Source organism: Kitasatospora sp. NPDC127121 (assembly GCF_042677305.1).
Taxonomy (GTDB): domain Bacteria; phylum Actinomycetota; class Actinomycetes; order Streptomycetales; family Streptomycetaceae; genus Kitasatospora.
The window spans coordinates 258971-316641 of record NZ_JBHXTQ010000001.1; the positions used below are offsets into that span (position 1 = coordinate 258971).

Annotated in this window: 46 protein-coding genes and 1 pseudogene (1 of these 47 cut by a window edge); 16 read left to right on the forward strand and 31 right to left on the reverse strand. The window is 71.7% G+C overall.

The features are described 5' to 3' along the window. Positions 1-130: 130 nt before the first annotated feature. The 4 genes from ACFVHI_RS01025 to ACFVHI_RS01040 all read right to left on the reverse strand — a co-directional run bounded on the left by ACFVHI_RS01025 (position 131) and on the right by ACFVHI_RS01040 (position 6096). Positions 131-1255, reverse strand: a complete 1125-nt coding sequence (locus ACFVHI_RS01025) for an RCC1 domain-containing protein (protein WP_380334420.1) — start codon at positions 1253-1255, stop codon at positions 131-133. A 336-nt stretch (positions 1256-1591) separates the two neighbouring features. Then, complete coding sequence (locus tag ACFVHI_RS01030) at positions 1592-2710, reverse strand: basic secretory protein-like protein (protein WP_380334423.1); 1119 nt, start codon at positions 2708-2710, stop codon at positions 1592-1594. A 162-nt stretch (positions 2711-2872) separates the two neighbouring features. Beyond that, on the reverse strand, positions 2873-5329 hold the full coding sequence (locus ACFVHI_RS01035; protein ID WP_380334426.1) for an FtsX-like permease family protein: 2457 nt from the start codon (positions 5327-5329) through the stop codon (positions 2873-2875). A gap of 323 nt (positions 5330-5652) precedes the next feature. Further along, positions 5653-6096: a helix-turn-helix domain-containing protein gene (locus ACFVHI_RS01040; protein WP_063351967.1), complete on the reverse strand. Its 444-nt coding sequence runs from the start codon at positions 6094-6096 to the stop codon at positions 5653-5655. A gap of 130 nt (positions 6097-6226) precedes the next feature. On the opposite strand from ACFVHI_RS01040, the gene ACFVHI_RS01045 reads away from it, so the two are divergent. The 5 genes from ACFVHI_RS01045 (at position 6227) to ACFVHI_RS01065 (ending at position 12579) form a co-directional block, all read left to right on the forward strand. Next, on the forward strand, positions 6227-7099 hold the full coding sequence (locus tag ACFVHI_RS01045; RefSeq protein WP_380334428.1) for an aldo/keto reductase family oxidoreductase: 873 nt from the start codon (positions 6227-6229) through the stop codon (positions 7097-7099). Between the two features lie 798 nt (positions 7100-7897). Beyond that, on the forward strand, positions 7898-10225 hold the full coding sequence (locus tag ACFVHI_RS01050) for a collagenase (RefSeq protein ID WP_380334431.1): 2328 nt from the start codon (positions 7898-7900) through the stop codon (positions 10223-10225). A 350-nt stretch (positions 10226-10575) separates the two neighbouring features. After that, entirely contained in the window at positions 10576-11100 is a 525-nt protein-coding gene (locus ACFVHI_RS01055; protein ID WP_380334433.1) for a MepB family protein, read from the forward strand. Positions 11101-11255: 155 nt separating this feature from the next. Continuing rightward, entirely contained in the window at positions 11256-12077 is an 822-nt protein-coding gene (locus ACFVHI_RS01060) for a lipase family protein (RefSeq protein WP_380334436.1), read from the forward strand. A gap of 220 nt (positions 12078-12297) precedes the next feature. Further along, a complete protein-coding gene (locus ACFVHI_RS01065; RefSeq protein WP_363367705.1) occupies positions 12298-12579 on the forward strand; it encodes a hypothetical protein in 282 nt (93 codons plus the stop codon). A 251-nt stretch (positions 12580-12830) separates the two neighbouring features. Here ACFVHI_RS01065 and ACFVHI_RS01070 read toward each other — a convergent pair whose 3' ends face one another. Next, on the reverse strand, positions 12831-13052 hold the full coding sequence (locus tag ACFVHI_RS01070; RefSeq protein ID WP_380334439.1) for a hypothetical protein: 222 nt from the start codon (positions 13050-13052) through the stop codon (positions 12831-12833). A 903-nt stretch (positions 13053-13955) separates the two neighbouring features. Here ACFVHI_RS01070 and ACFVHI_RS01075 point away from each other — a divergent pair. Further along, entirely contained in the window at positions 13956-19193 is a 5238-nt protein-coding gene (locus tag ACFVHI_RS01075) for an RICIN domain-containing protein (RefSeq protein WP_380334442.1), read from the forward strand. A 249-nt stretch (positions 19194-19442) separates the two neighbouring features. Here ACFVHI_RS01075 and ACFVHI_RS01080 read toward each other — a convergent pair whose 3' ends face one another. The 4 genes from ACFVHI_RS01080 to ACFVHI_RS01095 are packed head-to-tail and all read right to left on the reverse strand — an operon-like array spanning position 19443 to position 25335. Beyond that, positions 19443-21503, reverse strand: coding sequence for a dipeptide ABC transporter ATP-binding protein (locus tag ACFVHI_RS01080; protein WP_380334444.1), 2061 nt, complete (start codon positions 21501-21503; stop codon positions 19443-19445). A 19-nt stretch (positions 21504-21522) separates the two neighbouring features. Next, on the reverse strand, positions 21523-22440 hold the full coding sequence (locus ACFVHI_RS01085) for an ABC transporter permease (protein ID WP_079136461.1): 918 nt from the start codon (positions 22438-22440) through the stop codon (positions 21523-21525). Further along, positions 22440-23384: an ABC transporter permease gene (locus ACFVHI_RS01090; protein ID WP_380334447.1), complete on the reverse strand. Its 945-nt coding sequence runs from the start codon at positions 23382-23384 to the stop codon at positions 22440-22442. The genes ACFVHI_RS01085 and ACFVHI_RS01090 overlap by 1 nt, the downstream gene beginning before the upstream one ends. Positions 23385-23430: 46 nt before the next feature. Further along, a complete protein-coding gene (locus ACFVHI_RS01095; RefSeq protein WP_079136462.1) occupies positions 23431-25335 on the reverse strand; it encodes an ABC transporter substrate-binding protein in 1905 nt (634 codons plus the stop codon). Positions 25336-25751: 416 nt separating this feature from the next. Between ACFVHI_RS01095 and ACFVHI_RS01100 the strand changes: the two genes are divergently transcribed. From ACFVHI_RS01100 to ACFVHI_RS01110, 3 genes are all read left to right on the forward strand, one after another. Beyond that, complete coding sequence (locus ACFVHI_RS01100) at positions 25752-27356, forward strand: alpha/beta fold hydrolase (RefSeq protein WP_380334450.1); 1605 nt, start codon at positions 25752-25754, stop codon at positions 27354-27356. Between the two features lie 88 nt (positions 27357-27444). Continuing rightward, entirely contained in the window at positions 27445-28146 is a 702-nt protein-coding gene (locus tag ACFVHI_RS01105; protein ID WP_380334453.1) for a response regulator transcription factor, read from the forward strand. Beyond that, complete coding sequence (locus ACFVHI_RS01110; RefSeq protein WP_380334455.1) at positions 28146-29462, forward strand: sensor histidine kinase; 1317 nt, start codon at positions 28146-28148, stop codon at positions 29460-29462. Before ACFVHI_RS01105 ends, ACFVHI_RS01110 begins: the two co-directional genes overlap by 1 nt. A gap of 76 nt (positions 29463-29538) precedes the next feature. On the opposite strand, the gene ACFVHI_RS01115 is transcribed toward ACFVHI_RS01110, so the two are convergent. From ACFVHI_RS01115 to ACFVHI_RS01145, 7 genes are all read right to left on the reverse strand, one after another. Then, complete coding sequence (locus ACFVHI_RS01115; RefSeq protein ID WP_380334458.1) at positions 29539-30501, reverse strand: formylglycine-generating enzyme family protein; 963 nt, start codon at positions 30499-30501, stop codon at positions 29539-29541. 64 nt (positions 30502-30565) lie between these two features. Beyond that, positions 30566-31909 (reverse strand): MFS transporter, encoded by a 1344-nt coding sequence (locus ACFVHI_RS01120; protein ID WP_380334460.1) that lies wholly within the window; start codon positions 31907-31909, stop codon positions 30566-30568. Positions 31910-32052: 143 nt separating this feature from the next. Then, a complete protein-coding gene (locus tag ACFVHI_RS01125; RefSeq protein WP_380334463.1) occupies positions 32053-33816 on the reverse strand; it encodes a sulfatase in 1764 nt (587 codons plus the stop codon). Beyond that, positions 33813-34415 (reverse strand): PadR family transcriptional regulator, encoded by a 603-nt coding sequence (locus ACFVHI_RS01130; protein WP_063351980.1) that lies wholly within the window; start codon positions 34413-34415, stop codon positions 33813-33815. The genes ACFVHI_RS01125 and ACFVHI_RS01130 overlap by 4 nt, the downstream gene beginning before the upstream one ends. A 306-nt stretch (positions 34416-34721) precedes the next feature. Continuing rightward, the gene (locus tag ACFVHI_RS01135; protein ID WP_380334466.1) at positions 34722-35087 is read right to left on the reverse strand and encodes a hypothetical protein; all 366 of its coding nucleotides are present in this window, start codon (positions 35085-35087) and stop codon (positions 34722-34724) included. Between the two features lie 325 nt (positions 35088-35412). Further along, a complete protein-coding gene (locus ACFVHI_RS01140; RefSeq protein ID WP_380334469.1) occupies positions 35413-36618 on the reverse strand; it encodes a serine hydrolase domain-containing protein in 1206 nt (401 codons plus the stop codon). A gap of 271 nt (positions 36619-36889) precedes the next feature. Then, positions 36890-37462 (reverse strand): hypothetical protein, encoded by a 573-nt coding sequence (locus ACFVHI_RS01145; RefSeq protein ID WP_159398653.1) that lies wholly within the window; start codon positions 37460-37462, stop codon positions 36890-36892. A gap of 1111 nt (positions 37463-38573) precedes the next feature. Here ACFVHI_RS01145 and ACFVHI_RS01150 point away from each other — a divergent pair. Continuing rightward, the gene (locus ACFVHI_RS01150; RefSeq protein WP_063351984.1) at positions 38574-39101 is read left to right on the forward strand and encodes a GNAT family N-acetyltransferase; all 528 of its coding nucleotides are present in this window, start codon (positions 38574-38576) and stop codon (positions 39099-39101) included. A gap of 38 nt (positions 39102-39139) precedes the next feature. Here ACFVHI_RS01150 and ACFVHI_RS01155 read toward each other — a convergent pair whose 3' ends face one another. The 6 genes from ACFVHI_RS01155 to stsA form a co-directional block, all read right to left on the reverse strand. Continuing rightward, positions 39140-40015: an ABC transporter permease gene (locus ACFVHI_RS01155; protein WP_079136467.1), complete on the reverse strand. Its 876-nt coding sequence runs from the start codon at positions 40013-40015 to the stop codon at positions 39140-39142. Then, a complete protein-coding gene (locus ACFVHI_RS01160) occupies positions 39996-40946 on the reverse strand; it encodes an ABC transporter ATP-binding protein (RefSeq protein ID WP_063352714.1) in 951 nt (316 codons plus the stop codon). Before ACFVHI_RS01160 ends, ACFVHI_RS01155 begins: the two co-directional genes overlap by 20 nt. Beyond that, complete coding sequence (locus tag ACFVHI_RS01165; RefSeq protein ID WP_063351985.1) at positions 40943-41788, reverse strand: S24/S26 family peptidase; 846 nt, start codon at positions 41786-41788, stop codon at positions 40943-40945. Before ACFVHI_RS01165 ends, ACFVHI_RS01160 begins: the two co-directional genes overlap by 4 nt. Next, positions 41781-42074, reverse strand: a complete 294-nt coding sequence (locus ACFVHI_RS01170) for a PqqD family protein (RefSeq protein WP_063351986.1) — start codon at positions 42072-42074, stop codon at positions 41781-41783. The genes ACFVHI_RS01165 and ACFVHI_RS01170 overlap by 8 nt, the downstream gene beginning before the upstream one ends. Beyond that, entirely contained in the window at positions 42062-43507 is a 1446-nt protein-coding gene (stsB, locus tag ACFVHI_RS01175) for a StsB family radical SAM/SPASM domain sactipeptide maturase (RefSeq protein WP_063351987.1), read from the reverse strand. Before stsB ends, ACFVHI_RS01170 begins: the two co-directional genes overlap by 13 nt. Positions 43508-43598: 91 nt before the next feature. Continuing rightward, a complete protein-coding gene (gene stsA / locus ACFVHI_RS01180) occupies positions 43599-43733 on the reverse strand; it encodes a StsA family sactipeptide RiPP (RefSeq protein ID WP_279634967.1) in 135 nt (44 codons plus the stop codon). Between the two features lie 138 nt (positions 43734-43871). Here stsA and ACFVHI_RS01185 point away from each other — a divergent pair. Continuing rightward, positions 43872-44720, forward strand: a pseudogene (locus ACFVHI_RS01185) (helix-turn-helix domain-containing protein); the annotation flags it as partial. Between the two features lie 66 nt (positions 44721-44786). On the opposite strand, the gene ACFVHI_RS01190 reads toward ACFVHI_RS01185, so the two are convergent. Genes ACFVHI_RS01190 through ACFVHI_RS01225 form a run of 8 tightly spaced genes read right to left on the reverse strand, consistent with a single transcriptional unit; the run spans position 44787 to position 51156 of the window. Continuing rightward, a complete protein-coding gene (locus ACFVHI_RS01190) occupies positions 44787-45599 on the reverse strand; it encodes a TIGR03619 family F420-dependent LLM class oxidoreductase (RefSeq protein ID WP_063351988.1) in 813 nt (270 codons plus the stop codon). Next, positions 45596-46954 carry a class I adenylate-forming enzyme family protein gene (locus ACFVHI_RS01195; RefSeq protein WP_063351989.1) on the reverse strand — a complete coding sequence of 453 codons (1359 nt, stop codon included), beginning with the start codon at positions 46952-46954 and terminating at the stop codon, positions 45596-45598. The genes ACFVHI_RS01190 and ACFVHI_RS01195 overlap by 4 nt, the downstream gene beginning before the upstream one ends. Further along, on the reverse strand, positions 46951-47469 hold the full coding sequence (locus ACFVHI_RS01200) for a hypothetical protein (RefSeq protein WP_063351990.1): 519 nt from the start codon (positions 47467-47469) through the stop codon (positions 46951-46953). The genes ACFVHI_RS01195 and ACFVHI_RS01200 overlap by 4 nt, the downstream gene beginning before the upstream one ends. Further along, on the reverse strand, positions 47466-48563 hold the full coding sequence (locus tag ACFVHI_RS01205; RefSeq protein WP_244293788.1) for a beta-ketoacyl synthase N-terminal-like domain-containing protein: 1098 nt from the start codon (positions 48561-48563) through the stop codon (positions 47466-47468). The genes ACFVHI_RS01200 and ACFVHI_RS01205 overlap by 4 nt, the downstream gene beginning before the upstream one ends. 5 nt (positions 48564-48568) lie before the next feature. After that, positions 48569-48952 (reverse strand): 3-hydroxyacyl-ACP dehydratase FabZ family protein, encoded by a 384-nt coding sequence (locus ACFVHI_RS01210; RefSeq protein ID WP_244293789.1) that lies wholly within the window; start codon positions 48950-48952, stop codon positions 48569-48571. 7 nt (positions 48953-48959) lie between these two features. Then, positions 48960-49508 (reverse strand): thioesterase family protein, encoded by a 549-nt coding sequence (locus ACFVHI_RS01215; protein WP_079136610.1) that lies wholly within the window; start codon positions 49506-49508, stop codon positions 48960-48962. Next, entirely contained in the window at positions 49505-50890 is a 1386-nt protein-coding gene (locus tag ACFVHI_RS01220; protein WP_063351993.1) for an aminotransferase class III-fold pyridoxal phosphate-dependent enzyme, read from the reverse strand. Before ACFVHI_RS01220 ends, ACFVHI_RS01215 begins: the two co-directional genes overlap by 4 nt. Further along, positions 50887-51156 (reverse strand): acyl carrier protein, encoded by a 270-nt coding sequence (locus tag ACFVHI_RS01225; RefSeq protein WP_244293790.1) that lies wholly within the window; start codon positions 51154-51156, stop codon positions 50887-50889. The genes ACFVHI_RS01220 and ACFVHI_RS01225 overlap by 4 nt, the downstream gene beginning before the upstream one ends. A 666-nt stretch (positions 51157-51822) precedes the next feature. On the opposite strand from ACFVHI_RS01225, the gene ACFVHI_RS01230 reads away from it, so the two are divergent. Genes ACFVHI_RS01230 through ACFVHI_RS01240 form a run of 3 tightly spaced genes read left to right on the forward strand, consistent with a single transcriptional unit; the run spans position 51823 to position 54063 of the window. Next, a complete protein-coding gene (locus tag ACFVHI_RS01230) occupies positions 51823-52338 on the forward strand; it encodes a nucleoside 2-deoxyribosyltransferase (protein WP_063351995.1) in 516 nt (171 codons plus the stop codon). 1 nt (position 52339) lies between these two features. Further along, positions 52340-53284, forward strand: a complete 945-nt coding sequence (locus ACFVHI_RS01235) for a dihydroorotate dehydrogenase (protein WP_079136470.1) — start codon at positions 52340-52342, stop codon at positions 53282-53284. Further along, positions 53281-54063: a creatininase family protein gene (locus tag ACFVHI_RS01240; protein ID WP_063351996.1), complete on the forward strand. Its 783-nt coding sequence runs from the start codon at positions 53281-53283 to the stop codon at positions 54061-54063. Before ACFVHI_RS01235 ends, ACFVHI_RS01240 begins: the two co-directional genes overlap by 4 nt. Positions 54064-54102: 39 nt before the next feature. Here the strand turns inward: ACFVHI_RS01240 and ACFVHI_RS01245 are convergent, their stop codons facing one another. Next, a complete protein-coding gene (locus tag ACFVHI_RS01245; RefSeq protein ID WP_063351997.1) occupies positions 54103-55317 on the reverse strand; it encodes an RNA-guided endonuclease TnpB family protein in 1215 nt (404 codons plus the stop codon). A 155-nt stretch (positions 55318-55472) separates the two neighbouring features. Between ACFVHI_RS01245 and ACFVHI_RS01250 the strand changes: the two genes are divergently transcribed. Next, positions 55473-56768 carry a hypothetical protein gene (locus ACFVHI_RS01250; RefSeq protein WP_063351998.1) on the forward strand — a complete coding sequence of 432 codons (1296 nt, stop codon included), beginning with the start codon at positions 55473-55475 and terminating at the stop codon, positions 56766-56768. Further along, positions 56765-57671, forward strand: the 5' portion of a protein-coding gene (locus tag ACFVHI_RS01255) for an MFS transporter (protein WP_079136471.1). 629 nt of this gene lie beyond the right edge of the window; 907 of the gene's 1536 nt are visible here — the first part of the coding sequence; the start codon lies at positions 56765-56767; the stop codon falls past the right edge of the window. The genes ACFVHI_RS01250 and ACFVHI_RS01255 overlap by 4 nt, the downstream gene beginning before the upstream one ends.

Below are 57671 nucleotides of genomic sequence, written 5' to 3' on the forward strand. Positions count from 1 at the left end.
CCCTCTTTTCTTTTTTTTTGTTGCGCTGTGTTTTTTTTTTTTTCTATCTCGGCCCGCGCCGGGGGGGGGGGGGGGGGGGGGGGGGGGGCGGGGGGGGGCGGGGGGGGGGGCCGGGGCCCCCGCGCCGGGTTCAGTTGGCCAGGCTGAAGTCGCCGCCGAGGGGTGCGGCGATCTTGTCGACGCCGGTCAACGCGGTGAGCGAGGTGACGGGGGTGCTGCTGTCCGTGGTGGTGCCGTTGCCGAGTTGGCCGGAGCCGTTGTTGCCCCAGGCGCGGACGGTGTTGTCGCCGAGCAGGGCGATGGTGTGTTCGCGGCCGCCGGCGATCAGCTGGATGCCGGTGAGGCCGGGGACCGGGACGGGGGTGCTCCGGTAGTCGGTGGTGCCGTCGCCGATCTGGCCGGAGGTGTTCCGGCCCCAGGCCTTGAGCTTGTTGTCGCTGTCGGTGACGGCCAGGCTGTGGTGGGCTCCGGCCGCGATCCCGGAGACCCCACCGAACCAGCTGCCCTGGGTGTCGACCGGGGTGAAGCGGCTGATGGTGGTGTTGTCGCCGAGCTGGCCGGTGGCGTTGTAGCCCCACGCCTTCACCGCGGTGCCACTGGTGGGCTTGGTGGAGCCGCTCGGCGGGCCGATCAGGGCCAGGTTGTGGTCGGCGCCGGCGGCGATCCGGGTCACACCGGTCAGGTTGTTCACCAAGGACGGCACGTTGCGGCTCGCCGAAGTTCCGTCGCCGAGCTGGCCGTTGATGTTGTGGCCCCAGGCCCACACGGTGCCGTCCGCGCGCAGCGCCAGGCTGTGGTTGAGTCCGGCGGCGATCGCGATCACCTTGTCGAGTCCCTCGACCCGGACCGGGACGCTGCTGTCGGCGTTGGTGCCGTTGCCGAGCTGGCCGTGATTGTTGCGCCCCCAGGCGACCACGCTCTGGTCGGCGAGCAGGGCCAGGCTGTGCACTCCGCCCGCGGCGACGTCGGTGACATCGGAAAGGTTGACGACCTGGCCGGGCGCGTTGTGGCTGAACACCGAGCCGTCGCCGAGCTGCCCCGACGCGTTGGCACCCCATGTCTGCACCGTGCGGTCGGTCAGCAGGGCCAGCCCGAAACCTGTGGCGGGGCCACTTCCCCCGGCGGCGATCTTCACCACCTCGGCGCTCGTCAGCCCCAGCACGGTGGTGGCCGTCGTACGGATGTCCGTCCAGGTGCCGTCGCCGAGCTGACCTGCGCGGTTGTTGCCCCAGGACTTGAGCCGCTTCTCCTGCACTTCATCTCCTCATCGGGTGTGCTGTCATGCGGGAATGCGGCCGCGCCGGGCGCGGTCGCGGAGGCTGCCACGAGGACGCGGCGGCGTTGCCTCCCGACGGGCCGCTCTTGCCCGGCCCTCGCCGCAAGCTCTCGGACGCATCATCGGTGACGACCGATCAGAACTCGGGGACCCCGATCTCGACCTTCACTCGAACAGGCGACCTTCCGGCGTCTCCGGGCACGCCGGGCCGTCCCGCACTGCGCACACGCGCCCCTTGGCGGCGCTCCTGACGTCGACCCGACGGCCCGGCACCTGGTGGGTGCCGGGCCGTCGGGTGGGGTGTGGGGGCGCGGGTTACTTGGGCATCTCGTTCCAGAGCTGCTGGGCGCTCTTGCCGGTGAGCTGGACCCAGATCTGCTCGTTGTAGTTCGTGGTGTTCAGCAGGTGTGCCAGGTCGGGCTTGTTGTAGGCCTTCGAGACGTAGTCGATGAACCGGGCGGTGGCCTGGTAGCCGCTGTCGTAGTTGGAGTCCGGGCCGAAGTGCTGGGCGCCGGTGCCCGGCTGGAAGTTGTAGTCGCGCACCCAGTCCGCCAGGCCCTCGCCCAGCCACCACTTGCCGGAGAACGGGCTGTCCCAGACCGCGACGTGCACGGCCTCGTGCACCAGGAAGCCGGTGTCACCCTTGTTCCCGCGGGTGTAGCCGATGTTGACGTGGACCTCCTTGACGCCGTTGCTGGGGTTCACGGTGGTGAACGCGGGGTTGTCGGTCAGCTTCGGGTCGAAGATGATCTTGAAGTAGCTGGGGGCGGCGAAGGCTCCCTTGGTGATCAGGTTGGAGATCGTCGGGTAGTAGTCCGCGACGGTCCTCTTCTGCTGCTCCAGCCACGGCCCGAGGTCCGGGGCCTGCGAGTAGTCGAGGTCGATGGTCGGGCGGCCGGCGGTCGGCGGGGTGGTGGCCCCGTTGCGGTCGAGGTTCCAGGACTGCGCCTGGTCCCCAGCGTTGCAGGCGGCCACCTTGGCGTTCAGGTCCGCGCCACGGGCCAGGCAGAGATTGCTGTCCGAGACGCTGTGCAGCAGCCAGGCCCGGCCGTTGCCCGCCGAGATGTTCTCCAGCCACCACTTCTGGTTGTCCGTGCCGACGTAGTTCCAGGCACCGACGGTGTTCTTGACCCGGTCCCGGTCGACGGCGTTGTTGGTGCCGGGCACCTTGACCGACCAGGCGCCGTTGCCCTCGTCCCTGACCGTCCAGACCTGCTGGGCGGAGGACTCGTTCCAGTCGCGGACCACCACGTTGGAGGCGTTGTTGCGGCTGTCCCACTGGAGGGCGCCGCCCGCGTAACTGGAGATACGGTAGTCGGCGCCGCTGGACGGGAGCGACTCGGCCGCGCTGGCGGTCCCGGCGCCGAAGGCCATCCCGGACACGACGGTCGCGGCGGACAGGACGACGGCGGCGGCCGTACGACGGGTGAACATCTCGGGGCTCTCCTCTCGGGCGGTTCCCCCCTGGAACCGGCCTGCGCTCATGCCACCGGGCCCCGGTAGACGCGGCGTCAACGCTCCCGTCAACGGGTGCGTTGACAGGCCGTCGGCTCAGTGGTGTTCACCCGAAGGTCCAGGCCTCTGCCGGGCGGCTCCTCACTCGCGGACGCCCGCGCTCTCGACCGCCCGCCCACGGGTCGCCCGCACGGCCGCGCCCGCCGCGGTGGCCAGGGCGACGAGGGCGCAGAGCGCGACGGCCTCCCCGATCCGCGCCCACGGGACCACCGTCGGCGCGTCGGCCACGAGCTTGCCCAACGAGACGCGCTGGGTCAGTGCGGCGAGCGCGGTCGCCACGGCAGCGAGCAGGGTGGCGACGACCACCGCCACGGCCGACTCGGCCGCGGCCACCCTCACGATCTGACCGCGCACCGCGCCGGTGAGAGCGAGCAGGGCGAACTCCCGCCGCCTCCCCGCCATCGCCATGATCAGGGTGTTGGCGACCGCGATCAGCGCGTAGGCCAGCGCGATCCCCAGGATGACCACCGCCGCGTTGTCCGTCTGCTGCGCGGCATGCGCGCGCTCGGCCTCAAGGTAGGCGTCGTAGGTCACCACGTGCGCGCCGGAACCTGCCAGCGCCTGGTTCACCGCGGCCGTCTGCCGCGGATCGAGCGCCGCGCCGGCGCCCGCCAAGGAGTCGAGGTAGACCCGGCTCGGCATCAGCGCGCCGGTCAGCGCCGAGGACAGGTACGTGTCGTCCCCGTTCAGGCCGCGCGCGACCACCGCCGCGACGACGGTCGAAACCCTCGTGCCCGTCGGCAGCAGCATGACCACGTGGTCCCCCACCGCCAGGCCGTCGGACTCAGCCGCGTGCTCGTCGATGACCAGGAAGTCCTCGGGCAGCGAGGCGAGGGAGCCGGAGAGCACCGGCGGCGTGACGGTGACGCCCAGCGCCGCCGCCGGGACGGCCTTCGCGCTCAGCGAGTCGATCTGCTCCCCGGCGGCGGTACCGATCCGGAGGTTCATCGAGGTGACCGGGGTGACCCGGATCCCGGGCACGGCCGCCAGGCGGGCGAGCGTCGAACCGTCGATCCCCGAGCCTCCGGGCACGACCACGTCCGCCGCGCGGATCTCCTGCTGCTGCCGGGCCAGCAGCGCCGCGTCGCCGGACTCCTGCATCGTCAGCATCGCGGCGACCAGCCCGACGGCCACCACGATCGGCGCCACGGTGGCGGCCGTACGGCGCCGGGAGGTGAGGATGTTCTCCCGCACCAGCAGCGGGCCGGCCGTGGCGCAGCTGCGCAGCGGGCGAAGCAGCAACCTCGTCACCGGGCGCAGCAGGGCCGGGGTCAGCAGGGTGACCGCGCCGACGTAGAGCACCGGCACCACCTCGTACTTGCGGGCGCTGGCCGCGAGGTACGGCTCGGTGCGGGAGATGACGATGCCCGCGACGACCGCGCCGGCCAGCATCCCGACGCCCAGCAGCCAGCGGGCCGGCGTCATCGCGCGGCGCTCCAGCACGCTCTCGCGCAGCACCTCGATCGGGCGGATCAGCGAGACGCGCACCAGGGTCGCGGCCGAGCCGGCCAGCGCGGCGGCGACGCCGATGACGGCGGCGACCAGCAGCGGCAGGACGGTGACGGGGATGGTGAACCACGACGGGGCCACGTGGTGGTCGAGCATCCAGGAACGCAGCGGCACGGTGCACAGCGGTGCGAGCAGGCAGCCGGCGACCGCCGCGGCCAGGCCGATCAGCAGGGCCTCCCAGAGCACCATGCGCCGCACCTGCCCGGGGGCCGCGCCCACCAGGCGCAGCAGCGCCAGTTCGCGGCGGCGCTGCTCGGCGGCGAAGGCGAAGGTCGCGGCGACGACGAACACCGCGACGCACACGGCGAGTCCGGTCGTACTGCCCGCCATGGCCTGGGCATTGGCCAGTGCCTGGGCGCCACCGGTGGAGTCTGGGTCCAACCGGGTCAGGCCGTCGCCGGTGAGGACCACGGCCCGGTCGCCCGCGAGCGCGGCCAGCTGCTTCGCCTCCTGGTCGGTGACGAGCGCGTTCACTCCGGGTGACAGGCGCTGCGCCTCGGCGGCGCTGAAGAAGACCGCGTTCTCGAACCAGAGCGCGTCGGTGACGCCCACCACCCGGTAGTGGCCGGCGCCGTCGCCCGTCGTGACGCCGGTCTGGCGTCCGATCGGCTCCCGGGAGCCGCCGCCGACGACGATCTCGTCCGCGGCCTGCGGCGCGCGCCCGGCCGCCAGGCGGTAGCCCGCGAAGGCGGCCGAGGGCCAGGGGTGGCCCGTCATCTCCCCGGAGCCGGAGGCGAGTTGCACGGGAAAGCTGCGGTCGGGCGTAGCGTGCCCGGTCGCGGCCGCCTTCGCGACGACGTCGGGCGGCAGGACGGCGGGGGCCTTCATCGGGCGCCCGTCGAAGCCCTGCGGTGCCAGGACGGCCGAGGCCTCCTTGAACCGCTGCGGACCCGGGTGCGGCGTGCCGAAGGTGGCGGCGAGGGTCAGCGTCATCATGCCGATCATCGTGGTGCCGAGCGTGAGGGCGAGGAAGGCGCCCGCGAAGCCCGTCAGGCGGTGGCGCAGGGTGGCTGCGGCGATCTTCAGCACGGCTTCGCCCCACTCCCGCCGGGCTCCAGCGCGGCCATCCGCATCCCGTGCTGCTCGACGACATACGGCTGGCCCGGGGCCCGCCCCTCGCCAGGAGACGGGGCCGCTGCTGGAACCTTGCTCCGGAACACGCGCTCGCCTTCTCCGTGGGGGTCGGTCGGGCGCATCGGCCACCCGCCGCGCCGACGCTACGGCCCCACGCGGGATCGGCACCTCCGGACTGCCCCTGATATCGCCCCTGATATCACCCCTGAGGAACCGGGCCAGTGCCCGAAACGGGCACCCGGCCTCGTCCTGCCCTTGTGGCTTTCAGGCGCCGCGGGTCAGGCGCCGCGGGTGTCGTAGGTCTCGCGGTTGGCCAGCACATCGTCCATGTGCACCTCGGCCCAGGCCTTGAGGCCGCGCATCATCCCGTACAACGACAGGCCGAGATCGGTCAGCTCGTAGGAGACGGTGACGGGCACGGTCGGCACCACGGTGCGGGACACCAGGCCGTCGCGCTCCAGGGAGCGCAGCGTCTGGGTGAGCATCTTCTGGCTGACACCGGCCAGCAGGCGCAGCAGCTCCGAGTAGCGCAACGCCCGGGGCTCGCCGGCGCAGTCGGCGCCCGGCCTGTGAGGGGCGTCGCTGCCGAGCCCGGCCAGGATCAGTGCGACCCATTTGTCGGAGATCCGGTCGAGCAGTTTGCGGCTGGGGCAGACCGCCAGGAATGCGTCGTACTCCACCTTGGCCTGTGCCCTCTGCTGGGCCGCCGTCACCGTCGCCATCGGCTGCTCCTCTCACCCACGGGTGCCTTACGCACTCTGAAGTACCTACTTCCTGTCAGGAAGCTACTCACCAATGATGGTGCAGGGCGCCGACAGGCACCACCACCTCGCTGACACGAAAGGCAAGAGAATGGGCACGTTCCCCGCGACGCTTCCCGGCGGCACCTGGAACCTGGGCGACCTGACCGTCACCCGGTTCGGCTATGGCGCCATGCAGCTCACCGGTCCCTGGGTCATGGGCCCACCCGCCGACCACGACGGCGCGCTCGCTGTTCTGCGCGAGGCCGTCGGCCTCGGGATCACCCACGTCGACACCGCCGACGCCTACGGCCCGCACATCACCAACCAGCTGATCCGCGAAGCCCTGCACCCGTACCGCGACTCGCTTCACATCGTGACCAAGGTCGGCGCGACCCGGGACCAGGAGGGAGGCTGGCCCCCGGCCCGCAAGCCCGAAGACCTGCGCAGGGCCGTCCAGGAGAACCTGGAGAACCTCGGCCTCGACACGCTGGACGTGGTCAACCTCCGGCTCGGCGACGCCCAGGGTCCCCAGCCGGGCTCGCTCGCCGAGGCCTTCGAAACACTCGTCGAACTCCAGCAGCAGGGCTTGATCCGGCACCTCGGCGTGAGCAACGCGACGGCGGAACAGATCGCCGAGGCACTCTCGATCGCGCCGATCGTGTGCGTCCAGAACATGTACAATCTCGCCCACCGCCACGACGACGAGCTGATCGACGAACTCGCCGAACAGGGCGTCGCCTACGTGCCCTTCTTCCCCCTCGGCGGCTTCAGTCCGCTGCAGTCCTCCGCGCTCACGGCGGTGGCCACCCGGCTGGACGCGACGCCGATGTCGGTCGCCCTGGCCTGGCTGCTGCGGCGGTCGCCGAACATCCTGCTGATCCCCGGCACCTCGTCGGTGGCACACCTGCGAGAGAACGTCGCAGGCGCGGGACTCCAGCTCTCCGACGACGATCTCGCCGCGCTGGACGACATCGGCCGCTAGGCAGTTCGTTTGACGTCGAGGCGATCGGCCGCGCCGGCCGTACCGCGGCCGGGCGTGCCTCCGCCGTGCCGCGGGCCGAGGAGTGCGCAGCGTGAGCGCCGGCAGGCGGCCGATAGGCCGTCGGCCCTGACCGACGGTCGGCGGGAGGTGGGACTCTGGCCTTACGTCAGCCCGTCCCCCGTACGCCGCAAGTCTGATCATGAACCCATCCCTGCGCCGTACGGGGGGCGAGTGCGCCTGAACGAAGACTGGAGGCGATCCGCTCCAGGAGTACGCGCAGCAGGAGCTTCGTTGGGAGCGCTGTGACGCGGGCGGGCCGGCGGGGTTCGAGTGCGCGAAGGTCAAGGTGCCTCTGGACTACGGCAACCCCGGGGGCCGGAGGATCGGCCTCGCGATATCGCGGATCCATGGCTCCGGCTCTGACCGACGACCGGGTGAATCGTGCTGAACCACTCCTGCCGATGAGCAGCTGAGAGAAGGGCATCGAGATCCTCGCCCTGTACCACCAACCACTCGCACTTCAGCGACAGGTCGGCAGGCCCACGCCCACCGCCACCGACCGCGCCGTCCTCGGCGGCACACTCCACGAGTACCAACACGCGGCCTCAACAGGGCGGATGGCGTTTTCGCCAGGAGCAGGTCCGGAGCCGCCCGATCTGACAACGTTTCGGTTGCGGTGGACGGCAATCCGGTCCCGAGTCTTCCCGAGCCTATGCGACACGTGACATTTTACATGTCACACATCGAGCGGTCGCGTGCCCCAACACGCGGTCACAACGGCCCCGGAGGCCCCCACAGATGCGTCTCTCCCGGATATCGAAGGTCAACGCACGCAGACTCCCCGCGCTCGGCGCGGCCCTCTTCATCGCGCTCGGCCTGTTCACACCGCAGAGCCAGGCCGCCCCCGTCGGCGCCACGACCCCGGCTGGCGCGAACGCCGCCGGACCCGCCACCCAGGCGCCGCGGTCCATCCCGGTCCCCAAGTCACCCGACGCCAGGAACAACAGCTCCTTCAAGCTCTTCGCCCAGGACCACGCAGAGGAGGCCACCGCGCCGGGCGCCCCGGTCAGCGAGCCCGCCAAGGCGGCCAAGCAGTTCTCGGCCACCGCCGGGGAGCCCTGCCCGAACCTGTCCGGAGTGATCAACGCCACGGGCAGCGCGTTGGTCCAGCAGCTCAAGGCACTGCCGAACGTCCCCTGCGCCTACCCGCTGTTCAACCTCACCGGCGCCGACGCCGGGAAGGCCTTCCGCGAGTCCCAGATGGTGACCGTCGCCAACGCACTGCGCGACACCTCCGCCACCTACTCGGGCGACAACAGCACGTCCATCGGGCAGCTGGTGATGTTCCTGCGCGCCGGCTACTACGTGCAGGAGACCCGCCCGAACGAGGTCGGCAGCTACGGCGCCACCCTGGACACTGCGGCCCGCGGCGCGCTGGACGCCTTCTTCGCCGCCCCGCACAGCAAGGACGTCACCGACGCCAACGGCGACACCCTCAACGAGGTCGTCACGGTGATCGGCCAGACCCACACGCTCGGCCGGTACGCCAGCGTCGTCAAGTGGGTGCTCGCCAACTACAACGGCACCTGGCCCCAGTCGATGACCCTCTCCCTGGACCACTTCGAGTGGGTCATCAAGGACGGCTTCGACTCCAAGACCGACAGCCAGGGCTGGAAGGCCGCCCTCAAGACCGACCCCAGCATCCTCGACACCTGGGCCGGATTCATCACCCGCAACGACTCCCAGCTGAACCGCCTGGACATCGTCAGCAACATCGGCCGCTACCTCGGTTACGCCCTCGACGTCCCCGAGCTCAAGGACCGGCTGCGGCCACTGCTCAAGGACTTGATCAACCGCTACCCGAACGTCGGCCCCACCGCCCCGATCACCATGAACCTGGGCTGGGCCACCCGCCAGTTCGACAAGGGCAACTGCGCGGCCTACGCCATCTGCGACCTGAGCGACCGTCTGCTCCCGGTGATCCTGCCGATCCAGCGGATCTGCAACCCGGGGCTGAAGATCCGCGCCCAGGACATGTCCCCCGGGCAGCTGGCCACCACCTGCACCAGCCTGATCAACCAGGACGCCTACTTCCACAAGGTGATCGGCGACAAGGGCGCGATCCCCGGTGACGTGAACACCAACCTGGAGGTCGTCGTCTTCGACGACTACACCCAGTACTCGCTGTACGCCTGGGCCTTCTACGACATCGACGTGGACAACGGTGGCATGTACGAGGAGGGCGACCCGGCCAAGCCCGGCAACCAGGCCCGCTTCATCGCCCACGAGGCCAGCTGGCTGCGCCCCGACTTCCAGATCTGGAACCTCAACCACGAGTACACCCACTACCTCGACGGCCGCTACAACATGTACGGCGACTTCGAGGCCAGCCAGACCACCCCGACCATCTGGTGGGTCGAAGGCATCGCCGAGAACATCTCGTACGGCTACCGCAACGAGCGCAACACCGCCGCGATCAACGAGGCCAGTAAGAACACCTACAAGCTCAGCGAGCTGTTCGACACCGTCTACGGCCAGGAGGCGGACGCCGACGTCAACTCGAACCGGGTCTACCGGTGGGGCTGGCTGGCGGTCCGCTACATGCTCCAGGAACACCGCGCGGACATCGAGACCGTGCTCACCAAGTACCGCGCCGGCGACTGGAACGGTGCCCGCACCTTCCTGAAGCAGACCATCGGCACCAGCTACGACGCCGGCTTCGCCACCTGGCTGAAGACCACCTGCGCGACCAACGACTGCGGTCCCCTGCCGGAGGCCCCGGCCCCGGCCGCACCGCTCTGCACCATCGCCGACCCGCGCCAGTTCGACAAGAACTGCCGCCGCGACAACCTCGCGGCCACCACCGGCAACTACAGCTTCCACTTCCTGTACCTGCCGGCCGGCGTCAAGCAACTGACCATCACCAGCAGCGGCGGCACCGGCAACGCCGACCTGTACTACGGCGGCAGCAGCTGGGCCACCACCAGCAGCTACCAGGCGAAGTCCACCAACGCTGGCAACAACGAGACCCTGACCATCAACAACCCGCCGTCCGGCTGGGTCTACTTCAGCCTCGCCGCCCAGCAGGACTTCACCGGCGTCAGCGTCACCACGCAGTACCAGTAACCGCGCACCCACGACCTCGGGCGAGCGGTGAAGGGCCCGGACGTGTAAGGGTTCCTGTGCAAGTAGCCGTTGTCGTACCGATCAAGGGGCCTGCCGATCGAACGGGAGTCTCGATCGGGTGATCGCGGTCGGTAGCGGGCATGGCAGCAGGGCCTCGTGGTAGCTCGGAGGGCGTCTACGCCAACGAACGATCCAGGAGGCCCTGCTTTCGCGGCTTTTCGCAGCGAGAGCCTGACGACAGACCCTAGCTAGGAACTTCGTTGGGGCGCACAGGGCCGCCGATCGTGGGTCTGCCCGAGGAAGGCACTTCTGGTTCAAGGGGGTGGCAGTCTCGATGGCAGGATGACGGGATGGTGACGAATCAGCCGTGGGCAGGGCTTCACGGTGACCTGCTGGCGGCGAAGGCATTGGTGTACGACCCGAGCGGTTTCGTCTGTTCGCCCCCGGTGGCCGAACCGGAGAGCGCCGAATACGCGGCCTGCCGGCTCACGATCGACGGCCGCTCGGTCCGGTTCCGCGCGGCCAAGACCACCCCGACGAAGGTGGGCCAGTTCGTCACCGTGTGGTTGCGCTCCGAGGAGGGACCGATCCGGCCCTTCGACACCGACGACGGGGTGGACCTCTTCGTCATCAGCTGCCGCGACGACAACGGCTTCGGGCAGTTCGTCTTCCCACGCGAGGTGCTGTGCGAGCGTGACATCGTCTCCCGCAACGGCTCCGGCGGGAAACGGGGGTTCCGCGTCTACCCGCCATGGGTGACCACGACCAACCGGCAAGCGCGCAGCACCCAGGCCTGGCAGGTGAACCACTTCTTCCACATCGGCCAGAACGGGCCCACCGACCTGACGCACGCCCGCACCCTCTACCACCCATAGCCGCCCGCCGCCCTGTGCACCGGCTCGTCTGTCGGGGTGACATCCGGGCGCGGCCCGCCCGGGGCGGCGGTGCGCGCTCTGGTACGACGGGGTCTGATGTCCGCGCCGGCGGTGCGTTCCCCCCGTCCGCCGGCCGTCCCGGAGGAGAGATCGCCGTGCCCGTGCCCACCACCTTCGACCACCAGGCGAAGAACTACAGCGTCCCGCATGCCTACTGGCTGGCGAAGGCGTCCGAACTCGCCTACCAGGACGAGGCCGCCATCGAACAGCAGGCCCGCGACTGGGGCTTCGACCGGGTGCGTCACCACCAGACCCGGTTCACCCCGCCCTTCCCGCTGGAGGACACCCAGGCCTACACCATGGCCAGCGACCACATGATCGTCACGGCGTTCCGCGGCACCCAACCGACCGAGATCCGCGACTGGCTCTCCGACTCCTCCACCCCGCCCTGGCCGGGCCCCGCCCGCACCGGCTACGTCCACTACGGCTTCGCCGAAGCGCTGGAGTCGGTCTTCCCGGACGTCCGGGACGCCCACGCCCAGCTGCGCACCAACGGCCAGACCGTGTGGTTCACCGGCCACAGCCTCGGCGGAGCCCTGGCCATGCTGGCCGGCGCCCGGTTGTACCTGGAGGACCCGCGCCTCCAGGCCGACGGCATCGTCACGTTCGGGCAGCCCCGCACCTGTGACCGGCTGCTCGCCGCCGCCTGCAACGAGGGCTTCAAGGGGCGCCTGTACCGGTTCGTCAACAACAACGACATCGTGCCCCAGCTGCCGCCGGAGCCGGCCTACACCCACGTCGAGGCGCTGAAGTACATCGACTCCTCGGGCCGGCTCCACGACTCCATGGGCCTGGTCGCCGGGCTCGCCGACCGCGCCAAGGGCCTCACCGCCGACGCGTTCGCTCCGGCCACGGCCGGTGTGCGCGACCACGCGATGAAGCGTTACCTCGCGGCCCTGGAACAGAACCTCGCCTGACGGAGTCAGGCGCTGCGGGGCGGGGCGGGGCGGGCGCCGGTGGGTCCACGGCCGGCAGTCCGCGCCCGGCCGGCAGGCCCGGGCCGAGAGCCGAGTGAACCGATGGTACGAACAGCCTCCCCCGGTAGCGATGGGCACACGAACGTGTGTGGATGGTGACGGACCGCCACACCACGGCCGTCCGATCCACCCTCACCACGCACCTCGAAGGGTTCCACCCATGCGTACCGCGCACCGCATCCTGGCCGTCTCCGTCCTCAGCCTCCCGCTCGTCATCGGCGCGGCGACCACCGCCTCCGCCGCCGCGCCCGACAACATCCCCTCCCTCAACTTCGACAGCGGCGCGTTCGTCGTCGGCCCTAACGGCAGCGCCCTTCAGGTCACCGACGCCCAGTTCGGCCCCTGTGGCTCCACCTTCCTCACCGGCGCCGTCGCGGTCGGCCCGGGCGGCGTCGCGGGCAACGCCACCGAGACCGGCATCGGCATCGGCGGGCAGGGCTGACCCCACCCACACCCGCACCACGGCTGCCCCGGGAGCACCTCGCCCCGGGGCAGCCGTCCGTCCGAAACCGGATGGGGCCAGGACAAAACGCCCTACCCGGCCCACGGGAGGACACCCGCCCCCTGCCGGTCGGCACCGCCGACACCACGATCACCGTCGTCACCGGCGCCGCCGAAGTCACCGGCGGAACCGGCGCCGAGGAGGGCGCGGCAGCCGGCGCGCGCAGTGTCCGTCCGGCGCCTGGCGCGTGGTCACCGGACGGCCCGGGCCGAGCAGGCGGGCTGGTGCCAGGTCGTCCGGACCACCTGGCCTCCGGGCAGCCTGTGCTCGCTGTTCCAGGTCCGGCAGCACCCGGCGGCAGGTCGGCGCGGCCCGGACGGCATCGCGGAACCGACGGCCTGGCGGACGGGCACGGGCGCGAAGGCCGGCTTGCCAGGGCGGCCCCGGCGGCGCCTGGTGGAGGAAGTCGTCATGCCCGCCGTTCTGCCACCCCCGGCCTTCCTCCAACCTCGCCTCACCCGAACGGATGAGCAGCCCGGGCCGGCTGCGGGACGCTGACGCGGCAGCAGAAAGCGGTGCGGGGCGGACCTGGGCGAGGACGTCGAGCAGGGGGCCTGCTGGGGGGTGGGCTTGCCGTCGGCGCGGCCCGTCTACTGGTCCCGCACGAGGATCAGGATCATCTGGGGCTGCTGGTCGACCTTGGCCACTGGTGGGGGCATCGGACCTGTCGCGGGTTCACAACCGGTACCGCAGCGAGATAAACGCCGCCAGGCCGCCCGTTCATCGTTTGTCTACCACCTGCTGTCAACGTGCCCCGGTACAGCTGTGAAGTTTCAAGGAGTTTCTCAATGGCACACCCGGGCACGACCGCCTCACCGACCGAACGGCGAATACCGTGGCGACCACGATGGGCGTACACGGCGGTCGTGCCGCTGTTCGCCCTCCTGGCGGGGCTCATCGGCGCGTTCCCGATACCCGCGCACGCGGTGGGCCCCGTCGCTCCGCCGCAGGCCGTACCGGCGACCGTTCAGGAACACTCGGCCGCGACCTACAACAATCAGTACGGCACCAGATGGCAGAGTGAGATCTTCAATCTCGCCCAACAGGTTGACGTTCTCGCGCTGCAGGAAATCCGGGACGTGGATCCGGATTTTCCGGACATCGTGCCCGAAGCATCGATCAACACGAACGGTTTCGAGGTCCAGAGGTACCGATGGGACGCCTTTCCCGACTGGATGGGCGGCACTCGCACCATCTACCGGGTCAGGTCAGGCCCTAAAGAGCGCTCGCTGGCCCTCGTGGTGTCGCGGAACGTCGACAACGCTGCGGCACCCGTGGTGAGAGTCATCCCGCCTCAGCCGGAGAACAACGGCCAGGTGGCTGACGATGCCAAGCCCATCCTGGGCGTCAAGCTCGCGGACGGCACGTGGTACTACTCCATGCACGCCACCAACAGGGCAACAGGCTTCCAGGAGCGGAACAACGTGCCGGCCGCCATCCAGGCGGTCACGGCGACGGGCGACGCGAACTGGGCCCTGATGGGCGACTTCAACCGCGAGCCCGGGTCACTGTCGATGGCGCAGGTGTACGGCGATGGTCGTCGGCTCGTCAGCTCCGGCATGATGACCTACCCCATGAAGCTCCCGACCTCCGAATTCGACTACATGATCGCCCGGGGGCTGCCGGCCGACCACCAGTACACGGCACGTCGCCTCAGCTACGTGGAGGAATCGGACCACTATCCGGTGATGTTCAGCAAGGACCCGCTGCGTCGCAAGGACGAGACCTGTCGGCCGATCCCCCCGATCCGGCCCCGAGCGGCGGCCGCGTCCATGATCTCTCTCGCGGCGGCCGGCGTCCCGGCTGACGTCCCGGCCGGCGTCCCGGCTGGCATCCCTGCTGGCGTCCCGGCCGACAGTGCGCCGTCGACGGCCTCCGCTTCCGCCGCCACAGCCCGGGAGCCGCAGCACGGGAAGGTCTCCGTCCTGACCTCCGGAGCCGCCGGGCTGGTCGCCGACGTGCCGGACGCCTCGCCCGCGCCGGGCAGCCCGGTACGGGCCGCCGCCCCCGACTGCTCCGCCGGGCAGAGCTGGGCGACCTGGCAGAAGGCGGACGACACCTGGGTGATCGAGACCGGCCGGACCAACGGCACCACCGCGGCCGGACAGGGCAGCGTGCTCAGCGTCCCCGCGTACGGTGACCGGCTGGCCGTGCGGCCGATCGAGAACGACGCGACGAGCGGCAAGCCCGACGGCAGCCCCGGCCAGCGCTGGCGCTTCGTCGCCGACGGCGCGGGCGGCTACCGCATCACCACGGCCACCGACGGCCGTTGCCTCACCCTGGACGGCAACGCGCTGACGGTGGCGCCGTGCGACGGCTCCGACCGGCAGGGCTGGCACCTGTCCGTGCCGTGCTCCGGCGCCGGCCACACCGTCCCCGGCTTCCCGGACCTGCCGTGGCCGACCGTCTCGGACCGCCCCGAGGTGACCTGGCCGTCGCTGCCAGGGCACCCGGCGATCCCGTGGCCGTCCGTCCCGGGCTTCCCGGGCGTCCCGATGCCCGGCCGCCCCGACCTGCCCGAGCTGCGCTGGCCCGGCTTCCCCACTCTGCCCACCACGGCGTGGCCCGCCATCTCCGGCCACCCCGAGGCGACCTGGCCGGCCGTCCCCGGCTCCCCGACCGTCCCGTGGCCCGCCATGCCGGGCCACCCCGGCGTCCCGTGGCCGGTGCTGCCGCTACCCGGCAACGGCAATGACGACGGCAAGGCCCTGATCCCCGGGCTGCCGAGCGCCGCCGACCCGGCGATCCCGGGGCACCCGGACCTGGCCTGGCCCACCGTGCCGGGCTTCCCGCAGGTGAAGTGGCCCTCGGTGCCCGGCTCCCCGAACGTGCCGTGGCCGGGCCACCCCGACCTACCGGACGCGCCGGGAACGGGCGGACCCTCGCTTCCGGACGTCACCTGGCCGACGCTCCCGGGCAGCCCGCTCTGGCGCTGGCCGTCCGTCCCCGGGTTCCCCACCGTCCCGTGGCCCTCGCTGCCGGGGCTGCCGGACGTCCCGTGGCCCGCGACCACCGGCTTCCCGAACGACCCCGCCGCCTGGTCGAACCCGCCCAAGTCGCCGGAGGAGCCTCCCAAGTGCAAGCGGAAGGACCCGCCGGACGGCAAGACCCCGGGCGGTGACGACGGTTCCACCGGCGGCCGTCCGCCGGTGCCCGCGCCTCCGGGGATCTCGCTGCCCTGGTTCCCCGCGCTGCCCATGTTCCCGCCGATCTTCGGCGGCCCGTCGACTCCCAGCGGCCCCAACGGCGGCACTGGGCCCAACAGCGGTACCGGCCCCAACGGCGGCAGTGGCAACGATGCCGGGGCCGGCGCCTACCTCCAGCCGGGCACCGGGGACGCCCTCGTACCCGACGTCCGCGGCTCCAGCACCGTGGCGGGCAACGCCGTCCAGGCCTACGAGCCGAACGGCACCGATGCGCAGAAGTGGGTGTTCTGGGACCGCGGCAACGGGAACTGGTCGATCGAGACCCGGCTCACCTACAACCGCGCCTCCGCCGCCGAGCGCATGCTGCTGGCCCACGACACCGGCCGGCACGAGAGCGTGCTCGCACCGGCCGCCGCGGACGGGCAGCCCGGCCAGCTGTGGCAGTTCAAGGACGCCGGGGGCGGCTGGACGAACGTCGTCAGCGCGGCCGGCGGCTGCCTGACCCAGCGCGGCGCGCACGAGGTACTGGCCGTCCGCGACTGCGACGGCAGCGCGCAGCAGAAGTGGAAGCTCTCCGGCACCGTGCCGACGGCCGGGGGCGGCAACGGCAACAACGGCGGCAGCACGGGCGGTGGCAGCACCGGCGGCCAGCCGCCGCTGGGCGCCGGCGGTACGCAGCCCGCGCACAACCGGACGGTGGTGCTGCAGTCGGGCAACGGCGGCCTGCTCGCGGACCTCGACGGCGCCAACACCGCCGCCGGGACGCGCATCAAGGCGCAGGGCCGCAACGGCAACGACGCACAGAAGTGGACGCTGTGGCAGAAGCCGGACAGCCAGTGGCTGATCGAGACGAAGCTCGGCGGCGGCATGGTGATGGACCACAACCCCACCACCCACCGCACCCACCTCATCGGTGCGCAGGAGGGCAACGCCAACCAGCTGTGGCGGTTCGCCGACGCCGGGGGCGGCTGGTTCACGGTCGTCAGCGCCGCCGGCAACGGCTGCCTCACGGCGGCGGCCGACGGTGCGGAGCTGGCGATCCTCGGCTGTGACGGCACCAACGCCCAGAAGTGGCGCCTGACCGAGGCCGTCGACAACCCGTCGACCGGCGGCGGCAACGGTGGTACCGGTGGCAACAGCGGTGGCGGTGGTGGCAATGGTGGTGGCGGGAACTCCGGCGACGCGGGCGCGGTGCCGGTCTACTCGGCGCTGCCGTCCAAGTGCCTGGACGTCACCGCCGGCAACACCGCGAACAACACCCCGATCGACCTCTACGACTGCAACAACACCGCCTCCCAGCAGTGGACCCCGACCGCGACCAGCGGCGGGCTCGTCCTGAAGGCGTTCGGCAAGTGCCTGGACGTCGCCGCCGGCAACACCGCCGGCGGCACCCGGGTGGGCCTGTACGACTGCAACGCCAGCGCGGCGCAGAACTGGCGCCAGGGCGCGGACTCCTCCCTGGTCAACCCGAACTCGGGCAAGTGCCTCGACGTCGTGGCGGGCAACTCCGCGAACGGCACCGCACTGCAGATCTGGGACTGCAACGCCAGCGACGCGCAGCGCTGGGGCCTGGGCACCGTCCCGCCGCGCGCCCCGCAGCAGCCCGCGCAGCAGCCCGGCACCACCCCGGTGGTGAGCCCCGGCGTCGGTTCGTCGCAGGTCGCCACCCTGCGCTCGGCGAACAACACCATGGTCGCGGACCTCGACGGCGCGAACACCGCCTCCGGCACCTCGATCAAGGCGCTCGGCGCGAACGGCAACAACGCGCAGCGCTGGGCGTTCTGGCCCACCGCGAACGGGCGCTGGATCATCGAGACGCTGCTGACCGACGGCAAGGCCGCCGCCGGCCAGGGCATGGTCATGGACCACGACCCGGGCACCCACCGCGCCCACCTGATCCGGACGATGGACGGCAACGCCAACCAGCACTGGGCCTTCCACGACGCCGGAGGCGGCTGGTTCTGGATCACCAGCGACGCCGACAACGGCTGCCTGACCGCCGACAACGCCGGTGAGCAGCTGGGCATCTGGGCCTGCGACGGCTCGGACCGCCAGCGCTGGCGGCTCGACAACATCCAGAACGGGCCCACCCCTGGCGGCGGCTCCAGCGGAGGCGGCGCCGGTGGGAACACCGGCGGCTCGTCCGGCGGCGGCGGGAACACCGGTGGGAACAACGGCGGCTCGACGGGCGGAGGTTCGACCGGCGGCGGGAACGCCGGCAGCGGGGGAACCCCGCAGGCGCCCGGGGGCAGCGGGGTGCGCCACGGCGTCACCACCGTCCTGCGCTCCGGCAACAGCGGCCTGGTCGCGGACCTCGACGGCGCCAACACCGCCGGCGGCACCCGGATCAAGGCGCAGGGCCGCAACGGCAGCGCCGCACAGCAGTGGATGCTGTGGCAGAAGCCCAACAACCAGTGGCTGATCGAGACGAAGTTCGCCGGGGCGATGGTGATGGACCACAACCCCAGCACCCACCGCGCCCACCTCACCAGCGCCCAGGAGGGCAACGCCAACCAGCTCTGGCGCTTCCAGGAGAGCCAGTCCTTGCCCGGCTGGTACCGGATCGTCTCCGCGGCCGACAACGGCTGCCTCACCGCCGTCAACGGCAACGAGGACCTCGCCGTCTGGGCCTGCACCTCCTCCACCGCCCAGTGGTGGGAGCTCGACGACTCGACGTTCACCGGAGGCGGCGGGGGGAACACCGGAGGCGGCGGCGGTGGTGGTAGTGGTACCGGCGGCGGTGGTACCGGCGGAGGCGGAGGCGGGAACCCCGGAGGCGGGAACACCGGAGGCGGGAACACCGGAGGCGGCGGCGGAAGGGACCCGCGCTTCCCGGACGGCATGCAGCTCCCCCCGGTCTGCAACGGGCGGCAGTCCTCCGGTTCGTGGATGTGGCACGGGGACACCCTGTGCCCGGGGCAGAGCCTGGAGTCCAGGGCGGCGGAGCAATCCACCCGGCTCGTCATGCAGCAGGACGGCAACCTCGTCGCCTACTACACGCAGGGCGACGCCATCGGCGACCACACCTGGGCCGTATGGGAGTCGAAGACCGTGGGCTGCGGGGCCAAGGCCGTCATGCAGGACGACGGGAACCTCGTCGTCACCGCCGCCGACGGGCGGGTCTGCTGGGCATCGGGAACCAATGGCCGCAACGGCGCCTGGCTGATGGTCAGCCCCTTGGGCGACATCCAGATCCTGCAGGCCGGCGACGCCACCGGCGCCGCCATCGACGGGGCCCGCGCGGTGGCCGCCGCAGGGAAGGGCGACTTCCTGGAGGCCTTCATCTACGCGCTGCAGGCGATCATCAAGGGCGTCCCGAAGGTGCAGTGGCAGACGAACACCGGACACCCACGCCTGGTGCCGCCCAAGTGCGTCGTGACAGGAGGCCGGGTCATCCCCTGCACCTGACCTTCCTCCCACGGGTGGCCCGCGTGCGTGCGGCACCCGCCGGGTGCGTTCGGACTCGCCGGCCTCTCGGAAGCCGGCCCGGTGGCCTCCACCCCGCTCTCGGGGTGGAGGCCACCGCCGTGTGTCCATCGCCGTGTGTCCATCGCCGTGTGTCCATCGCCGTGTGCCCATCGCCATGTGCCCGCCATGTGCCCATCGCCGACGGCCTCGTCGGCCCGCTCCCGGAGGGGGCATGGCCAGGGGCGCGATTCAGCGGATCGGGGCGGCCCGCAGGGGGAAGTGGCAGGCGGCCAGGTGGTCGTCGGGGCCGAAAGCGGTCAACTGTGGCTCGACCTCCGCGCAGATCTGCTGCGCCGCCGCGCAGCGGGTGCGGAAGCGGCAGCCGGACGGCGGGTCGATCGCGGACGGGAGCTCCCCGGCGACGCCCCGGCTGCTCTTGGCCTTCTCCACCACCGGGTCGGCCACGGGGATGGTGTCCAGCAGGCCGCGGGTGTAGTGGTGCACCGGCCGGGCGTACACCGACGGCGCGGGGCCGATCTCCACCAGCTTGCCCAGGTACATCACGCCGATCCGGTCGGACAGGTACCGGACCACGGACAGGTCGTGCGAGATGAACAGGTACGACAGTCCGAGTTCGCCCTGAAGGTCGCTCATCAGGTTGAGCACCTGCGACTGGATCGACACGTCCAGGGCCGAGACGGGCTCGTCCGCGACGATGAGTTTGGGGCGCAGGGCCAGCGCGCGGGCCAGTCCGATGCGCTGGCGCTGGCCGCCGGAGAACTCGTGCGGGTAGCGGTCCAGGGCGGTGAGCGGCAGGCCGACCAGGTCGAAGATCTCCCTGATCCGCCGGTCGCGCTCGGCCTGGCCGTCGACCCGGTGGATGTCCAACGGCTCGCGCATGATCGAGTGGACGGGCATCCGCGGGTTCATCGCCGCGTAGGAGTCCTGGAACATCAGCTGGACGTCGCGGCGCAGTCGGCGGCGCTCGGCCCGTGGCGCCAGGGCCAGGTCCCGGCCCTCGAACAGCAGGCTGCCGCTGGTGGGCCGCTCCAGGCCGACGATGAGCTTGCCGACGGTGGTCTTGCCGCAGCCGGACTCGCCGACCAGGCCGAGCGTCTCTCCCCGGCGGACCGTCAGGGAGATGTCGGCCACGGCGCTGACCGCGCCCACGGCCCGGCGCAGGATCAGGCCGCTGGTGACCGCGTACTGCTTGACCAGGTTGTCGATGCGCAGCAGCGGCTCGGCCGGCGCCTCCTCGGGCACCGCAGCGGCCCGCACCTCCGGGGCCCGTACGGCCGTCGCCGGGGAAGGTGCCCCGGCCGCCGGACGGCCGCCCGGCTCGGCCTCGCCGACCGGGAAGTAGCAGGCGTAGCGGTGTTCCGGGGTCTCCCCGGACAGCGGCGGCTCCTGCGTGTGGCACTGCTCGGTGGCGTAGCGGCAGCGCGCGGCGAACCGGCAGCCGGGCGGTGGGGTGGTCAGGTCCGGCGGCAGGCCGGGGATCGAGTAGAGCCGGCCGCCGGACTCGGCGAAACGTTCCGGCAGCGATTCGAACAGCGCCTCGGTGTACGGGTGGCGGGGGTGGGTGTAGAGCTCCTCGGTGCCGGTGGTCTCGACGACCTTCCCGGCGTACATGACGGCGATCCGGTCGGCCCGTCCGGCGATGACGCCGAGGTCGTGGGTGACGAGGATGACGGCCATGCCGAGCTGCTGCTTGAGGTGGTCGATGAGTTCGAGGATCTGCTTCTGGACGGTGACGTCGAGGGCGGTGGTCGGCTCGTCGGCGATGAGCAGTTTGGGCTCGTTGGCCAGGGCCATGGCGATCATGGCCCGCTGGCGCATCCCGCCGGACAGTTCGTGCGGGTAGACCAGTGCCCGCCGGGCCGGGCTGGGCATCCCCACCAGGGACAGCACCTCGACGGCGCGCTCGTGCGCCTCCTTCCGGGAGGCCCGGCGGTGGATGCGCACGGACTCGGAGATCTGCCGGCCGATGGTCATCGTCGGGTTGAGCGAGGTGGTCGGGTCCTGGAAGATCATCCCGATGTCGTTGCCGCGCACCCGGTCCATCTTCTCGGGGCCGAGCGCGAGCAGGTCGCGGCCGTCGAGCAGGACCCGGCCGTCGACGACGCTGCCGCCGTTGGGCAGCAGCTGCATGATCGACATGGCGGTCATGGTCTTGCCGCAGCCCGACTCGCCGACGATGCCGAGGGTCTCGCCGACGTCCACCGCGAGGTCGACGCCGTCCAGGGCGTGCACCACCGAGCGCTTCAGCCGGATCTCGGTGCGCAGGCCGGTCACTTCGAGGAGCGCCACTGCTGATCCTCCGTCGGGTTCACCGCTTCTGCAGCCGGGTTTCGAAGGCGTCGCGCAGGGCGTCGCCGATCACGTTGAAGCACAGGATGACCAGGATGATCACGGCGGCGGGCGGATAGATCATCCACCAGCAGCCCTGGCCGGCGAAGGTGGTGCCGACGTCGAGCATGCCCCCCAGGTCGTTGTTGGGGGCCTGGAGGCCCAGGCCGATGTAGCTGAGCGTGGACAGGGCGAAGACCGCGTCGGCGATCGAGAACGTGGTGTTGACGATCGTCGTCCCGATGGTGTTGGGCAGGATGTGCTTCAGCACGATCCGCCGGCCGCCCGCGCCCATCATCCGGGACGCGGCCACGTACTCGCGGACCTTGATCGCCAGGGCCTCGCCGCGGACCAGGCGGGTGATGCCGAACCAGGAGGTCAGGCCGACCTCCAGGATCAGCATGGTCTTGCTCTTCCCGTAGACGCTGCTGAGGTAGATCAGCAGGAAGATCAGCGGGAAGGACATGAAGGAGTCGATCACCCGCATCATCAACGCGTCGATCCAGCCGCCCAGGTAGCCCGCGACCGCGCCGTACAGCGCGCCGAGGACGGCGGCGATCAGACCGGCGGCGAGGCCGATCTCCAGGCTGGTCTGCCCGCCGACCATCACCTTGCCGAGCTCGTCGATGCCGTCGTTGTCCGTGCCGAGCGGGTGCCCGGCGCCCGGCGGCAGGGTGACGGCGGAGAGGTTCACCACCGAGGTGTCGGCGTGGTAGAACAGCGGGCCGAGGAAGCAGAAGGCGATGATCGCGACCAGGACGACGACCGCGACCAGGGCCAGCCTGTTCTCGGCGAAGACCTCCGCGCCGCGCCGGAGCATCGAGCGGGGCCGCCCGGCCGGCTCCCCGCCCGGGGCGGAGGCGGGCCGGCCTTCCGTCGAATCGTGTGTCAGGGCCATCAGGTGAGCCTCACTCGTGGGTCCAGCACGGCGTAGCCGACGTCGGCCAGCAGCGAGCCGACCACGGTGGTCACCGCGGTGAGCAGGGTGGCCGCCAGGGTGATGCCGTAGTCGTTCTGCAGCGCGGCACGGGTGGTCAGCAGGCCGATGCCCTGGATGTTGAAGACGTACTCGACGATCAGCGCACCGCCGACCAGCGCGGGCAGCGAGAGGCCGACCAGGGTGACCATCGGGATCAGGGCGTTGCGCAGCACGTGGCCGTACAGGGTGCGGCGCCGGGAGGCGCCCTTGGCCTGGGCGGACCGTACGTAGTCCTGGGTGATCTGGTCCAGCACCCCGGAACGCATGTAGCGGCTGTAGCCGGCCACGGTGGTGACGGTCAGGGTCAGGACGGGCAGGCAGACGGCCCCGGGGTGGGTCAGCGCGTCCCCGAAGGTGGCCACCTGGTTCTGCACCGAGACCCAGTGCAGGTCGTCCTCGAACCACTGCTGGATCAGGAAGCCGATGAAGAACGTCGGCACGCCGTAGGCGACGAAGGAGAACACCGTGAAGGCGTGGTCCAGCACGCTGTTGCGGCGGGTCGCCTGGAGCAGGCCCGCCGGCACCGCGATCAGCAGCGCGAGCAGCAGCGAGGCGCCGACGATGTAGGCGGAGGCGCCGAGGGCGTTGAACAGCAGGTCGGAGATCGGGCGCTGCTGGATGTAGTCGAAGCCCAGGTTGCCGTGCAGCAGGCCGTCCAGCCAGGTCCAGTACTGCACGTAGACGGGGCGGTCCAGGCCCATCTGCTGGGTCAGGTGGGCGATGTTGGCCGGGGTGGCGTGGGAGCCGAGGATCGCCCGGACCGGGCCGCCCGGCATGAGCTGCATCAGGCCGAAGGAGATGACGGTGACCATCAGCACCGTCAGGAGGGCCTGGAACAGCCGTCGGATCAGGTAGGCCGTCACCGCCGCCCCCCGAAGGGAGCGGCGGCGACGCCGTTACGGATGGCCGTCATTTCGTGTAGTACCAGTACTCCGGCTCGTAGCCCTGGAAGGGGTCACCGGCGTCGAGGTGCAGCTTCTTGGTGACCTCGCTGATCGCGAGCGTGTTGGGGGTGTAGATGACCGGCTGGACGCCCGCGATGTAGTCCTCGTAGGCGTACAGGTCGTTGACGTCGCTGCCGGTCGTGGTCTTGACGATCAGCTGGTCCAGCTTCGGGTCGGAGAAGCTCCAGACGTTCGGCCCGGCTCCGGTGGCGAACAGCGCGTCGCCGGTCGGGTAGTAGTCGGGGGCGTAGACCCAGCCGCCGTAGAGCAGGCCCTGCCACTGGCAGCCGGCCGGCTGCGCGTCGCTGCAGGCCACGCCCTCGTTGCCGATGGTGTTCTGGGTCTGGCTGACCATGGTGATGCCGATGCCCGCCTTGGCCGCATCCGAGCGCATGTCCGCCGCCATGGTGTCCAACGCGGCCTGGCCGGAGGGGTAGTCGAGCGTGAACGCGGCCTTGGTGCCCGCCGCGATGCCGGCGCCGCACTGGTTCGGGCCGGTGCCCGGGTCGGTGCAGGTGGCCGGGACGCTGTCGGTGTTCCAGCCGTGGCTGCTCAGCAGCTGTTTGGCGGCCGCCGGGTCGTAGGTGGCGCGCTCGGACTGGCTCTTGGGGGAGAGCGGGTTGCCGGCCGGGAGGCTGGGCACGGCGCCGGTGCTCGGGTAGCCCCAGCCCTTCCAGATGCCGTTGATGATGCCCTGCTGGTCCACGGTGTCCTGGACGGCCTTGGTGAAGTAGGGCTGCTTGAACAGCGGCCCTACGGCCGGGTTGGCGAAGTTGATCTGGTAGTACGAGATCTCGTCCAGGTAGGTCGGGGCCGGGATGTAGTAGCCCGCGCTGCTCAACGGGTTGCCCGCGTCCGGGTTCTTGGCGTTGAAGGTCGGGGAGTTCTCGGCCGGCAGGTAGCCGACGTCGATGGCGTTGGCGCCGCCGCTGCCGGCCTTCAGGTCCGCGTACTCGGTGGTGGCCGAGGTGTAGGGGACGAAGTCCACCTCGTCGAGGTGCGGCTTCTGCGGGCCCGAGTAGGCGGTGTTCGGCACGATCCCGTACGCGCCGGAGGTGCCGTTGTAGTTCTTGAGCTTCCACGGGCCGTCGACCACCGACCACAGCGGGCTGCCCGCGAAGTCGCCACCCTTGGTCGACTGCGCGCTGAGGTAGGCGTAGTCGGCCGCGCAGTCCTTCGCGGCGGCGTCCGAGCCGAACGCGTCGCTCGCGCAACTGCCCTTCTGCCCCTGGCCGGTGAGGTCCCAGGCGAGCGGCATCGGGGTGATCTGGCTGAGCTCGTCGTCGGTGAACCAGGTCTGGTTGACCGGGGTGTTGAGGGTCAGCGTCAGGGTCTGGCCCGAGGCGGTCGCCGAAGCCACGTTGTCCGGGAAGTACTTGGCGCCGATCGCCGGGTTCGGCGGGGTGTAGTAGCCGCTGTTGGACGACTCGGCCTTGGCCATGTTGATCCAGAACAGCACGTCCTGGGCGTTGACGTCCTCACCGTTGGACCACTTCCACGGCTTGACCTGGACGGTGACGGTCGTGCCGTCCGCGCTCCAGGTGGGCGCCTCGCCGAGGGACACCTCCGGGTCGAGGGTGACCTTGTCGTTCAGGCCCCAGTAGTACAGGGGGCGGTAGAACAGCTCCTGGAACTGACTGGTGTTCACCGTGCTGACCTGAGCCGGGGAGTCGAACGGCCAGATGGCGTCCGGGAAGGTGGACGGCGCCTCGGCGACCCGCACCACACCCCCCTGCACCGCCGCTCCGGCCGGCCCCGGGTTGCCGCTGCCGCCGCCCCCACCGCCGCCACTGCAGGCCGCGGCGGTTGCCACCACCGTGACCAGCGCCACCACCTGCGCGAATCTGCGCGCTCCTGCGGACTTCGTCATCCTTGACTTGCCCCTCTCCCCCACGTGAACACCACGAGTTCTTTCCTTGCGCGACCTGACGGTTCGCCGACGCGGGCATGGCGATGCCGTGGCCGGGCAAGGTGAGCGGCTTTCCCGACGGCGGGAAGGCACCGGCGTCCGTGGGCTTCAGCCGCTTGCTGCGTGCTGGCCCTGCCCCGTCCGGTGCTATTAGTTAGACCGATTTTTCGAACAGAGAGAAGCCTTGGGGACGACTCGTGTTCGTCAAGTTTCCATCAAGGAAAGGATCTTGACGCTGCGTCGCATGGTTCCGGCGGAGGGACCGGCCGGAGTTCTTACCTGCCTTTGTCGTCGCTCTGCCGAACCGCTGACCGGCACCCGGCAGGGTCGTGCCCACACCGACCGCAGGACGCGCAGGACGTACGGAGGGCACCACGATGACGACGAACACGGGAGCGGGCATGGCGACGGGCATGGCGACGGAGACGACCGGCGCGACCGCGAGCCGGGCGAAGGAGCCGGCCCGCCGGAGCGGGCTGGCCGCCGCCGCGCTGGCGGTGCTGGCCGCAGTGCTGCCGGTCACCACCGCCTCGCCCGCGCAGGCCGCCTCCACCGGGGCGGCGGGCCGGCCCGCGTGGTGCCCGACCGTCCCCGGGCACCAGGTCGACTGCACGACCATGCGCCGCCCGCTGGTGGCGGACGAGCCGCGCCTGGGCGGCATCGGCGTGAGCTACGCGGTGGTGCGCCACAGCCGCCCCGGCCCCGCCCGGGGCACCATCGCGCTCAACCCCGGCGGCCCCGGCGAGACCCTCATCGACCGCGCCGACCAGGTGGCCGGGGCACTGCAGGGGGTGCTGGACGACTACGACCTGCTCCTGCTGGACCCGCGCGGCACCGGCCGCTCCGGCCGGCTCCCCTGCGACGTCACCGAAGCCGACTACCGCTTCGCCCCGCGCCCCGCCCAGCGCGAGCTCGTCGCCGACTGCGCCGGGGAACTCGGCCCGCGCGCCCGCGGCTACACCAGCGCCGCCACCGCCGACGACCTCGATGCCGCCCGCGCGCGGTTGGGAGCCCCGAAGCTCGTCCTGTACGGCCTGTCGTACGGCACCTACCTGATGCCGGTCTACGCCGACCGCCACCCCCAGCGGGTCGAGTCGATGGTGCTGTCCGGCGCCTACCCGCTCGCCTTCGACTCCCTGGCCCGGCCCGGCGCCCAGCAGGTCTCCCTGACGCTGCGCCGGATCTGCGAGCGCAGCGGGGCCTGCGACCCGGAAGGCGCCGTCCGAGACCTCGCCGCCACCGCCGAGCGGCTGCGCACCCGCCCGCTGGTGCTGACCGCCTCCCTCGGCGGCAGGCCGCGCACCGTGGTCTTCAGCGAGGACAAGCTCGCCGACCTGATGTACGAACCCGCCACCCGAGGCATCGGCCTGCACCCCGAGGAGCCCGGTCTGCTCGGCGCGCTGCCGGCCGCCCTGCACGCCCTCGCCACGGGCGACGACGCACCGCTGACCGCCCTGGTGCGCGCCGAGGTCGAGCACACCGGCACCGAGGACCAGGCCTCCTTCCTGGCCGTCACCTGCAACGACTACGCCCGCGCCTGGGACCCGGCCGCCCCGCCCGCCGAGCGCCGCCGCCAGTACCGGGCCGCGCTGGCCGCCGCCGACCCGGCCGACTTCGGGGCGTTCAGCGTCAAGGGCTGGACCGAGGGGCAGACCGACGGCGGCGACAACTGCCTGTCCTGGCCGCGCCGCGGCACCGCCGACCCGCAGCCGACCGACCTGAAGAACGTGCCCGACGTGCCCGTCCTGGTGCTCTCCGGGGACCTCGACACCAACACCCCCGAGGCCAACTCCCGTCTTTCCGCCGCCCAGTTCCGCCGCAGCGCCTTCGTCTCGGTGCCCAACAGCGGGCACATCCCGGAGATGGAGTCCACCGGCTGCGCGGTGGACATCTCCACCCACTTCATCCGCACCGGCGCGGTCGGCGACACCTCCTGCCTCGCGCACATCCCCCCGGTCCCCGTCGTCCCGGTCCCCCGCTGACCTGCCGACCCCCTGACCGGCCGCCCGACCCGCCGACCGACCGCCCCCGACCGGCATGACCACGCCCGCCACCAGCGAAGATGACACCATGACAGATCCCACCGCCGCCCGGCGCACCGTCCTGGTCGTCGAGGACGACCCCGGCGTCCGCAACACCCTCGACCACCTGCTGCGCTTCGAGGGCTACCGGGTACTCACCACCACCGACGGACAGGAGGCCCTGGAGCTCCTGGAGCACCGGCGCCCCGACCTCGCCGTGGTGGACGTGGTCATGCCCCGCCTCGACGGCCTCGCGCTGTGCCGGATGCTGCGCCGGCGCGGCGACCGCCTGCCCATCCTGGTCCTCACCGCCCGCCACCAGCTCGGCGACCGGGTCGCCGGGCTCGACGCCGGCGCCGACGACTACCTGGCCAAGCCCTTCGCCACCGAGGAACTCCTGGCCCGCATACGCGCCCTGCTCCGCCGCACCGAGCCGCTCGGCGGCGAGAGCGCCGAACTCGGCCTCGACGACCTCGCCCTGGACCCCGGCGCCCGCCAGGCCCACCGCGGCGGGCGCCGGCTCGACCTGACCAAGACCGAGTTCGACCTGCTGGAACTGCTCCTGCGCAACCAGGGCACCGTCCTGACCCGCCACCAGATCTACGAACGCATCTGGGGCTACGACTTCGACACCGACTCGCGCTCACTCGACGTCTACATCGGCTACCTGCGCCGCAAGACCGAGGACGGCGGCGCGCCCCGGCTGATCCACACCGTGCGCAACGTCGGCTACACCGCCAGGACCGCCTGATGCTGCGCACCAGGATCGGCCTCGTGGTCCTCGCCTCCGTCCTGCTGGCCATCGCCGTACCCGTCACCGCCGCCTACCGCGGCGTCAGCACCCTGATCGCCGACCAGCTCGACCGGAGCCTGGAGGACCGGGCCCACACCGTGCTCGCCGCCCTGGACCTCGACCGCCCCCCGCCCGCACGGCCCGACACCGTCGAACAGCTGCTGCTGCCCGACGGCACCACCCGGCCGCTGGGGGCCCCGGGCGGCCCGGCGCTGCCGGTCTCGGACCGGGCCCGGGAGGTGGCCCGTACCGCGCAGGGCGCCCACCAGGAGGACGCCACCGTCGACGGCACCCCCTACGGCATCCTCACCAAGGCCCGCCCCGACGGGCAGGGCGCGGTGATGATCGGCCAGACCTACGCCGGGGCGCAGACCGTCGACGACGCGTTCCTGCGCCGCATCACCTGGACCAGCGCCGCGGCCGCGGCCGCCTCCGCACTGCTCAGCTGGCTCGTCCTCGGCCGGATCCTGCGCCCGGTGCGGCGCCTGGCCCGCGCCGCCGAACACATCACCACCACCCGCGACCTGGCCACCCCGCTGCCCGCCGCCGGCCGCGACGAAGTCGGCCGCCTCACCCGCGCCTTCGAGGCGATGGTCGGCGCCCTGCGCCGCTCCCGCGACCAGCAGCAGCGCCTGGTCCAGGACGCCAGCCACGAGCTGCGCACCCCGCTGACCTCGGTACGCGGCTGCGCCGAACTCCTCCAGCGCGCCCGCGGCCGGCTCGCCCCCGCGGACGAGGAGCAGATCCTCGCCACCCTGGTCACCGAAACCGTCGCACTCGACGAACTCGTCCGCGAGCTGGTCGAGTTGGCCACCGACCAGCAGACCGTGGAGGACCCGGAGCCGGTGGACCTGACGGCCGCCGCCGAGGACAGCGCCCGGCGCTTCCGGCGCCGCACCGGCCGCGAGATCACCGTCACCGCCGAACGGCCCGTGCCGGTGCAGGCCCGCCCGCGCGCGCTGCAGCGCTGCGTGGACAACCTGGTCGGCAACGCCGTCAAGTTCAGCCCGGACGGCACCCCGGTGGAGGTCCACGTCACCGGCACCCGCCTCGCCGTGCGCGACCACGGGCCCGGCATCGCCCCCGGCGACCGGCAGGCCGTCTTCGAGCGCTTCCACCGCGCCGCCGCCACCCAGTCGACCCCGGGCTCGGGGCTGGGCCTGGCCATCGTCCACGACCTCGTCGCCGCCGACCACGGCACCGTCTTCGCCACCGCCGCCCCCTCCGGCGGCGCCGAGGTCGGCTTCCACCTGCCGCCCGCCCCTCAGGACTGACGGCCCGCCCGGAGGTCGGGACAGCGGGTTGGTGATCGGCGAGCCCGGCTGAACGGAGGGGCCGGACGCCGCCGAGTCAGTGCCCGGCGGGCCGTTCGGCGTCGCGGGCGCAGCGGAAGCCGGCGTGGCCGCTGGAGCTGTCGGGGGTGTTGGAGCTGCGGGCGGCGACGCGGTAGCGGTTGCAGTAGGACTTGTGGCACAGGTGGGAGCCGCCGCGGATGACCTTGGCGGTTCCGGTGGCGGGGCCGGTGGGGTTGGCCGGGGTGGGGGATGCGGGATGGTCGGTGGTCCACCAGTCGGCGCACCACTCCCACACGTTGCCGGACATGTTGTACAGGCCGAAGCCGTTCGGCGCGAAGGAGTCGGCGGGGGCGGTGGCGCGGTGGCCGTCCGCGGCCGTGTTCTTCGCCGGGAAGGTGCCGCGCCAGATGTTGCAGCGGTGGGTGCCGTCGGGATCGAGTTCGTCGCCCCACGGGTACCGGGCCTGTTCGAGTCCGCCGCAGGCCGCGTACTCCCACTCCGCCTCGGTGGGCAGGCGCTTGCCGGCCCAGGAGGCGTAGGCGTGCGCGTCGTTCCAGGAGACGTGGACGACGGGGTGGTCGCCGCGGTCGGCGACCGTGCTGCCCGCGCCCTCGGGCCGGTCCCAGGCGGCTCCGGTGACCGCGCACCACCAGGGGGTCCGCTCCACCCGCGCGGCGGTGCGCCGCACGGCGGCCGGGAGGAAGCCGGCGAAGACGTAGGACCAGCCCAGGCGTTCGGCGTCCGTGCGGTAGCCGGTGTCGGCGGCGAACACGGTGAACTGCTCGTTGGTGACGGCGCGGGCGTCGATGAGGAACGGGTCCAGCCGGACCTGCCGCACGGGGCCTTCGCCGTCGTCGGGGAAGCCTTCGGAGTCGTCGGTGCCCATCAGGAACTCGCCGCCGGGCAGGAGGACCATGCCGTCCGCGGGCCCGGCGGGACGCGGGGCCGCGAGGTGGAGCGGGCGGATCGCGCCGGGGCCTCGCGAGGGCGTGCAGCAGGGCGCCGAGGGCAGGTTCACGGGTTCCTCCGGGAGTGGGTTCAGCCGGGACTGGGTTCAGCCGGCCGTGCAAGGCGGGCCGGGGTCAGGCCAGGGCTGCCCGGCGCCTGAGGTCGAGCTCCCGCTGCACCCGCTCCACGTCTTTCGCGTAGGGCAGGTGGAGGAGCGTCAGGAAGGCGCCGTTGACGAGCATGAGGACCACCAGAACCGCCAGGAACACCGGGCGGAGTCCGACCGCCTGGCCGAGGAAGCCGGCGCCCAGGCCGAAGGCGGCCCACGCGAGGGCTTCGAAGACCGAGACGTAGATCGTGAAGGCGGTGGCCCGCAGCTCCGGCGGGGTGACCGCCATGACCATCGGCCGGTTGAGGCTGGGATTGACGCCCTGGGCGACACCCATCAGGCAGAAGAGCAGGGCGTACGCGCCGATGCCGCGGTAGTGGACCTGGGTGCCCAGGAAGGCGAGGACGGCGAAGGCGACCTGGGCGCCCTGGAGCGCGCCGGGAAGCCCGTGGCGGGGGCTGCGGCGGGTGGCCCAGTCGGCGAGGAAGCCGCCCAGCAGGGTGCCCAGCAGGTATCCGATGCCCAGCGGCATCAGGACGACGGCGGCTCGCTGGGTGGTGAAGCCGAACACGTCCACCAGGTAGACGACGGCGAACGAGGAGAGCAGCAGGTGTCCCGAGAGCAGCCGCGACACCAGGAGGATCGCGAAGCTGGGGATCTTGAACAGCGAGACGACGGTGGCCAGGTCGACCTTCGTCCGGGACTCGCGGGTGGCCCGGTCGAGGTCGGCGAGTTGCCGCTCGGCCGCGCCGCGGCCGGGGTCGCGGAAGCAGAGCAGCAGCACCACGCCGAAGAGGATGTTCAGGACGCCGACGCCCCACAGCCCCCAGCGCCAGCCGTCGTGGACTCCCGCCAGTTGCCCGATGAGCGGGCCGAGCACCGAGCCGGCCAGTGCGAGCGCACCGTAGAGGGCGCCGACGGCGCGGCCGCGCGACGCCGGGTCGAACAGGTCGCCGATGATCTCGGAGACCAGCGGCTGGGCGGCCGCGTAGCCGGCGGCGAGGACCGTGAGGAAGACCAGCAGCTCGGTGAAGTTCCGGGAGAAGCCGGCGGCCACGCCCCACACCCCCCACAGGCCGGTGGACAGGACCAGGACGCTCTTGCGCGACCAGCGGCGTGCCGCCCACACCCACAGGGGGGCCGCGAGCACGCCGATCAGCTTGCCGGCGGCGGTCAGGACGCCGAGCGAGCCGAGGGTGAGGCCCAGCGCGTTCCTGATGACCGGGAACAGGCCGGTGACCAGGCCGGCCTCGGTGCCGTCGACCAGCATGGCGCCGCCGAGGACCGAGAGCTGGGCCCACCGGCCTCTGACCGGGGGTGGGCCGGTCCTCGTGGCGGGCCCGGAGGTGCCCTCGATAAGGTCGGACATGCGCGACTCCGCTCTTCGCATCGTTCGTCACAGGGGCAGTGCGGGGGAAGGGGGCGTGCTCGCCGGTGACGGGGCTGCAACCCCGTCACCGGTACGTGGTGCGCCGGCTGGGTCGTGCGCCGGCGGGATCGTGCGCCGGCTGGTCAGAGAGCAGCGAGTTCCTCGGCCACCCGGCGCAGGGCCGACACGTCGGTGAGGCCGCCGGCCAGGGCGGCGACGTCGATCAGCGGCGTCGGGCCGAGGAACTGCAGGAACTCGGAGTCGACGATGCCGGGCAGGTGCCTGCGCATCACCTCCACGGCGACCGGGTCGGAGATCAGGGCGAACACCGGGGTCCGCAGCGAGAATCGTCCCGAGGGGTAGTCCTCCGGGCGGGGCAGCGGCTCGGCGGTCCGGTCGGCCTGCTCGCGCTGGGCGCGGACCAGCAGGTGCTCCGCGCCGACCGGGCCCTCGGCGGGCAGGCCGAGGCGCTCGTACTGGCTCGGCGGCGCGTCGCCCGCGCGCATCAGCTCCACCAGCAGGGTCGCCATCCGCAGCTCGGCCGTGTCGTCGACGAGGGGGGTGCGCTGCTCGGGGTCGCCCTCCAGGTCGAACAGCAGGGTGCCGTGCTGATAGGGGTTGATGAAGGTGCGGCCGGGGACGCGCAGGGTGCGCACGCCCTTGGTGAAGGTGAACGGCTCCGCCAGCTCAAGATCCGCCAGCTCGGCCGGGGAGAACCGCCCGCGCATGTGGGTGGGCATCAGCGTGTGCTCCAGCAGCGGCGCGTTGTGCGCCGTGGCCGGGGCGCGCATGTAGACGTAGCGGCCGTCGGTGACGTTGACGTGGCCGCCGTGGATTCCGAACAGGGCCGCCTCCCGCACCGGGGTGTCCTCGGCCACCGGCAACGGGCGGCCCTGCACGTCCGCGGGGCGCTCGATGCCGAAGTACTCCAGCAGCGTCGGTGCGAGGTCGATCGTCTGCACCAGGGCCCGGCGCCGTTCCCCGGCCCTGCCGGCCCGCGGGTCCCACACGAACAGCGGCAGGTGGACCAGTTCGTTGTACCAGGGCTGGACGGTCTTGCCCCACCAGCCCTTCTCCCCCAGCAGCAGGCCGTGGTCGGTGTTGACGATCAGCAGGGTGTCGTCCCACAGGTCCTGCTCGTCCATCAGGTCCAGCACCCGCCCGAGGGAGTGGTCGCACATCGACAGCAGCGCCGCGTACTCCAGCCGGGCGTGCTCGACCTGGCCGGGGGTCTCCACCACGCGCTTGTAGTCGGGCCAGTCGAAGTGCGGGCCTTCGTAGTCGTGCGGGTAGAGGTCCTTGAACCGCTGGTGGCTGAAGAACGGCTCGTGCGGGTCGAAGGTCTCGATCTGCACGAACCACCGGTCCGCGTCCCGGTTGGTGCGGACGAACTCCAGGCCCGCGTCGAAGGTCAGCGTCTGCGGGTGGCGGTCCTCGGTCGCCAGGTGCGGGCGGTTCACCCAGTCCTGCCGGTAGGACTCGAACCGGAGCTTCTTCAGGTCCTCGGGAATCTCCGGGTCGGCCACCTGGCCCTTCCACGGGTCGCCCTCCTGGCCGCGGAAGAACTCCCAGGTGTTGTACCGGCCGTGGTAGGTGGCGCCGCCGTCCTCCCAGTAGTGCGGGTGGTCGCTGACCAGGTGGGTGTACACCCCGTTCTGCTTGAGGAGTTCGGGCATGGAGTCGTCGAACGGCTCCAGCGGGCCCCAGCTGCGGTGCAGGAAGTTGTACCGGCCGGTGTGGATCTCGCGGCGGGCCGGCATGCACGGCATCGACCCCGCGTAGGCGTGGTCGAAGGTGACGGACCGCTGGGCCAGCCGCGCGAAGTTCGGCGCGTGCGTCCAGTCCCCGCCGTAGGGCGGCAGCATGTGCCGGTTGAGGCTGTCGAACATCACCATGATCGCCTTCATGCGGCGCTCCCCTCTCCGGCCGGTGGCGTCTTGTGCCCCGGCTGCCACTGTTCGAGACGCCGGAGCATGCGCTCCAGCCAGGCCACCCACGCGTCCATCGCGCCGGCGCCGTACTGGTGCAGTTCCTCGTAGACCTCGCGGGCCAGTTCCTGGTCCAGCTCGGGCAGCGGGTCCTCGAAGCGGACCGTGCGGTCGCGGGGCCGGTTGCGGGCGATCTGCTCGCGCCGGTGGTCCAGTTCGGTGCGGATCAGCCGGATCGCCGCCTCGCGGTCCAGGACCGCGGCGAAGGCGAAGCGGGAGAGGAAGTCCGCGTCCTGGAACCGGCTGGGCGGCTCGTACGGGGAGCGCACCCACTCCATCAGCGCCTCCCGCCCCACGGGCGTGAGCCGGTACACCTTCGCGTCGGGACGCCCCTCGCGCGGATCGACCTCGAACGCCACCCAGCCGTCCGCCACCATCCGCCCCAACAGGCGGTAGATCTGGCTGTGGTGGGCCCGCGAACGGAGGAACTGACCCTCCGTCTCGACCCACTTGCGCAGGTCGTACCCGCTGAACGGCCGGCCGGCCAGCAGGGCGAGCAGGACGTACTCGAACTGCATCGAGCCCCCTATGTGCGGAATCACTTATGTGCTCAGTGTTCTATCCGCGACATGGGGGCCGTCAACGCGGCGGGCGGCGAATTATCCAACCGTTCATAGGAGTTCACGGTGATTCACAGTGCGCAGCACCTGCGCCACCGGCGGGGATGCCCGGTGCGATCGCGATGGAGCCGGCTCCTCCCGGGAAAACGGGCGCCCCGCGGCGGTTCGGGCGAACCCGGAACCGCCACGGGGCGGGCCATGCCGGTCGTCACCGGATCGGCACGGTCGCCAAGCTGCGCGACCGTGCCGACCGAAGAGCGATGCTCAGTTGAAGACCAGGACGTCGGTGCGCATCGGCAGCGGGCTGTTCCAGCCGATGTTGATCTTGAACGTCACCAGTCCGTTGCCGGGGGCGATGCTCGACACCTGGAAGGGCGCCGCACCGACGAACCGGTTCCCGCTGTTTCCGTCGATCTCGGAGGCCGTGATGACGACCGTCGAGTTGATCCCGATGACGTTCCAGGCGATCTGGAGGTTGAACGTCCCGTTCCCCGGGGTCCACGTCCACCACCCCCGCCACACGGCGCCGACGTTGCCGCCGATCGCCGCGAGGCCCTGGTCCCGGTCGGCGGGCTGCGAACTGCTCGCGATCCGCGGCACCTCGATGGAGGAAGATTCGGCTGCGGCCATGACGGCTCCCCTCGCGCCGGGAGAGCCCCCATGGGCTCCCCGAATACTTAGAGTGTCCGTTAATGCGCACAGCGTTACAATCACTCGTGGGAGTGAACCTCCGGCGCGTCGCCGCGCTATCCACACGAACACCGTCCGCACCCGCCGCCCGCGCGCCCCCCTGGGGCTTTCGTTATGTCCGGCGACGAGGACGGCGTAGAGGTTCGCCGCGGGGGTGCCCGGCTCGCTGTTGCGCTCGCGCCATCCAAATGTGCTTACCGCAGTGGTAATTGACGAAGACCCGGGAACAGGTCGTCGACACGCCCGACCCGCCCCCGGCGGAGGTTCAGCGGGTGCCGCAGAAGACGGTGTCGAGGAACTTGATACTCGCCTCGTTCTGCGCCGTCTGCTCGGCATCATCGCCCCGCGGGGTGTAGGAGAGCGCGACCTGGCGGTCGGCGGTGCCCCACAGCTGGGTGGAGAAGCCGAAGGTGCCGCCGTTGTGGCCCAGCACGGTGGTGCAGGAGAGCGTCGCCTGCGCCAGCCCCATCCCGTAGTCGACGTCGTGCGAGCCCGGCACTGTCTGGAGCATCGTGGTCATCTCGCGCTGCTCCGCCGGACGCAGCAACTTCCCCTTCAGCACGGCCTGCTCGAACCGGACCAGGTCATCGGTGGTGGAGATGATCTCTCCGGCGGCGCCCGCCCAGGACGGGTTCTGGTCGGTGACGTCGAAGTCGGTCTTCTTGACGTTCCCGGTGCCGGCGCCGTCCACGGTGGTCCAGTAACTGTGGGCGTGCGGGCCGGGGATCGTGGTGGAGCGGCCGGGGACCGTGGTCTTCGTCATCCCGAGCGGTCGCAGGATGCGCTGACCGACCTCCTGTCCGTAGGGGTGCCCGGTGACCTGCTCGATGATCAGGCCGAGGATGTTGAAGTTGGTGTTGGAGTAGCCCCATTGGGTTCCAGGCTCGAAGTTCGGCGCGTGGGAGACGGATGCGGTCACCAACTGGCGCGCGGTGAACGTACGGTTCAACCCGCCCTGGGCCAGCCACGTCCGGAAGACGGCCGGGTCGTTGAGGTTGGGAAAGACGTCGGTGCCCTCGTTGGTGGCGTCGAACAGGCCCGTGCGCTGGTTGAGCAGCTGGCGGACGGTGATGTTCTGCCCGTTGGGGACCAGCCCCGGCAGGTGGCTCGACACCGAGTCCTCCAGGCCGAGCCGGTGCTCGCCGACCAGTTGCAGCACCGTGGTGGCGACGAAGGTCTTGGTGACGCTGCCGATCCGGAACCGGCCGTCACCACGGACGGGCGCCTGACCGACCAGGTCGGTCACCCCCGTGGCACCGCGCCACCGCTGGTCGCCGTCACGCACCTCGGCGATCGCGGACACCGCCTTGGCGTCGGTCAGCCCGTTGAGGGCGAGTTGCAGCGGACCGCCACGCAGGCGGGCCGACGAAGCTGCGGAGTCCTCGGCTCCCGCCGCAGCGGCGGAGGCGGGTGACGCGGACACCGCCAGACAGAAGGCTGCGATCAGGGCACTGGTCAGACGACGAGACATGGAGCTTCCCTTCACTCGGGCGAACAGGAGTTCGCCACGAGTCAGCCTGTCAGCGCCGCCACCGGGGGATCATCACTCCGGATGAGGACCCGTCCATCCTTCAACAGGCTTACGAGATCGACACCTTAGGACACCAAAGAGGTACGTGAGGGGTCGTCCGGCGGCCGCATCCGGGGATGCGCCCGCACGCTCGGTCGAGTTATGGCCGGGGGGAGCCTCCGGTCTGGTGGCTCCCCCCGGCGTTCGGCACAAGGTCCCATTCTGCGGCCGGTCAGCCGGCGCTGACGACCGTGCCGCAGATGATCGTTCCGTTGAGCGTGACCGTTTGACCGAGGTCGTAGGTGGCGGCCACCTCCGTGTCCGTGAGCGTGACCGTCCAACCATCGCCGGTCTTGGTCGCCTTGACGCCGGTCGCGTTGTTCTTCACGTAGCCGCCGACGTGGGCGGCCGTGCTGACCGGCATCATCCAGCCGGTGCCCGACTCGACGCCGGCGACGCTCGGACCGCCGGCGTTCTGGTCCGACGGCGCCTGGAAGGACGTCAGCTCACCCTTGATGACGGTGCAGGTGCTGTCGGTGGCCTTGATGGAGCCGGACTCCACGCCGCTGAAGGTCACGTCGGCGCTGCCCTTGCCGGCCTTCCCCGGCGCGCTGGCGGGGGCGCCCGCCGCTGGGGGCGCTGCCGCGTCAGCCGGCGCCGCACCCGCGGACGTCGAGACCGCGGCCCCAGGTGCGGTGGCGCTCTTGGCCGGGCTCGACGATCCACATCCGGCGAGGGATATCAGCGTCGCGCCGGCGATGAGCCCGATGACGGCACGTCGTCGGTGGAGTTCGGTCCGTGACATGTTCTTGCCCCTGAATCTCGCGTGTGAGTATTTGACGATCACCGTGCAGAGTGCGGTCGGCGGCTGTCCGTCACGGGACGGAGGCCGAATGCCGGGCCGGTGTTCTGCGCTGTGATCTCCATGCCCGGCACCCTAGCCTGACGGTCTGACAAAAAAGTGTTCGCACTCGGATTGGTAGACACCGATCCGCCTGGCAGCAAAACGGCCGCCCCTGACCCGCCATACGGAAAACCGGATTCCTCCCCGGCCTGAAGACTCGGACATCCTCCGGCCTCCGGGTGAAGCGTCGCACGGCCCCGTGGGGACTGCGCAGGGGGCCAGGTACCGGGTGATCGGGAGTCACGGAAAGCCACGCAACGCAGGGTCCCCGGGCTCCCATCGATGCCCCCTTCGGCCCCAGCACGGGAGTCCCCTCATGCACGTACGCTTCCGCCCGTCGAACAGGGTGTCATTGTGACGGTGTGAACGAAGGGCTCGTTACTGACTTCGGCTCGCCAGGGTGAGCTTTCCTGAAGTCCCTGATGGGCTTGGTGTGGTGGCTGTGTTCGGCGATGTGTGAGATATGCAGATGGGGGCGGGCTGGGCGCTGAGGGGCGGCTGCGCCAGGAGTCGGTGGGGATGCGGGCGGCCGAGTTGTTCGAGCAGAGGATCAAGCCGTCGGAAGTGGCACGGCGTCTGGCGGGTGAGCCCGAAGTCGGCGTACCAGTGGCATGAGTTGTGGCGGGATGGCGGTGTGCAGGCTCTGGCCTCTCGCGGCCCGGGCGGGTCTCGGTGCCGTCTGTCGTCGCGGTGGAGAACTCCTTGCCCTCCGAGCGGAGCTGGCCGCCCTGCGGGCGGACGTCGCCCGCAGGGCCGCGGCCGGAGGCTGATCCGATGGCCGCGGCCCGATCACGCCGCTGAAGCCGACCCCTCGCCCAGCCGTTGTCGTCGGTCCAGCAGGTCTGCTCCGCCGGCACCGTCTCCACGTCGGAGCCGGCGACTCCGTCTGCTTCGGCGGCTCCGCCCCGCTGCTGATGGACACGCACGTGGAAAAGCGGAACAGGGCGCCGTGGCGTGGGCGCGCTCGCATAGGCTGCCGTCTCATCCGGCCCACCGTGACAAGGACCAGCCCATGCGCAGCCGTACCGGTATCCGTCTGATCGAGACCGCCGACGCCGCCCCGATAGCCGCGCATCGGGTGCGGGACGTCGAGGCCTTCCGGCCGTGGGAACCGGCCCAGCCGGCCGAGTTCTTCACCCCGGAGGGCCAGGCGGAGCGGATCGACGGGCTGTTGGCCGGTTACCGGGCCGGCACGGTCTGGCCGGGCGTCGTGCTCGCCGACGACCAGGTGATCGGGCAGATCACCGTCGCGGGCATCCTACCGCAGCCGCACCTGCGCCGCGGCTCCGTCGGATACTGGATCGCCAGTGTCGCCCAGAATCAGGGGCACGCCGGGCGTGCCGTCGAACTCGCGCTCCGGGTGATGACGGACGAACTCGGGCTGCACCGCGCCGAGGCGTCCACCAGCCTGGAGAATGTGGCGTCGCACCGGGTGCTGCGCCGCCACGGGTTCAGTCCGTACGGCGTCGCGCACTCCTCGATCTTCCTCGACGGCAGCTGGCGGGACGGGCTGCTGTGGGAGCGGATCCTCGGCGACTGAGCGTACGTCCCCTCCGGCAACGGACGCCGGACGGTCCGTCACAGCTTCGCGGCGCGCGTCAGCAGCGAGCGGGCGGTCAGCGCGCTGGTGACGGCGGCGATGCCGGCCAGGAGCAGCATCTGCGGCCAGGCCGCGTCGAAGCCCAGCAGGGCGGAGTCCCGTAGGCAGCGGACCACGTAGGTGACCGGATCCGCCCAGGACAGCAGGCGCAGCACCGGGGCCATCTGCTCCACCGGGTAGAAGGACGGGGCGGCGAACAGCAGGACCGGGGCCAGGACGTTGACCGTCACCGTGAAGCGCTGGAAATCGGTGAACAGCGTGGCCAGCAGCAGGTAGAGGCCGTTGCAGGCGAAGGACGCCAGCACCGTCGAGGCGATCAGGGCGGCCCAGTGCCCGACCGGCCAGCGGAAGTCGAACACGGCGAGCGCGATGGCGAGTGCCACCAGGGTCTGCGCCAGGACGAGCCCCGCGCCCGCCGCCAGCTTGCCCAGGACGTAGCTGCTGCGCCGTAGCGGGTACGACCAGAGTTCGAGTTCCATCTGACCGAGCCGTTCCTGGAACAGCGACGTGCCCGCCGCGGTGGCCGCCGCCAGCATGGAGGAGAGCATCAGCGCGGGCACGGTGAACTCGGCGTAGCCGACGGCGCGTCCGTGGTACCGGACGTCGCCCACCAGGTGGGAGAGCGAGGTCGCGAACAGCAGCAGGTAGACCGCGCTCGGGGTGATCGCCAGCAGGAGGTTGGTCCGGTTGCGGGTGAGCAGGCAGTACTCGCGGTACAGGGTGGCGACGGCGTCCTGCCGCCACCGCCCGCGCGGGGCGGTGGGCGGGGCGGGCGCGGTACCGGCGGTGTCAGCGGAGGCAGCGGTACCGGCGGAGTCAGCGGTGCCGGAGGAGTCAGCGGTCGCAGTGGTCACGGTGGTTCTCCACGAGGTCGATGAACGCGTCCTCCAGCGACGGCGGGAGGTACTCCACGGACGCCGTGTCCGGGCCGTCGGAGCGCAGGCGGGTGAGAAGGGCGGGCAGCCGGGTGCGCACGTCGCGCCCGGACAGCTGCACCAGTCCGTCCGTGACGACGGCCTGCAACCCGGCCGAGCGGGCCAGGTCGGCGAACGGCTCGGGCTGCGCAGGGTCGGCCGTCCGGACGCGTACGACCTGCGGGCCGAAGCGCTCGGCGAGCTCGCGCGGGGTGCCGTCCTGGAGCAGCCGGCCCCGGTTGACGATCAGCACCCGGCCGCAGTTGCGTTCCAGTTCCTCGACGTAGTGGCTGGTCCACAGCATGGTGGTGCCGTACCGGTGGCGCAGGTCCCGCAGCAGCTCCCACATCCTCCGGCGGCCGCTGACGTCCATGCCGGCGGAGGGCTCGTCGAGCAGCAGCAGCCGGGGGCGGCCGAGCAGCGCCCGGACGATCTGGAGGCGGCGCCGCTCGCCGCCGGAGAGGGTGAACACCAGCTGGCCGGTGGCCGAGCCGAGGCCGAGCGTGTCCAACAACTCGTCGACCGTCGGGCGGACTTCGGGCCAGCGCAGGCCCTTGAAGGCGGCGGCGATGCGCAGGTTGTCCAGGAGGGACAGCATCATGTCGAAGGGCGCCGACTGGTGGACGACGCCGAGCTGGTGCTTCACCTCGCTGCCGGCCGTCGGCTCCTCGTCGAACACGGTGACCCGGCCCGTGGTGGGCGCGGTGACGCCGCAGATCAGCTTGGTGAGCGTGGTCTTCCCCGCACCGTTCGGCCCGAGCAGTCCGACGACGGCGCCGTCGCCGAGGTCGAAGGAGATGCCGTCGACGGCGTTGCGGGTCATGCCGGTGTAGCGCTTGACCAGGTTCTCGACGTGCAGCGGGGTTGTCATCCGCGCCACCCCGCGAGGTCCGACCGGCCCGGGGCCTGGTCCGGCCGGACGGGAAGAACGCCCCGGACGGCTTCGACGCGTGCGCGGACGAACTCGGCGGTGTCGGCCAGTCGCGGCGGTTCCAACAGGGTGCCGTGGCCGACGTGGAAGTCCGCCGTCCCGGGCCGCAGCGGCGGCCGTCCGCCCCAGCCCTCCGAAGGCCCGGTCGCCCGATCGCCCGAGGACCCGGTCGTCCGGTCGTCCGAGGGGCAGCCGGCGGCCCGGCCGATCAGGATGTCGACGTCGCGCCGGCCGGCGGCGGCGAGCAGTTCGTCGAGGGCGGTCCCCGGGAGCGCGCCGTACGGGGAGACGCTGACCACAGGTCGGGCCTCGCCCCTCGACAGGCCGGGCATGTCGCCGCGGCGCATCGCCGGGTGCCACCACGCGTAGGCCGGGGCCGGGCCGGGGAGCCAGATCCGGGTCCGGCCCGCCCCCCGGTCGGGGTAGGCGGCGAGCCTGGCCAGGTCCAGGGCCGCGAGCGTGACCGCTCGGCGGTACGCGGGCACGACCCCGAGGTACTCCCCGGGCCCGACCACCGGGTCGACCAGCGGGAGGTTGTCCCCCCGGGTGAGCAGCCGGCTGCCCGCCCGGTCGACCACGCGGTGCACGATCACCTTCCGGTCGAGCAGGACGACCGCCACGTCCCCCGGTTCCACCTCGTCGAAGGGCCGGGCCAGGACCGTGATCACGGTCCCGGGCTCGATCGTGGGCAGCATGCTCCGCCCGGCGGTCCTCAGCCGCGCCCTCCCCACGGCGGCGAGGGCGCTGCGCAGCAGTCGGATCTGCGACGGTTCCTCAGACACGGGCGTCACCCTGGTCCACCATCACCAGCAGGTCCTGTGCCAGCAGCCGTGCCACGAACTCCTGGACGTCCTTGGCGATCAGTGCCCGCTGCGCGGGGCTCTCGGCGCCGTGGCGCCGGGCGAGTTCGGCGACCACGTCCGGGACGGAGCGGTTCTCGGCCAGTTCCAGCCAGATCTCGGCGGCGGTGTGGTTGAGGGTGCGGAACTCCCCGCTGCGGGCGGAGTAGATCCGCACCTCGTTCAGGGAGGGGGTCCAGACCACCTCGGAGTCGATCAGGTAGTGCATCGGCGGTCCTCTCGGTCGGCGAGCGGCAGCAGGCGGCGTTCCGGGGCCTTCCAGTCCTCGTACGCCGGGTGGAGGGAGTCGTCCCGGACGAGCAACGGGCGGAACAGCTCGTCCCGTCCGGCCTTGAGCCGGGCCCCCGGGACGCCGTTCGCGCTCCACAGGCTGGCGATCATCGACTGGCGCAGGATGCGGCAGAGGTGGCGGCCGTTGCGGTGCACGTCGCCGGTCTCGGCCAGGTGGTAGGCCCGGCAGCCGCCGCCGCAGGCACCGCGGATGTAGCAGCGGCGGCAGTCCTGGAGGTTCTCCCCGGTGAAGACGTTGTTGGTCCGCAGGTCGGCGAGGACCGGGGCGGCGAAGATCTCCGCCAGCGGCTGCCGGCGGACGTTGCCCGCGATGTGGACCTGCTCGGTGACGAGCTTGCAGGGGTAGACCGTGCCGAGCGAGTTGACGTAGACCTCGTTGCCGCCCATGCCGCAATTGCCCTTCACCGAGCAGGGTTTGCTCGCTTTCGGGCCCTCCGGCAGGAGTTTGCCGGCCAGCGGGTGGGTCCAGCAGAAGTCCAGTACCTTCTGGTAGTCCGCCCAGCCGTAGTCGAAGCCGTCGGTCGCACCGCGGCCCAGGTCGGTGTGGTTCATCATCCGGACCCGGGAGATGTCGAGGTCGGCGACGAACTCGGCCAGCCGGTCGAGGACGTCGACGTTCTCGGGGGTCACCACGTGGTTGATGACCGGGGTGACGCCCGCCTGGTTCAGCAGGCGCAGGCCCTGGGCCGTCCGGGCGAAGGTGCCCTTGCCGCGGGTCCGTTCGTGCGTCTCGACGGTGCCGCCGTCCAGGCTGACCGTGACCTGGTTGAAGATCTCGGCCATCCGCTGCGCGGTTTCGAGCCGCCTGATGGTGGTGCCGTTGGTGATGATGTTGGCGGCGAGCCCGCGTTCCCGGGCGTGCCCGGCGACGGTGAACAGGTCCTTGCGGAGCATGGGTTCACCGCCGGTGAAGACGATGACCCGGGCCCCCAGGTCGGCGGCCTGGTCGACGAGGTCGAGCGACTCGGCGGTGTTGAGCTCGCCGGGCAGGGCCTTCTCCGACGAGGCGTAGCAGTAGGGGCAGCGCAGGTTGCAGCCGTCCGTGATCGCGTAGTAGACCATCGACAACTGCGGTTCCGGGGCCCGGACCACGGGGCGCCGGCCGGGCAGGTAGACCAGCCAGTTCAGGACCGCCTTCGCCAGCGCGCGTTCGACGGTGCCCGCGTCCGTGGGCAGCGTGCCCCTCGGGCGGCCCGGGGCGGCGAGGGCGCGGAGCACGTCGGTTTCCGGGGCGGTCATCAGGCACCAGGCCGCCAGCTCCGGATTGGTGACCAGACGGTCCCCGCCGTTCGTGAAGTAGACCAGGTCGTCGGGAACCACCAGGTCGTCCCAGAGTTCGAGCAGTTTCATTCTCCACCTCGGCCGTCAGGGGTGGGTGCCCGGCCCGGAGGCCGGGCACCGACCGGCTACGTGATGAGCGGTGCCGATCTCGGCAGGGCCGTCACTCGGCCGCGGGGTCCTCGATCCCGTGGCCGCTGCCGGCGCCGGAGAAGGCGCCGCAGCTGCAGGAACAGCTCATGCCGGCCTCGAACTCGTCGGACCTCATCTCCGGCTTGACCCAGGCGCTCTCAGTCATGGTTCGTGATCCCTTCCGTTGACGGGACCCGCCCTGGCGGTGCGGGTGGAATGAGCATGACGCTCAGTCAGCGCGCCTGGGGAGGGCAAGACTTGCCCTGGGTCCGGCCGTTGCCGTGTGCAGGAGGCGTGAAGGAACATGGCCGGTTGGTGTCTGTGCGACGGCACGGGGATCGCGCACGATGCATGCGTGGACACCAAGGCCGCGATACGCGAGTTCCTCGTCTCCCGTCGCACGCGACTGCGCCCCCAGGACGTCGGCGTACCCCCCTGGCAAGGCGTCCGCCGGGTCGAGGGCCTGCGCCGGGAGGAGGTCGCCGCGCTGGCGAACGTCAGCGTCGACCAGTACGTCCGCCTGGAGCGCGGCCAGGCCTCCCGGGTCTCGGACGCCGTCATCGACGCGGTCGCCGTCGCGCTGCGCCTGACCGCCAACGAGCACCGCTACCTGCGCACGCTCGCCCGCCCGGCCACGCCGCCCCGGCAGGCGGCCGGTCGCCGGGGCCCGGTGCGCCCCAGCGTCCAGCTCTTCCTCGACTCGATGCGCCGCACCCCCGCCTACCTGGTCGGCCACTGCGGCGCCATCCTCGCCTGGAACCACCTCGCCGCCCACGCCTTCCTCGACTTCGCCGACGTCCCCGAAGCCCGGCGCACGCTCGGCCGGCTCGTCTTCACCGACCCCAGGGCGCGCGACATCTACGTGGACTGGCCGACCAAGGCCCGCGAGACGGTCGCCTATCTGCGCACCGAGGCCGCCGCGCGCCCGCACGACCCGGAGTTCGCCCGGCAGATCGCCCGACTCCGCCAGGAGAGCCCGGAGTTCGCGGACCTGTGGGACCGGCACTCGATCATGGAACTCACCCACGACATCACGCGCCTGCGCACCCGCGCCGGAACGGTCGAGCTGTCCTGGGACGCCTTCCAGATGGCCGACGACGCCCACGAGTTCATCGTCGTCTACACCCCGACCACCCCCGCCGCGGCAGCCGTCCTCGCCCGCCTGGAGGGCGAGCCGGTCGACGGCCGCGACGACTCGGCAGGTCCGCGAGCCGGCGTGCTACCCGGTCAGCGCCGCGTGCAGTGGGGCCAGCAGGGAGAGGTCGTCGGTGGTGACGGTGAGGTGGGTGGCGCCGGCGGACCGCCAGGCGTCGGCGAGGGAGCGCCAGGTGTCCGGCCGGCCGGGGGCGGGGCGCAGGCGGGCCTCGATGCCGAAGGTGCTCCAGTCGCGGCCGGCTTCGGTCACCGCCGTCCGCAGTTCGGCGATGAGTGCGGCACCGCGGTCGACCCGGTTGGCGAGCAGGCCGGACATGGTGAAGCCGTCGGCGAGGGTGGCGATCCGGCGCAGTGAGCCCGGTCTTCCTCCGGTGCGCAGGGTGCCGCCGCCCATCCAGAGGGGTACGGGACGCGGCCGGGGGGTGAGGGTGACGCCGGAGAACGCGACGTGCTCGCCGGCGAAGTCCGCGGCCGGCCGCGTCCACAGCAGGCGCAGCGCATGGACCTGTTCCTCGAACAGTGCCGCACGGGTGCCCGGGGCGACGCCGAGGGCGGCGGACTCGGCGGGGTCGGATCCGATGGCGACGCCCAGCCGCAGTCGGTCGCCGCTGAGGTGGGCCAGTTGCGCGGTCTGCTTGGCGGCGAGCACCACCGGGCGGTGCGGCAGGATCGTCATCGCGGTTGCCAGCTCGATCCGGGTGGTGACGGCTGCCAGGAACGCCACCAGCGTCAGGCTCTCGTAGGCGGGAACGCCGGACACCAGGTGTTCGGGGACGGACAGGTGGTCGTACCCGAGGCTCTCCGCGGTCACCGCGAACGCGCGGAGTCCGGCGGGTGAGAGGGCCGTCGGGACGGTCCAGCCGAGGCGGAGGGTCATTTGCGGAAGGCCTCCGGGTCGGCAGTGGAGACGAACACCGCGCGCGGGCGTTCGGCGGGCAGCAACTGGGAGTTGAGGAGGTGGCGCAGTGCTTTCTCCCCGCCGGGGAGGGCGCCGGTGACGGACAGGTGGACGTGGAGGACCTGCGTGCCGTCCTCGTTCACCACCTCGGGCACGCAGTGCACGACCCCCGGGATGGCGTGCGCGGCCTGTCGGACGGTGTTCAGTGAGACCTTCTCGCCGCGCAGGACCACGAAGTCCGACAGGCGCCCGTGGAAGGTCAGATAGCCGTCGTCGATCGAGAAGGCGTCCCCGGTGGCGATGGTCCGCGGCCCCAGCAGGACTCTGCCGCTGTGCTGCCCGACCCGTCGCAGCAGTACGGTGCCGGATTCGACCAGCAGTTCACCCACGTCGTCCTGCACCCCGCGCAGTGACGCGCGCACTCCCGGCAGCGGGCGGCCGACGGAGCCGTACCGGTGCGCGGGCTCGGCGTGCGCGGCCAGGGTCGACACGCGCGGTCCGGCCTCGGTGAGCCCGTAGGTCAGGTACAGCTCCGCGGAGGGCCGCGCGGCCAGCAGGCGGGCCACCTCCGCGGGTGCGAGCCGGTCCCCGCCGACCGCCAGTGCCCGCAGGCCGCGTGGCACGAGCCGGGGGTCGGCCAGCAGTTGGCGGGCGATCGTCGGGGTCACCGCCGAGTGGGTGACCCCGCGCGCGGTGACCGCGTCGCGGTAGGCGGCCGGCGAGAACGGCGGCCCGTCGAGCACCAGTCGCGCCTTGGTCACGTACGCGGCGAACGCCTGTGCCACGAGGGCGTAGGAGTAGTACAGCGGCAGGTTCACCAGCAGGGTGTCGGCCGGGGTGATGCCCGTGGCCCCGGCGTGCAGGCGGGCGTTGTGCAGGAGCGAGGCCACCCGGTGCACGCACGCGCTGAACATCCCGGAGGTGCCGGAGGTGGACAGCAGGATCTCGCCCGGCCGGTACGGGGTGGTGGGGTGCCCGGTCGGTACGGCGAACGCGCCGCCCACCGGCGGTTGCGGCCCCGCGCCGGCCAGCCGGGTGGTCACCACGACGCCGGCCCCGACGTGCCCGGCCAGCGCGCGCACCCGCTGCCACGGCGTGCTCGGCGGCACGGCCAGCGGCACCAGGCCCAGCAGCAGCGACGAGAGCAGCACGCGCAGCAGTTCGACTCCGTTGGTGAGGCAGAGCACGACCGCGTCGCCCGGTGCCAGGCCCAGCCCGGCCAGGTCCGCCAGCACGTCGTCCACCCCGGCCGGGGCGCCGCCGCCCGTACTGGCCGGGGTTGCCTCGACCCGGGTCAGGAAGTCGGCCACCTCGGACCGGGTGAGGCTGTTCACCGGTCTTCCCGGGCGCCGGTCAGGACCAGGCAGCGACACAACTGTCCCTCTCCCGCAGCGGGTTGCAGGCCGACCAGGAGCACGTGCCGGGCGTGGCCGTCCGCGAGCCAGCCGCCGATCACCGTGAACGCGACGGGGGTGGCCCGGTCGGGGTGCGCCGCCAGCAGCAGGGACGGACCGCGCAACTCGTGGCGCAGGGCGGGCAGCCCGGCCAGCACGCCCGGGTTCGCTCCGGCGAAGCGCAGCGGCGACACCCGGGACTTCGGCACCGAGGCGGCGATGCGGCGCATCGTCCGTTCGCTCCCGGTCGCGCTCATGACCAGGATCCCGGTGTCGGCGGCGTCGTCGAGCACGGGTTCGGCGCAGTCCGCCAGTGCCCGGTCCACGGTCTCGGCGACCAGCCAGGCCGCCGGGTCGGCGTAGAAAGACGGTTTGTTCACCGCGTACTCGTCCGGGTCGCCGGCGACCACCGTCGCCGAACCCAGCACCCGTATGCCCGTCGGCACGTGTGTCACGCCCTCATCCCTTCGAACAGCAGGCACGTGTTGAACCCGCCGAACCCCAGTGTCAGGCTCAGTCCGGCGCCGGGGCCGACGGGTTGCGCCGATCCCGCGGCCAGCCGCAGCGGGGCCGCCGGATCGCGCAGCCCGAGGACCGGGGGGACTCGTCGGTGGCGCAGTGCCAGGACCGTCGCCACGGCCTCGATGGCCCCGGTCGCGCCCAGGCTGTGCCCGAACGCCCCCTTGGTGGCGAACACCAACGGGCCGTCGGCTCCGAACAGTTCCAGCAGGCTGCGCGCCTCGACCTCGTCGTTGAGCGGGGTGCCGGTCCCGTGGGCGTTGACCACCGCGATGTCCGCGGGTGCCAGGCCCGCGGAGGCCAGGCAGCGTTCGACGGCGCGCAGCACGGCGCGCCCGGACGGGTCCGGTGCGGTGAGCCCGGCGGCGTCGTTGGCCGCGCCGGCCCCGCGCAGCCGGGCGTACACCCGGGCGCCGCGTTCCCGGGCGGAGTCGGGGTGTTCGACCACCACGAAGGCCGCGCCCTCGCCGAGCAGCATCCCGTCGCGCGCCCGGTCGAAGGCCCGCAGTCCGGTGGGGCTCATCGTGCCCAGCGCGGAGTGCCCGAGCCGCTTGGCCTCGGTGACCACGTCGACCCCGCCCGCCACGCAGACCCGCCGCTCGCCCGAGCGCACCAGGGCGTGCGCGACGGCGATCGCGTCCGATCCGGCGGAACAGGCGGTCATGACGCAGACCGGGGTGCCCGGGTGCCCGACGCCCGCCGCCGCGTCGTCGGCCCACGCGTGCAGCGTCGGCTCCGCCTCGTCCAGGCAGGCGCCGAAGCTGGTGCCCAGGACCAGGCCGACCTCGGGGTCGGTGGTGGACAGGCCGGCGTCCGCGAACGCGGCGGACAGCGTCCGCCCGGCGAGCGCGCGCTGGCGCTCGCCCGCCCCGGTCCCGTACGGCACCGACGCGATGACGGCGGCGGCGGTGTTGCGCAAGGGGTGCGGCGAGTGGACGGGCGCCAGCGCCGAATCGCCCGCGCACAGCCGTTCCCACACCGCGTCCTGGTCCCGGCCCAGCGGAGTGTCCCAGGCCAGTCCGGTGATCACCGGGGTCACCACGGCCGGGCCGCCGCGGGATCGACCTTCGCCCGGCTCATCGCGCCGCGGAACCCGGCGACCGATCGGCCCTCCACGGTCACCACGGCGGAGAAGGCGAAGGTGGGGCCGGACAGCCGGTCCGCGCGGACGTCGAGCACGACCTGGTCGCCGGGCACGACCGGGGCGAGGAATCGGGACTTGACCGTGCCGACCAGGGTGACCTCGTCGTCGGCGAGCGGATCGCTGCTCAACTGGTAGAGCAGGACGCCGGACTGGGCGAAGGCCTGCATGGTGTGGCTGCCGGGCAGGATCAGCCCCGGGGTCAGGCCGCGCTCGGGCAGGTGCCCGGACAGCGCGCCCATCTCCGCCGAGACGGCGAACATGCTGCGCAGGAACACGCCGGGCTCATGGTCCAGAACCCGGTCGATGAACAGGCGGGGGTGGCGTCCGCGCACCAGGGCGGCGATGGCCGAGGTGCCCAGCGGACGTGCCTCGCGGACCGGGGTGGGAGGGGGTGCCGACTCGTTCGGGTGTCGCATCCGGGACGATTCCTCTCAGGGCCTGTCGCAGCGGTGCCGGTAGGGGCACCGCGCGCCGGGTGTCGGGGGCGACGGCGGCGAAGACGAGGTCGCCGGCCACCAGCGGGGTGCGGGTGCCGTCCTGCTCCTCCCGCAGCAGGTGTACCGCGAGGGCGAACCAGGCCGCGCCGACGTGGTCGACCCGGGTGTCCCCGATGATCACGTCGCGGTACACGGCGCTGTTGAGGTAGGTCACCCGCAGGTCGGCGACCACCAGGTCGACGTTGGCCGCGCCGAAGGCGGTCAGACCCGCGTCGTGCGCTTCGAGGTGTTCGGTGCCCACGGTCTCCATCAGCGAGGTGTAGCGGGAGAAGTGCACGATCCCGGTCGCGTCGGTGTCGACGTGCTCGACCCGGGTGCGGAATCCCGCGCTCACCACAGGGCCCGGGCGCCGGCCGCCACCCGGTCCACGATCTCGTCGGCCTGCGTCCCGGTGGTGATCAGCGGCAGCACGATCCGCAGGGTGGGGTGGATGTAGCGCCGGCCGCCGGAGCGTCTGCCCGCGCCCGCCATGAACTCCGCGTACACGCCCGCTTCGATCAACTCCCGGCGCAGCGCGCCGATCCGGTCCGCCGCCGCGGCGGTCAGTTCCACGCCGAGCATGACCCCGCTCCCGCGGACCTCGGTGAACACGTCCGGGTGGCGGCCCACCAGGGCGTCGTCGAGATGCTTGGCCAGGTCCACTCCGACGTCGGCCGAGCGTCGCAGCAGCCCTTCGGTCTCGATGTGCTCGATGCCGTCGCGGATCACCGCGCAGTTCGGCGGCCGCAGGTCGGAGGTGGTCACGGCGCCGGAGGAGCGGACGGCCAGCTCCTTGCGGGCGATCACCATCGAGGTGGACACCGTGCCCATGCCCAGGAACTTGCCGATGACGGTGATGTCGGTGGGCACCGGCCCGTCCGCGTCGCGCATGGCGAACCAGCTGCCGGTCTTGGCGAACGTCAGCACCTCGTCGGCCACCAGCAGCACGCCGTCGGCCGCGCACCGCCGCGCGAGTTCGCGCAGGTATCCGGGCGGAGGCGCGAGGATGCCCGCGTCGCCCTGGATCGGTTCGACCACGACGGCCAGCAGCCGGTCGGCGGACTCGGCGAGGTACTCCGTCAGGGCGTCGAGGTCGCCGAACGGAATGTGGTGGACCCGGACTCCGTACGGGCCGGCGGTGTCCGCGCCGGGCAGCCCGGCCCGGTAGTACCTGCGGTTGAGCAGCTGCACCAGCCCGCTGGTCCAGCCGTGCCAGGCGCCGTGGAAGGCCAGGACGGTGTCGCGCTGCTCCTTGCCCGGGCGGTGGCACAGCCGCCGGCCGTCGAAGCGGGACTCCAGCACCAGCCGCAGCGCCAACTCGTTGCCCTCCGAGCCGGAGTTGCGTCCGCTGACGTGGTACCGCCCCGCGGGGAAGTGGTCGGTCCACAGCCCGCCGGGGCCGAAGAGCCGGTCGAGGAGCTCCGCCCGTTCCAGCGAGCCCAGTTCGTCGGTGACGTTGCCGACTCCGGTGCTGCGCGCGAGCGCCGCTCGTACGACGGGGTGGTCGCCGCCCAGGGTGGCGCTGGCGTAGCCGCCGCTGGCGTCCAGCAACCGCAGCCGCCTGCCCCGGCGTTCCGGGCTCAGGTCGACCACGTCGAGGTGCAGGCCGCTGCCGCCCACGCAGGCGAACGGGAGCCGGGTGGCCCCGTAGTGGTTGAGGTGCAGGTCCGTGCCGCGCAACAGCACACCGGTCCGGTCCCCGGCGTGGTCGTCAGCGGTGACCGGGGCCGTGCTCACGCGGTGGCCGGGGGGCGGTCGGCCCCCGACAGCCGCTCGACCAGTGCCAGCACATCGCCGAGGGTGGACAACTCCCCCGCCGCGATGGCCTCGTCGGGGATGCTGATGTCGAACGCCTCTTCACACTGCACGCGCAGTTCCACGAAACCGAGCGAGTCCATGCCGTAATTCTCGCGCAGCCTGTCGTCGAGTCGCATCCGGTCGATCGGCACCTCCACCAGCACCTCGGAGTGCAGAATTCGCTTGATGGTCTGCAAAGGATTCACCAGAACTTCCCCTCTGGGTGGGTTCATTCGAACAGGCGGCGACCGGGCGTCCGGCGTGCGGAAAGGCGAGTGAGATCGCGGAAACGGTCGGGCCGAAAGCGGGCCGACGCCGATCGAAATACAAGGCGGCGCCGGCCATTCACGCTTTATCGAAGCTAGCCGAGGCCTTATCACCTGTCAATGGTCGACGATTTATCCGCCACGCACCTTCGAACACCGGATTCGACAATTCTTTTGCACGTTAGTTCGACGGCGATTCGGCCATTTCCGAGCACACGGTCCGTACACCCGCGAAAACCGGCCCGCAACGCGCCTCCCGAGCGGGCCGCGATCGACAGTCGAGCGGCAGCTATGCACCTTTTGTGCAATTTGAGACGCATCTCCGTCTGGCGCATATGCTTCTTGTCCTGGTGAATCATCCCGAACTAGCCTGAGGTCGTCCCTTTGTCCGGATGGACACAGAGCGCGGGAACGGGAACGCCATCGGGCTCCCCGGTGGCAGCGTCAGGCCTCACCCCCGGCTTCCTCCCCGTTCACTGCGAGCGCACCATCCGATGGCGCTGACCACTTCTGTCGATAGCGCTGACCATTTCTGCTTCCTGCCGACCGAAGTCCGCCTCCTTGCGCGGCTGTCGGCAGACTCCTTCGAAGGAGCTTCGAAACGCCATGAAAGTCACCCCCGACGCCCTGCGCGGCGTCACCGTGTTCGTCGGCGGCCCGATCCAGCACGCCTTGGTGCCCGGCGGGATGGCGGCGCCGATCCACGATTTCCTGAGACTGACCATCGACCAGTCGCGGCAGGCCGGCGCCACCGTGCTGTCCGCACACGTGGCCGAACGATTCGGTGCCGACACCGCTTCGTTCACCCCCGAAGAGGTGTCCGTGCGCGACTACGCATGGATGCGCGAATGCGATGTGTTCGTGCCGGTCCTGCCGGTGCTCGACGGCACCCTGCTGCGCACGGACGGCACGCACATCGAACTTGGCTGGGCCAGCGCGCTGGGCCGCCCCATCGTGGGCATCACCGACCAGCCCTTCTCCGAGTCGGCCAGCCACCTGCTCAAGGGACTCGCCCAGGTCGCCGCCGCAACGTTCCTGTCCGCCAAGGAGATCGCCAAGGACCCGGCGCTGCTGGTCGACGGCGTGCTCGCGGCGCTGGGCCGGACCAGGGCGGCGGCCTGACATGGCGGCCCCGACCCACCTGCTGGGGATGCACCTGGCCAATCCGGTCGTGGTCGGCTCCGGCCTGCTCACCGACCAGGAGCGCAACATCCGCAGGCTGCTGGAAGCCGGCGCGGGCGCGGTGGTCACCAAGACCATCCACCCCAACCCGCCGATCGGCCTGGACGAGCGCCTCGTCAGGCTGCCCACCGGAATGATCAACAGCACCACCTACTCCAAACGGTCCGTCGAGCACTGGGTGCGCATCCTGCGCGACCTGACCAGGGACGGGCTGCCGGTCATCGCGTCGCTGCACGCCGACAGCCCGGCGGAACTCGCCGAGTTGGCAGCCCGCGTGGAGGCGACGGGCTGCCGGGCACTGGAACTGGGCATCTCCTGCCTCAACGAGGAGGACGGCCTCGACGACACCCCCGAGCGAGTGCACGCCTACACCGCGGCCACCCGCGCTGCGACGCGGGTGCCGTTCTCGGTCAAGCTGGCCAGCGGGGAGGGCCTGCACGCCCGGGCGTTCGCCGCCGCCCGGGCCGGCGCCGACGCGGTGACCATCAGCGACACCCTGCCCGCCGCCGCCGTGCACCCGGAGACCGGTGACCTCCAACTCGGCGGCGTGTTCGGCTACTCCGGACCGGGCATCAAGCCGCTCGTGCTGGCCTCCCTGTGGAAGCTGCGCCGGGCCGGGTTCACCCTTCCCGTGCTGGCCTCCGGCGGCGTGCAGTCGGGCCGGGACGTGCACGACTACCTGGCGGTCGGCGCGGTGGCGGCCCAGGTGTACACCGCGCTGCACACCGACATGTACCCCACGCTCACCCGGATCGTGGCCGAGACCACCGGAACGGACAACACCGGGACGGGGAACGCCAACGCCGGGATTACCAACGCCGGGAACACCGGCCGGGGCCTCGAACCCGTCACCGGCGCGGACCGACCCGGCCGGGTGCGGCCATGACCCCCCGCAGCGCCGGGCCGCAGCTCTGCGACCTGAGCAGCGCCGACGTCCTGGCGGCCACCACCGGGCGGACCGTGGTGTGGCCGGTGGGAGCCACCGAACAGCACGGTCCGCACCTGCCGCTGTCCGTGGACACCGTGCTGGCCGAAGCGTTCGCCCGGCAGATCGCCTACGAGCTGAACGCCCTGACCCTGCCGGCGCAGTCCATCGCGGCGCGGTCGCTGCCGCAGAGCGGCGGCGGCCTGGCCTTCCCCGGCACCGTCTACGTGCGCGGTCGGTCCCTGCTGGCCTTCCTGGAGGACGCGCTGGAGTCGCTGTGCGCCCTGCCGTGGAGCCGACTGCTGGTCGTCAACGGCCACTTCGAGAACGAGCCGTTCCTCTTCGAGGCCCTCGACGAGGTGGGCCGACGGCCGGCGGCCGCGGGCAAGGAGTTCATCGCGCTGAGCTGGTGGAGCCTGGTCGACACCGACTGGCTCGCCGGGCGGGTGCCGCTCTTCCCGGGGTGGCACGCCGAGCACGCGGGGATCACCGAGACCAGCCTGATGCTCTACCTCCGCCCGGAGCTGGTCTCGGCCGCACGGCCCGACCACGCCGACCCACCCCGCCCGGGGATCTACCTGCACCCCGCCGACGTGAGCCGCACGACCAACCAGGGTGTCCTGTCGAGTACTTCGGGCTCCACCGCCGCCCTGGGCAAGGAGCTCTTCTGGCACGTGGTCTCGGCCGCGGTCGACCTGGTGTCGAAGAACAACGGACTGCTGCACGAGGAGAAGACTTGACTTCCTCCCCCGGCTGAAGCCGGGGGATTCCCCTCAGCCTCACGGCTGAGCCGCTGCGCGCGAGCGCTGCGGTCGGGATGTTTCCTGCTTCACCGACGACTGCCCGCCCGGAGTGCTCCGTTGAGGTCTTACACCGTCTCCACAGGCTGTAACCGCCAGTCCGGCGGCCAGGATGTTGCGTGCCGCGTTCACGTCCCGGTCGTGCTGTGCGCCGCAGGCGCATGCCCACTCGCGGACGTTCAGCGGCATCTTCGCGGCGGTCGCGCCGCAGGCCGAGCACAGTTTCGAGCTGGGGAACCACCGGTCGACGGTCACCAGGTCCCGGCCATACCACCGGGCCTTGTACTCCAGCATGGACCGCATCTCGGTCCAACCCGCGTCACTGATGGCACGGGCGAGCGTCCGGCTCCTGAGCATGTTCCGGACCGTCAGATCCTCGATCACGACCGTTTGGTTCTCGCGGACGAGCCGAGTGGTGAGCTTGTGCAGGAAGTCCCTGCGGCGGTCGGCGATGCGCGCGTGCACACGGGCGACCCTGAGCCGGGCCTTCTCCCGGTTGGCGCTGCCCTTGACCTTGCGGGACAGCTCCCGCTGAGCCCTGGCCAGGCGTTCCCGGTCCTTGCGCCCGTACCGGGGGTTGGTGATCTTCTCCCCGGTGGACAGCGTCACCAGACTGGTGACACCAACGTCGACGCCCACGGCCGGGTTCACGGGTGCGGGCACCGACGGGCGGTCCTCGCACAGCAGGGAGACGAACCAGCGCCCCGCACTGTCCTGCGACACGGTCACCGTGGACGGCGCAGCGCCCTGCGGCAGCGGCCTGGACCACACGATGCCCAGCGGCTGGTCCATCTTCGCCAGCGTCAGCCGGCCGTCCCGGAACCGGAACGCGGAGGACGTGTACTCGGCGGACCTGCGGGACTTCTTCCGGGACTTGAACGTCGGGTACTTCGCCCGCTTCTGCCAGAAGTTGGTGAACGCCCCCTGCAAGTGCCGCAGCGCCTGCTGCAGCGGAACCGACGACACCTCGGACAGGTAGGACAGTTCCCCGGTCTTCTTCCACCCCGTCAGCATCGCCGACGTGGCGTTGTAGTCGACCCGCTCCTGACGCAGCGTCCACGCCTCCGAACGGGCCTGCAACGCCATGTTGTAGACCTTCCGCACACACCCGAAGGTGCGCGACAGCTCAGCCGCCTGCGCATCCGTCGGATAGAAGCGGTACTTGAACGCCCGCTTCACGTGAGTCGTGGTCATGACCCACAACCTGGCGGGGCAATCCGTGCAGCTCGAATCCCGCACGTCACAGCACTGCGGTCCGCCCCGGGGGCGAAACGCAGCCACCTGACCCGCTACGCGGGCAGTCCAATTCCTCCCCCGGCTGAAGCCGGGGGTATCCACGGAGGTCCATGATGACCGTGCCCACCCTCTGCGTGAGCAACGCCGTCGACACCCTGCGCGACTTCGCCGTCCGCGCCGACGACGTCGACGAACTGCTGTCGGAGTGCTACGCCCAGCAGGACCAGGCGCTGTTCTGGGGGCCGCTGGACAAGATGCTCATCACCTACGAGCCGATCGGAGACCTGGACTGGCAGCGGAAGTTCCTGGAGATCGACGGTGTGGTGAACCTCAGCCCGGCGGGCCGCACCGGTTCGCTGTTCGCCGACATGCTCGCCGATCCCGAGCTGATGGCCGCCGTGGCCGCCCACGCCGGTCCGGGCCGCAGACTCCGGCTGATCCCGCACACCACCACCGCCGACCTGTGGCGGTTCACCGAGGCCCTGCGCACCCGGTACGACGTGGTGACCGAGCTGCCGGAGAGCCCGCCGCAGCAGCCCCTGCGCGACCTGCTGGACACCAAGACCGGCCTGCGCGACCTGGCCACCGACCTCGGCATGGCCGACGGACCCTGCCGCATCCCGCCCGGCACGCACTGCGCCGGGAAGCAGGACGTGCCGGCCGCCGTCCGGGACATGCTCGCGACCGGCACGCCGTGCATCGTCAAGGCGGATCGCGGCGAGGCGAGCCTCGGCCTGCTGATCTTCCGGCCCGGCGACGACGACATCGCCGAACGCCTGGCCGGAAGCACGTTCTACGACGAGGACCCGGTGGTCGTCGAGGAGTTCCTCCACGGCGACATCACCTTCCCGTCCGTGGAGTACATGGTGCCGGCGGACGCCCCGCCCCACCTCTGCTACACGACCGACATGCTGTTCGAGGGCGCCACGCACCTGCGCGGCAACGTCACCGCGCGCGAACTGCGCCGCGCATGGTGGTACCGCCCGCTGACCGAGGGCGGACTCCGGCTGGCCGAGGAGATGCAACGGCGCGGCTACCGCGGGCGATTCGGCATCGACGCGATCGCCCGCGACGGCGTCGTCTACCTGCACGACCTCAACGCCCGCCGTACCGGGTCGAGTCACGTGCACGAATTCGGCGAGCACCTCATCGGCCCCGGCTACCTCGACACCCACGCGGTCGGCAACTACGACTTCTACGGCCTGCCGACCGGGCTGTACCTGCCGGAAGTGCTGCGCCTGCTCGGACCGCTCGTGGCCTCGCCCCGACACGCCGACCGGGGCGTGGTCCCGACCGAGCTGACGGACCTTCAAACTGGCAGACTGAGCTGCATGTTCTACGCCCCCAGCCTCGCCGAACTGCACGACCTGATCGACCGAGCCAGGACGGCTCTGGACCTCGGCCGGTGAGCAGTACGCTGCCCGTGGTCGGGACGGCCCGGCGCTGGCTGGTGCTGACCGTGGTGCTGCTGTGCTTCCTGCCCGCCGCCGTGGACGTCACCATCCTCACCATCACCGTCCCGACCCTCGCCCACGAACTGCAGGCCTCCCCGACCGAACTGCTGTGGGCGGTCGACGTGTACTCGCTCCTGATGGTCGGACTGGTGCTGGTCAGTGGGCCGTTGGGCGACCGGATCGGGCACAAGCGGCTGCTGCTGGCCGGACTGGGCGTCTTCAGCGCGGCCTCGGCGCTGTGCGCGGTGGCACCCGGTCCGCCGGCCCTGATCGGCGCCCGGGCACTGCTGGCGATCGGCGCGTCGATGATCATCCCGGCCACGCTGGCGCTGATCCGGCAGACCTTCGGCGACGGCCGAGACCACGCGGTGGCCATCGGAGCGTGGAGCGCGGTCGCCGCCGGCGCCTCGGCGCTGGGACCGGTGGCCGGCGGCTTCCTGCTCCAGCACTTCTGGTGGGGCTCGATCTTCCTGGTCAACCTGCCGATCGTGGCACTGGCCGTGCCCGCCGTGGCACTGCTGCTGCGCAACGAGGTCGAGTCCGAACGGCAACCGTGGGAGGCCACCTCGCCCCTGCTCTCGATGGTGGGGTTCCTGGGCTGCGCCTACGCCATCATCGCCTTCACCCACGACGGCGTCGGCATCCCGGAGGTGGTGCTGCCGGCAGCGGCGGGCCTGACCGCGCTGGTGCTGTTCGTGCGACGGCAGCAGCGGATGCCGCACCCGATGCTGGATCTATCCCTGTTCCGGCTGCCCGGACTGCGCGCCGGAGTGGTGGCCTCGGTGCTGCCGGTGCTGGTGATGGTCGGCTTCGAACTCCAACTGGTGCAGTACCTGCAGATCGCCAAGGGCCTGTCGG

Bases quoted from the DNA above. Each gene is read 5' to 3' on its own strand.
- ACFVHI_RS01070 (WP_380334439.1), bottom strand. From the start codon at position 13,052: ATGACGACTTCCTCCACCAGGCGCCGCCGGGGCCGCCCTGGCAAGCCG.
- ACFVHI_RS01100 (WP_380334450.1), top strand. From the start codon at position 25,752: ATGACGACGAACACGGGAGCGGGCATGGCGACGGGCATGGCGACGGAG.
- ACFVHI_RS01125 (WP_380334463.1), bottom strand. From the start codon at position 33,816: ATGAAGGCGATCATGGTGATGTTCGACAGCCTCAACCGGCACATGCTG.
- ACFVHI_RS01130 (WP_063351980.1), bottom strand. From the start codon at position 34,415: ATGCAGTTCGAGTACGTCCTGCTCGCCCTGCTGGCCGGCCGGCCGTTC.
- ACFVHI_RS01235 (WP_079136470.1), top strand. From the start codon at position 52,340: ATGGCGGCCCCGACCCACCTGCTGGGGATGCACCTGGCCAATCCGGTC.
- ACFVHI_RS01250 (WP_063351998.1), top strand. From the start codon at position 55,473: ATGACCGTGCCCACCCTCTGCGTGAGCAACGCCGTCGACACCCTGCGC.
- ACFVHI_RS01110 (WP_380334455.1), top strand. From the start codon at position 28,146: ATGCTGCGCACCAGGATCGGCCTCGTGGTCCTCGCCTCCGTCCTGCTG.
- ACFVHI_RS01095 (WP_079136462.1), bottom strand. From the start codon at position 25,335: ATGACGAAGTCCGCAGGAGCGCGCAGATTCGCGCAGGTGGTGGCGCTG.
- ACFVHI_RS01240 (WP_063351996.1), top strand. From the start codon at position 53,281: ATGACCCCCCGCAGCGCCGGGCCGCAGCTCTGCGACCTGAGCAGCGCC.
- ACFVHI_RS01135 (WP_380334466.1), bottom strand. From the start codon at position 35,087: ATGGCCGCAGCCGAATCTTCCTCCATCGAGGTGCCGCGGATCGCGAGC.
- stsA (WP_279634967.1), bottom strand. From the start codon at position 43,733: ATGACTGAGAGCGCCTGGGTCAAGCCGGAGATGAGGTCCGACGAGTTC.
- ACFVHI_RS01050 (WP_380334431.1), top strand. From the start codon at position 7,898: ATGCGTCTCTCCCGGATATCGAAGGTCAACGCACGCAGACTCCCCGCG.
- ACFVHI_RS01065 (WP_363367705.1), top strand. From the start codon at position 12,298: ATGCGTACCGCGCACCGCATCCTGGCCGTCTCCGTCCTCAGCCTCCCG.
- ACFVHI_RS01140 (WP_380334469.1), bottom strand. From the start codon at position 36,618: ATGTCTCGTCGTCTGACCAGTGCCCTGATCGCAGCCTTCTGTCTGGCG.
- ACFVHI_RS01150 (WP_063351984.1), top strand. From the start codon at position 38,574: ATGCGCAGCCGTACCGGTATCCGTCTGATCGAGACCGCCGACGCCGCC.
- ACFVHI_RS01055 (WP_380334433.1), top strand. From the start codon at position 10,576: ATGGTGACGAATCAGCCGTGGGCAGGGCTTCACGGTGACCTGCTGGCG.
- ACFVHI_RS01040 (WP_063351967.1), bottom strand. From the start codon at position 6,096: ATGGCGACGGTGACGGCGGCCCAGCAGAGGGCACAGGCCAAGGTGGAG.
- ACFVHI_RS01120 (WP_380334460.1), bottom strand. From the start codon at position 31,909: ATGTCCGACCTTATCGAGGGCACCTCCGGGCCCGCCACGAGGACCGGC.
- ACFVHI_RS01105 (WP_380334453.1), top strand. From the start codon at position 27,445: ATGACAGATCCCACCGCCGCCCGGCGCACCGTCCTGGTCGTCGAGGAC.
- ACFVHI_RS01245 (WP_063351997.1), bottom strand. From the start codon at position 55,317: ATGACCACGACTCACGTGAAGCGGGCGTTCAAGTACCGCTTCTATCCG.
- ACFVHI_RS01030 (WP_380334423.1), bottom strand. From the start codon at position 2,710: ATGTTCACCCGTCGTACGGCCGCCGCCGTCGTCCTGTCCGCCGCGACC.
- ACFVHI_RS01230 (WP_063351995.1), top strand. From the start codon at position 51,823: ATGAAAGTCACCCCCGACGCCCTGCGCGGCGTCACCGTGTTCGTCGGC.
- ACFVHI_RS01045 (WP_380334428.1), top strand. From the start codon at position 6,227: ATGGGCACGTTCCCCGCGACGCTTCCCGGCGGCACCTGGAACCTGGGC.
- ACFVHI_RS01160 (WP_063352714.1), bottom strand. From the start codon at position 40,946: ATGACAACCCCGCTGCACGTCGAGAACCTGGTCAAGCGCTACACCGGC.
- ACFVHI_RS01145 (WP_159398653.1), bottom strand. From the start codon at position 37,462: ATGTCACGGACCGAACTCCACCGACGACGTGCCGTCATCGGGCTCATC.
- ACFVHI_RS01085 (WP_079136461.1), bottom strand. From the start codon at position 22,440: ATGGCCCTGACACACGATTCGACGGAAGGCCGGCCCGCCTCCGCCCCG.
- ACFVHI_RS01190 (WP_063351988.1), bottom strand. From the start codon at position 45,599: ATGACCCTCCGCCTCGGCTGGACCGTCCCGACGGCCCTCTCACCCGCC.
- stsB (WP_063351987.1), bottom strand. From the start codon at position 43,507: ATGAAACTGCTCGAACTCTGGGACGACCTGGTGGTTCCCGACGACCTG.
- ACFVHI_RS01170 (WP_063351986.1), bottom strand. From the start codon at position 42,074: ATGCACTACCTGATCGACTCCGAGGTGGTCTGGACCCCCTCCCTGAAC.